This is a genomic window from Planctomyces sp. SH-PL14, assembly GCF_001610835.1.
Classification (GTDB): Bacteria; Planctomycetota; Planctomycetia; order Planctomycetales; family Planctomycetaceae; genus Planctomyces_A.
Genome location: NZ_CP011270.1, coordinates 8210727 through 8268397 on the forward strand (window position 1 = coordinate 8210727; position 57671 = coordinate 8268397).

At 61.2% G+C, this 57671-nt stretch carries 48 protein-coding genes and 1 tRNA gene (2 of these 49 cut by a window edge); 19 read left to right on the plus strand and 30 right to left on the minus strand.

Annotation, left to right across the window (positions count from 1 at the left end):
* A protein-coding gene (gene treS / locus VT03_RS31680) for a maltose alpha-D-glucosyltransferase (RefSeq protein ID WP_075096712.1) crosses the window boundary here: on the plus strand, window positions 1-1697 show its 3' end. Its footprint begins 1774 nt before the window's first position; 1697 of the gene's 3471 nt are visible here — the last part of the coding sequence; its start codon lies beyond the left edge, outside the window; its stop codon occupies window positions 1695-1697.
* A 140-nt stretch (window positions 1698-1837) separates the two neighbouring features.
* On the opposite strand, the gene eutB is transcribed toward treS, so the two are convergent.
* Complete coding sequence (gene eutB, locus VT03_RS31685) at window positions 1838-4147, minus strand: ethanolamine ammonia-lyase subunit EutB (RefSeq protein ID WP_075096713.1); 2310 nt, start codon at window positions 4145-4147, stop codon at window positions 1838-1840.
* Window positions 4148-5153: 1006 nt separating this feature from the next.
* Here eutB and VT03_RS31690 point away from each other — a divergent pair.
* Both VT03_RS31690 and VT03_RS31695 read left to right on the plus strand, forming a co-directional pair.
* The gene (locus VT03_RS31690; RefSeq protein ID WP_075096714.1) at window positions 5154-6350 is read left to right on the plus strand and encodes an EAL and HDOD domain-containing protein; all 1197 of its coding nucleotides are present in this window, start codon (window positions 5154-5156) and stop codon (window positions 6348-6350) included.
* Between the two features lie 220 nt (window positions 6351-6570).
* Window positions 6571-7203 carry a hypothetical protein gene (locus VT03_RS31695; RefSeq protein ID WP_075096715.1) on the plus strand — a complete coding sequence of 211 codons (633 nt, stop codon included), beginning with the start codon at window positions 6571-6573 and terminating at the stop codon, window positions 7201-7203.
* A gap of 102 nt (window positions 7204-7305) precedes the next feature.
* Here the strand turns inward: VT03_RS31695 and VT03_RS31700 are convergent.
* Together VT03_RS31700 and VT03_RS31705 are read right to left on the minus strand one after the other, a co-directional pair.
* Window positions 7306-7387, minus strand: a tRNA-Leu gene (locus tag VT03_RS31700).
* Between the two features lie 289 nt (window positions 7388-7676).
* Complete coding sequence (locus VT03_RS31705) at window positions 7677-7961, minus strand: hypothetical protein (protein WP_075096716.1); 285 nt, start codon at window positions 7959-7961, stop codon at window positions 7677-7679.
* On the opposite strand from VT03_RS31705, the gene VT03_RS31710 reads away from it, so the two are divergent.
* A complete protein-coding gene (locus VT03_RS31710) occupies window positions 7960-8541 on the plus strand; it encodes a cysteine dioxygenase (protein ID WP_075096717.1) in 582 nt (193 codons plus the stop codon). The two genes, VT03_RS31705 and VT03_RS31710, sit on opposite strands and share 2 nt — an antisense overlap.
* A 94-nt stretch (window positions 8542-8635) precedes the next feature.
* On the opposite strand, the gene VT03_RS31715 is transcribed toward VT03_RS31710, so the two are convergent.
* On the minus strand, window positions 8636-11077 hold the full coding sequence (locus VT03_RS31715; protein ID WP_075096718.1) for a S8 family peptidase: 2442 nt from the start codon (window positions 11075-11077) through the stop codon (window positions 8636-8638).
* Between the two features lie 2 nt (window positions 11078-11079).
* The gene (locus tag VT03_RS31720) at window positions 11080-12114 is read right to left on the minus strand and encodes an AAA family ATPase (RefSeq protein WP_197489135.1); all 1035 of its coding nucleotides are present in this window, start codon (window positions 12112-12114) and stop codon (window positions 11080-11082) included.
* Window positions 12115-12825: 711 nt separating this feature from the next.
* On the opposite strand from VT03_RS31720, the gene VT03_RS31725 reads away from it, so the two are divergent.
* The gene (locus tag VT03_RS31725) at window positions 12826-13869 is read left to right on the plus strand and encodes a replication initiator protein A (RefSeq protein WP_075096719.1); all 1044 of its coding nucleotides are present in this window, start codon (window positions 12826-12828) and stop codon (window positions 13867-13869) included.
* On the opposite strand, the gene VT03_RS33970 is transcribed toward VT03_RS31725, so the two are convergent.
* The 7 genes from VT03_RS33970 to VT03_RS31755 all read right to left on the minus strand — a co-directional run bounded on the left by VT03_RS33970 (window position 13866) and on the right by VT03_RS31755 (window position 17318).
* Window positions 13866-14195 carry a hypothetical protein gene (locus tag VT03_RS33970; protein WP_156514922.1) on the minus strand — a complete coding sequence of 110 codons (330 nt, stop codon included), beginning with the start codon at window positions 14193-14195 and terminating at the stop codon, window positions 13866-13868. The genes VT03_RS31725 and VT03_RS33970 overlap by 4 nt on opposite strands.
* A gap of 9 nt (window positions 14196-14204) precedes the next feature.
* A complete protein-coding gene (locus VT03_RS31730; protein WP_075097395.1) occupies window positions 14205-14876 on the minus strand; it encodes an AAA family ATPase in 672 nt (223 codons plus the stop codon).
* Between the two features lie 489 nt (window positions 14877-15365).
* The gene (locus VT03_RS31735; protein ID WP_075096720.1) at window positions 15366-15554 is read right to left on the minus strand and encodes a hypothetical protein; all 189 of its coding nucleotides are present in this window, start codon (window positions 15552-15554) and stop codon (window positions 15366-15368) included.
* On the minus strand, window positions 15551-16312 hold the full coding sequence (locus VT03_RS31740; protein WP_075096721.1) for a hypothetical protein: 762 nt from the start codon (window positions 16310-16312) through the stop codon (window positions 15551-15553). The genes VT03_RS31735 and VT03_RS31740 overlap by 4 nt, the downstream gene beginning before the upstream one ends.
* Window positions 16309-16542: a hypothetical protein gene (locus VT03_RS31745; protein ID WP_075096722.1), complete on the minus strand. Its 234-nt coding sequence runs from the start codon at window positions 16540-16542 to the stop codon at window positions 16309-16311. Before VT03_RS31745 ends, VT03_RS31740 begins: the two co-directional genes overlap by 4 nt.
* Entirely contained in the window at window positions 16539-17057 is a 519-nt protein-coding gene (locus VT03_RS31750; RefSeq protein WP_156514923.1) for a hypothetical protein, read from the minus strand. Before VT03_RS31750 ends, VT03_RS31745 begins: the two co-directional genes overlap by 4 nt.
* A 57-nt stretch (window positions 17058-17114) precedes the next feature.
* Entirely contained in the window at window positions 17115-17318 is a 204-nt protein-coding gene (locus tag VT03_RS31755) for a hypothetical protein (protein ID WP_075096724.1), read from the minus strand.
* A gap of 359 nt (window positions 17319-17677) precedes the next feature.
* Between VT03_RS31755 and mobF the strand changes: the two genes are divergently transcribed.
* Both mobF and VT03_RS31765 read left to right on the plus strand, forming a co-directional pair.
* Entirely contained in the window at window positions 17678-20308 is a 2631-nt protein-coding gene (gene mobF / locus VT03_RS31760) for a MobF family relaxase (RefSeq protein ID WP_075096725.1), read from the plus strand.
* Window positions 20298-20699, plus strand: a complete 402-nt coding sequence (locus VT03_RS31765; protein WP_156514924.1) for a hypothetical protein — start codon at window positions 20298-20300, stop codon at window positions 20697-20699. The genes mobF and VT03_RS31765 overlap by 11 nt, the downstream gene beginning before the upstream one ends.
* An 83-nt stretch (window positions 20700-20782) precedes the next feature.
* On the opposite strand, the gene VT03_RS31770 is transcribed toward VT03_RS31765, so the two are convergent.
* The 11 genes from VT03_RS31770 to VT03_RS31820 all read right to left on the minus strand — a co-directional run bounded on the left by VT03_RS31770 (window position 20783) and on the right by VT03_RS31820 (window position 36291).
* Window positions 20783-21133: a hypothetical protein gene (locus VT03_RS31770; protein ID WP_075096727.1), complete on the minus strand. Its 351-nt coding sequence runs from the start codon at window positions 21131-21133 to the stop codon at window positions 20783-20785.
* A gap of 72 nt (window positions 21134-21205) precedes the next feature.
* Window positions 21206-22111, minus strand: a complete 906-nt coding sequence (locus VT03_RS31775) for an ArdC family protein (RefSeq protein WP_075096728.1) — start codon at window positions 22109-22111, stop codon at window positions 21206-21208.
* A 387-nt stretch (window positions 22112-22498) separates the two neighbouring features.
* Window positions 22499-23002 (minus strand): hypothetical protein, encoded by a 504-nt coding sequence (locus VT03_RS31780; protein ID WP_075096729.1) that lies wholly within the window; start codon window positions 23000-23002, stop codon window positions 22499-22501.
* Window positions 23003-23195: 193 nt separating this feature from the next.
* Window positions 23196-23522 carry a hypothetical protein gene (locus VT03_RS31785; RefSeq protein WP_075096730.1) on the minus strand — a complete coding sequence of 109 codons (327 nt, stop codon included), beginning with the start codon at window positions 23520-23522 and terminating at the stop codon, window positions 23196-23198.
* Between the two features lie 354 nt (window positions 23523-23876).
* Window positions 23877-26006 carry a heavy metal translocating P-type ATPase gene (locus VT03_RS31790; RefSeq protein ID WP_197489136.1) on the minus strand — a complete coding sequence of 710 codons (2130 nt, stop codon included), beginning with the start codon at window positions 26004-26006 and terminating at the stop codon, window positions 23877-23879.
* 229 nt (window positions 26007-26235) lie between these two features.
* On the minus strand, window positions 26236-26550 hold the full coding sequence (locus tag VT03_RS31795) for a heavy-metal-associated domain-containing protein (RefSeq protein WP_197489137.1): 315 nt from the start codon (window positions 26548-26550) through the stop codon (window positions 26236-26238).
* A 124-nt stretch (window positions 26551-26674) separates the two neighbouring features.
* Window positions 26675-26866 (minus strand): hypothetical protein, encoded by a 192-nt coding sequence (locus tag VT03_RS34465; protein ID WP_197489138.1) that lies wholly within the window; start codon window positions 26864-26866, stop codon window positions 26675-26677.
* Window positions 26867-27057: 191 nt separating this feature from the next.
* Complete coding sequence (locus VT03_RS31805; RefSeq protein ID WP_075096732.1) at window positions 27058-30201, minus strand: efflux RND transporter permease subunit; 3144 nt, start codon at window positions 30199-30201, stop codon at window positions 27058-27060.
* 18 nt (window positions 30202-30219) lie between these two features.
* Window positions 30220-31890, minus strand: coding sequence for an efflux RND transporter periplasmic adaptor subunit (locus VT03_RS31810; RefSeq protein ID WP_156514925.1), 1671 nt, complete (start codon window positions 31888-31890; stop codon window positions 30220-30222).
* 647 nt (window positions 31891-32537) lie between these two features.
* Window positions 32538-33992, minus strand: a complete 1455-nt coding sequence (locus VT03_RS31815; protein ID WP_197489139.1) for a TolC family protein — start codon at window positions 33990-33992, stop codon at window positions 32538-32540.
* Window positions 33993-35088: 1096 nt separating this feature from the next.
* Complete coding sequence (locus tag VT03_RS31820; RefSeq protein WP_082846684.1) at window positions 35089-36291, minus strand: exo-alpha-sialidase; 1203 nt, start codon at window positions 36289-36291, stop codon at window positions 35089-35091.
* A 186-nt stretch (window positions 36292-36477) separates the two neighbouring features.
* Here VT03_RS31820 and VT03_RS33975 point away from each other — a divergent pair, with 186 nt between their 5' ends.
* The 12 genes from VT03_RS33975 (at window position 36478) to VT03_RS33995 (ending at window position 50461) form a co-directional block, all read left to right on the plus strand.
* Window positions 36478-36936 carry a hypothetical protein gene (locus VT03_RS33975; protein ID WP_197489140.1) on the plus strand — a complete coding sequence of 153 codons (459 nt, stop codon included), beginning with the start codon at window positions 36478-36480 and terminating at the stop codon, window positions 36934-36936.
* Between the two features lie 175 nt (window positions 36937-37111).
* Window positions 37112-37714, plus strand: coding sequence for a hypothetical protein (locus VT03_RS31825; protein ID WP_156514927.1), 603 nt, complete (start codon window positions 37112-37114; stop codon window positions 37712-37714).
* Window positions 37715-37857: 143 nt separating this feature from the next.
* A complete protein-coding gene (locus VT03_RS31830; RefSeq protein WP_075096736.1) occupies window positions 37858-38289 on the plus strand; it encodes a heavy metal-responsive transcriptional regulator in 432 nt (143 codons plus the stop codon).
* Entirely contained in the window at window positions 38286-40802 is a 2517-nt protein-coding gene (locus VT03_RS31835) for a heavy metal translocating P-type ATPase (RefSeq protein ID WP_082846685.1), read from the plus strand. Before VT03_RS31830 ends, VT03_RS31835 begins: the two co-directional genes overlap by 4 nt.
* Before the next feature lie 107 nt (window positions 40803-40909).
* A complete protein-coding gene (locus VT03_RS31840) occupies window positions 40910-41374 on the plus strand; it encodes a hypothetical protein (RefSeq protein WP_075096738.1) in 465 nt (154 codons plus the stop codon).
* A 306-nt stretch (window positions 41375-41680) separates the two neighbouring features.
* Window positions 41681-42430, plus strand: a complete 750-nt coding sequence (locus VT03_RS33980; protein WP_075096739.1) for a hypothetical protein — start codon at window positions 41681-41683, stop codon at window positions 42428-42430.
* 50 nt (window positions 42431-42480) lie between these two features.
* Window positions 42481-42813 carry a heavy-metal-associated domain-containing protein gene (locus VT03_RS31850; protein WP_197489141.1) on the plus strand — a complete coding sequence of 111 codons (333 nt, stop codon included), beginning with the start codon at window positions 42481-42483 and terminating at the stop codon, window positions 42811-42813.
* A 20-nt stretch (window positions 42814-42833) separates the two neighbouring features.
* A complete protein-coding gene (locus VT03_RS33985; RefSeq protein ID WP_156514928.1) occupies window positions 42834-43184 on the plus strand; it encodes a hypothetical protein in 351 nt (116 codons plus the stop codon).
* Between the two features lie 224 nt (window positions 43185-43408).
* On the plus strand, window positions 43409-44104 hold the full coding sequence (locus VT03_RS31855; protein WP_075096740.1) for a hypothetical protein: 696 nt from the start codon (window positions 43409-43411) through the stop codon (window positions 44102-44104).
* Window positions 44105-44116: 12 nt separating this feature from the next.
* Window positions 44117-46324, plus strand: a complete 2208-nt coding sequence (locus VT03_RS31860; protein WP_075096741.1) for an efflux RND transporter periplasmic adaptor subunit — start codon at window positions 44117-44119, stop codon at window positions 46322-46324.
* Window positions 46325-46335: 11 nt separating this feature from the next.
* Window positions 46336-49800, plus strand: a complete 3465-nt coding sequence (locus tag VT03_RS31865) for an efflux RND transporter permease subunit (protein WP_075096742.1) — start codon at window positions 46336-46338, stop codon at window positions 49798-49800.
* A 205-nt stretch (window positions 49801-50005) separates the two neighbouring features.
* On the plus strand, window positions 50006-50461 hold the full coding sequence (locus VT03_RS33995) for a four-helix bundle copper-binding protein (RefSeq protein WP_156514929.1): 456 nt from the start codon (window positions 50006-50008) through the stop codon (window positions 50459-50461).
* 969 nt (window positions 50462-51430) lie between these two features.
* Here VT03_RS33995 and VT03_RS31880 read toward each other — a convergent pair.
* The 7 genes from VT03_RS31880 to VT03_RS34000 form a co-directional block, all read right to left on the minus strand.
* Window positions 51431-52354, minus strand: coding sequence for a hypothetical protein (locus VT03_RS31880; protein ID WP_156514930.1), 924 nt, complete (start codon window positions 52352-52354; stop codon window positions 51431-51433).
* A gap of 309 nt (window positions 52355-52663) precedes the next feature.
* Window positions 52664-53638, minus strand: a complete 975-nt coding sequence (locus VT03_RS31885; protein WP_075096746.1) for a tyrosine-type recombinase/integrase — start codon at window positions 53636-53638, stop codon at window positions 52664-52666.
* 31 nt (window positions 53639-53669) lie between these two features.
* Entirely contained in the window at window positions 53670-54068 is a 399-nt protein-coding gene (locus VT03_RS31890; RefSeq protein ID WP_075096747.1) for a PIN domain-containing protein, read from the minus strand.
* Complete coding sequence (locus VT03_RS31895) at window positions 54061-54417, minus strand: AbrB/MazE/SpoVT family DNA-binding domain-containing protein (protein WP_082846687.1); 357 nt, start codon at window positions 54415-54417, stop codon at window positions 54061-54063. The genes VT03_RS31890 and VT03_RS31895 overlap by 8 nt, the downstream gene beginning before the upstream one ends.
* 125 nt (window positions 54418-54542) lie before the next feature.
* Window positions 54543-56297, minus strand: coding sequence for a serine/threonine-protein kinase (locus VT03_RS31900; protein WP_075096748.1), 1755 nt, complete (start codon window positions 56295-56297; stop codon window positions 54543-54545).
* A gap of 30 nt (window positions 56298-56327) precedes the next feature.
* Window positions 56328-56885 carry a hypothetical protein gene (locus tag VT03_RS31905; protein ID WP_075096749.1) on the minus strand — a complete coding sequence of 186 codons (558 nt, stop codon included), beginning with the start codon at window positions 56883-56885 and terminating at the stop codon, window positions 56328-56330.
* 151 nt (window positions 56886-57036) lie between these two features.
* Window positions 57037-57671, minus strand: the 3' portion of a protein-coding gene (locus VT03_RS34000; protein ID WP_156514931.1) for a hypothetical protein. 148 nt of this gene lie beyond the right edge of the window; the window shows 635 of its 783 coding nt (coding positions 149-783); the start codon falls outside the window, past its right edge; its stop codon occupies window positions 57037-57039.

A 57671-nucleotide genomic window follows, 5' to 3' on the forward strand; every position in this document is an offset into this window, starting at 1 on the left:
GCGACCTGCGGCGATCCCGCCTGAGCGGCGGCGACGGACGGCCTCTCCGCAATCTCCGGATCTCGGACTGCGTGCCGCTCGCCTACGACTCGAAGATGGCGTACCTGCTGATCTGCGAGCTCGACATTGTCGGCGCTCGAGCGGAGCGGACTTGGATTCCGCTGTTGCTTATCGACGAGGAGATGGTGGCAGCGGGACTCGGGATGTCCGCCGACGCGCCGCCCCGCGTGCTGGCCCGCGTGGTCGGGCGGGCCGCCGGACTCCTCGTCGACGGCCGCTCGATTCCGTCGTTCGAGCGAGCCCTCCTGGACGTCGTCCGTGAGGGGCGGCAGCTTCGCGGACATGACAACGGGATCGTGACCGGCGTTCCCAACCGGTCGCATGCCCTGGCCGCGGACGATGTGGCGAACCTCCCCGTCCGGCCGCTGGCCCCGGGAGGCTCGTCGAGCTCCGTCCTCCTGGGCGAGCAGATCGTCCTGACGGAGTTCCAGCGGGTCGAAGTCACCCCGCGGCCGGAGCTCGAGCTCGGACGCTGGCTGACCGAGTCGCGGAGCTTTGCCTACGCCCCGCAGTGGCTGGGAGCGATCGAGTACCGGCGGCGGCGGGATGAACCGATGATCCTGGCTTCGGTCACATCGTTCGTGATCAATGAGGGGACCGCCTGGCAGCTGACGCTCGACGAGCTGAGCAGCTTCTTCGACCGGGTCCTTGCGCTTCCGGAGGCGCTCCGCGCCTCGGCTCCTCTGCCGGTGCGTCCGGAGTACGTCTCCCCTGCCCCGCTTCCCGTGTCTCCCTCCGCTCCCGGGCGGACGGATGCGGACCCCTATTCCGACATCGGAGCGGCGGACTCGGCTCCACACGCACTGGCTCCGGATGTCCTGGCGACGGTCGGCTCCTATCTCGAGACCGCCCGCTCGCTGGGCCGCCGCCTCGCCGACCTGCACATCGAGACCACGTCGGGTGTCGACGACCCGAACTTTGCTCCGGAGCCGTACGGGACCCAGTATCAGCGGTCCCTCTATCAGTCGCTGCGGAATCTCGCCGTGCGGACCCTGCACGAGCTCCGGGCGCGGCTGGACACACTGCCGGACGAGTTCCGCGCGATGGCCCAGGCACTTTCCAACTGCGAGCCGGCGATTGACCGTCACTTCCACCAGCTCGCGGAGCGGCCGATTCCGGCGTGGCGGGTCCGTATCCACGGAGACTGCCACCTGGGGCACTTCGTCCGCTCGGGACGGGAGCTCGTGCTGACTGATTTCGAGAGTGGCGGGCGTTCGGTCGGGGAGCGGCGGATCAAGCGGTCGCCAATCCGCGATGTCGCGGGGATGCTGCACTCGTTCGAGTACGTCTCGATCTCCGCCCTCAACGGCATCAGCAGTCGCCGGGGGCAGGCGGTCGGAGTCGTGCGTCCAGAGGATTATGACCTGCTCGCGCAGTGGCGGGACTTCTGGAGCGGCATGGTGAAGCAGACCTTTGCCGACGGATACCGCGAGGCGGTCGCCGGCCGCAAGTTCCTGGACCAGAGCCAGACAGACTTCGACCTCCTGTGCGACGCCTTCCTCCTCGAGCAGGGGCTCAAGGACGTGCTGCACCACCTCATCGACCGGCCGTCGACGGCCGGGACCGCTCTGGAGATCGCCCTGCGACACCTGGGGCGAATGCCTGATTCGACGCCTCCGCGGCGCGTCACCGACTAGCCCCGTCCGAAGTCATCGCGGAAGAGTTAAACACAAAGGCACAAAGAAGGCACAAAGTTCACCAAGGCATAACACCGCAACGCCAGACTTTGTGCTCTTGGTGACCTCTCGGTGTCTTTGTGTTTAACGAATACGCTCCGTCACGCCGTCCAGAGTTCCTTCAGGAGGCGGGTCACTTCGTCTGCCCCCTTGTCCGGGACGAGGGCCGTGTTGGCGATTCCCGCGACGACGCGCGTGAGATGGTGGTCGACGCGGCCTGTGGTTCCCGTGGCTCCCCACGTCGCACCCTCGGGAGCCGTGAGATAGACCGAGAACGTCCGATGTCCGCTGCCGGGGCGCTCGCCGATGACGTGGATCAGGGCCCGGCGGCCGTCGAGACCGGCGAAGAGGGCTTCCCCGATCCGGTACCCCGCCCTCACCCGTCCGGAGCGGACGACGAGATGCTCGGGGGCCACGCGGAAATTCTCCCGCAACAGGCTGGAGCGGAGCGTCTCGAGGAATGGCTGCAGCTGCTGACGGTCCATAATCGCCAAGGCGTTGAGGCCGTCTGAGATCACGACTTGGACGTCATAGCGTCCGGCGTGTCGTTCCTTGAGCGCGGCGAGCGACATCGCCGCGGGCTCGCTCAGCGTCTCCCCGGTTTCGGGATGCAGGATGTAGTCGCGGCGATCGGCTGACCGCGTCGCCAGGAGCGTGGCGGCCGGAATCGACGGGGTGAAGCGGTCGTCGAATTCGGCCCAGATGCTCTCCTTCGAGTCGTCGTAGATCCGGCGGATCTCCTGGCGAAGACGCGGCGCGAGGTCCGACGGCCGCTCTCCCCACCCTTCCGCGAGGAACAGGCCCCGCCCCCGGACGGCGGCCATGCCGGCCCGGCCTTCGGCGAGGATCGCGTCGTCCGGGCGGTCGTCGTGTTTCCGCCGGCAATACTGGAGGTAGACCCACAGCGGATCGCCGAAGTGCTCCGTCGGGCGGCCCGACTCGTCGATCACGCCGAGCTCCTGGAAGAACCGCCACATCCGGTCATTGACCTTGCAGCCGAACTTCTCCCGCAGCCGGACGTGGTCCTGGTAGCCGGTCGTCAGGTAGCCGAGCATCGGGTCGATCTTGGTCGGCAGCGCCATGAGGTAGGCGGGCTGGGCCGGGACGAGCTGCTCAAGGCACCAGTCGAGATCGTCGAGCGAGACGCTCATGTGGAGCGTCGAGCAGACGTCGAGACCGATGCACAGGCCGTGCAGCTTCCCCATAACGATGTCTTCGAGGCAGCAGCGGACGAGCTGCTCGCGGGTCCGGAAGACCTCGGGGCCGATGAACCCCGCCACGTCGTTGAGGTGGACCCACGGGCGTCCGGGGTGCCCCGCCCGGGCACGGGCCGCCGCTACCTTCTGCGAGAGGAGCCGCGCGAAGCCGTACTTCCGCGACTCGTGCAGCACCATGTCGAAGCCGTGGCCGTGGCCGTTCGTGAAGTCCGCCCCCTGGCCAGTCTCGAAGTACAGCCCGTACGGTCCCGTCCGGCTCTCGGCGTACCGGAGCATCTTCTCGAGCGTGAGATCGAAGGTTGCGTTGGCGGTGTCGCTTCCAGCGATGCTCTGGAACCAGAGTGCGGTCGATCCCGGCTCGGTTCGCTCGACCTCGGCCTGGACGTCGATATGCGCCAGGACGCAGTGCGGCAGGGCGTCCGTCAGCTCGAAGACTTCCAGGACCTCCCGCAGCGTCCGCTCGATCGCGGCGACCGATCTAGGGTCGCTGGAGACGGGGTTGTTTCCCAGGACCACGTCTCCGACTGCGTACGAGAACCCGCACAGGACCTGCCAGCGGATGTCGTCAACGTTGTCGGTTGGTGAATTGGGCTGGATCCGTGCGCCGAGGTATCCCTTCGCGCCGATCTGCGAGCCGGGGAGCGGATGGAAGACGCGGGCTCCGAGGGTGGTCAGCTCGGCGTTCGTCAGAAGCTTGACGAGGCAGCCGATGACGTCGCTCGACAGGCCCGGCAGGACCATGTGGATCGCCGGCTCGTCCTGGGTGAGGAGAAAGGTCTTGAGCTCCGCGAAGGTCCAGCCGCTCAGCCGCGTCTGCACGGCGGGGTCGAGGCTCGACTGGAGATGCCGGTAGAGATCGTCGATGAGGGGGGGATGGGCGTCGATCTCTCCGAGCTTCGTCTGGAGGAGGATCTGGCGTGCGTGGGACCGCTCGTTGTCATCGGCGGCGGCGACTCCGACGATCGCGTCTCCCTCCTTGAACTCGTTGGCGGAGCCGAGGATTCGCTTGTAGAGGGTGTCGTCGAACCGCCCGGTGACGCGCTGCACGTATTGGGCGACGCCTTCATCGGGCTGCGGGGAGGCGAGCGGATCGCGGCTTCCTTCGCCCCAGGCCCAGGGAGTCGACAGGAGGGCGAGCGAGCCGCCGGTGAGCGAGGCGATAAACTCTCTGCGGGTCCATGACGGCGCGGTCATTTGCTTCTCCGGGACCTTGCGACGCGCGAGCAATCGGATGATATCGCGAGGGGGCTATTGGGTGGAATTCGTGTACGACGACGTGCGGTTCAACATCGCTGGCTCAACCGGGGTCCAGGGGCTCGCCCTGGTGCGGAGTGCAGAGGGGCCTGTATCGTTTTTTGGGGCCCTTTGCCCGCCCGAGGCCTGACCGTCGAGAGATGTCTGAAGGAGCACGTGTCCAAGCGCGGACCACGTGCCGGATGCCCCCTCACCAACCCGTGGGGAGTCCAGAGCAGGCGTGGAGCCCTCGACGCCGGTTCCACAAAGGGGACGTCCGTTGCTTACCACGGTTCCTCATGGAAGCGCCTCCGGCGGCAAGGGGGTGAGACCCCCTTGACCCCAAGCGGCCGTGGCACATTGGGTTTGAGCTAACGCGCTACGCCGGCAGGGACGCAGTTCGAGCCGACGATCGCCGCACCCCGACCACTACGAGCCAAGATGGAATTCTCACCGGGAAGGCGCAATTTTAGACTGGCTCTCTGCGCGCCATTGCGGCACTTTTTGATCAGATCCGCGGCAGCCTCCGATCGCCCGTATGATCTGAAGGGGCGGCTTCAGCCGGCGCGTCCTAACAAACGTTCCAATGCGAGAAAAAGTCATCTTGATAGTCGCATCAGACGATCCTAACTTGCGCCGACCCTGAACGACTTCTTATGCCGGATGAAGACCGTGAGGGGCGAGAAGTTCCTGGTGGTCTCCGGTGCGGAAGAGAGTGAAGGCTGCGGGCTCGTCTGATTCGCATTAGGGCCTCATCTCGTGTCGAGCAGACCGATCCGTCGACGGTTTCACCGTTGCCGCGGACCGGCGTGGAAGCGGCGCGAGCGGGAGAATTGCGACGGTCCGACGGCATTCTTCCAACGGCGGCGTCCGGAACACGTTGGGCCAGTGAGGTCAGCCAGCGGTTCTCTCCTGCTGACGTCAGCCGGATTCTCTTTCGTGGCGGTCGACCGGCGCCGAGGTTGAGATGCGCGACGTTTACGTGGCACGACAGCCGATCTTCGATCGCCAGCAGCAGGTCTATGCCTACGAAGTCCTGTTCCGGAACAGCCAGGAGAACCGGGCTGTCATCGACGACGCCTCTCGCGCGACGTCCGAGCTGCTGTCGAATGCGTTCGTCACCATCGGACTGGACCGGATCGTCGGCACCGCTCCCGCATTCATCAATCTGACGCGGGAGTTCTTTACGGGAGAGTTGCCGCTGCCGATGGCGTCCGAGCGGCTGGTCCTCGAGGTGCTGGAAGACATCGAGATCGATGAGCCGCTTGTCCGCGGCGTTCAGAAACTCGTCGACGACGGATTCCGGATTGCACTGGACGACGTCGTCTTCGAGGAACGGCTGCGTCCGCTTCTGCCGCTCGCGACATTCGTGAAGGTCGAGCTCCCCCGCGTACCGCGCGACGAGTGGGGGCGGCAGCTGGAGCAGTTTCGTGAGTACGACGTCACGGTCCTCGCGGAAAAGGTCGAAACGCAGGAGGACTTCGATCTCTGCCGCCAGCTCGGCTACGACCTGATGCAGGGCTACTTCTTCTCGCGGCCGCAGATGCTGACGAGCCGGGAGGTGCCGGGGGGACAATTGGCCCTCCTGCAGCTCATGGGACAACTCAATCGCCCGGACGTGACGATCGAGGACATTGAACGGACGCTGCGGACCGACGCCAACCTCAGCTTCAAGCTGCTGCGATTCATCAACTCAGCCCGCTGCGGGGTGCCGCGGCGTGTGGAATCGCTTCACCAGGCGATCCAGTTCCTCGGGCTGCGGGGGGTCCGGTCGCTGGTGATGATCGTGTCGACGTCGAACCTCACCTGCCAGCGCCCCGAGACTCTCCGCAATGCGACATTGCGGGCTCTGCTGTGCGAAAAGCTCGGCCGTCGGGTCCCCGGCTGCGACTCGAGCGCCTGTTACATGGCGGGGCTGGTGTCGGCGCTCGACGCTGTCCTCGACATGCCCTTCGAGGAGATCGCGAAGCTCCTTCCCCTCTCGGAAGAGATCCTGGGGGCCGTCGCTCACCGCATGGGACCGATCGGCGAGGTCGTGCGATGCGCCGAGTCGCATGAACGGGTGGAGCGCTCCGCAGACCGCAAGTGCGGGAACCTCAGCGGGGAAGAGGTCCGAGCCTGCTACCTGGAATCGCTGGCCGACATCGGCGAGATATTTGCCTGACCCGCGCTGTGGGGAGTGAGAGCAGCTGGGTTGCGGAGGAACCGCGCTCCACGAGAGAGACTCGCGGGCCGCTTCACGGGCTCCTCGCCTTCACGGCCCACAAATCGCTGAATGCACCCGTCCGAGTGCGGGCCGGCTCAAAGTCGTTGACAAGCGGGAAACCGCGTGGGTATATCCCCAGCATCAGTCTCAGGGGCCGTGTCACGGGAGGCATCGGCACATGGCCGAACACCATCAGCACGAGTTGCATGCCGCGCTGCGGCAGGAGATCGTGGAATCGCAGAAGTCGCAGGCCGACTTCCTGAAGTGGAAGCTGATCGCCGGGGCGGCGGTCTCCTCGGTCGCGTTGGGAGTGCACCTTCCCGACGGAAAGGTCGCGGACAGCGTCCGGTCGCTTCTCTGTCTTGTCCCGCTGATCTGTGCCTACGTCGACCTGATCAGCCTGCACATCATGATCCGCATCATGACGATCGGGATCTTTCTCCGTCGCTCGGGGGACCTCTACGAAAACTTCACGTTCGAGGTGCGGGAGAAGGCGGCGTCCAACCCATTCATTTTCGAGGCGGTCGCTCTTCACGGCTCGAGCATGGTGTTCAGCGCCCTGATCTTCCTGCTTGGCTGGACCGGGTCTCCGAACGCTTCACTCGCAACATGGGTGGCGAACGGCTACATGATCGCCGGTCTGTTTGGCGTCTTTGTGACGGCGTTCTCGTGGCTGTTCTACAACAGTCGGATCGAGAAGGTCCTCAGCACGTCGGAGCAGGTGTTCAAAACACTCGGTCTCGGTCCGCGGGCCGCCAGCAGTCCTCAGACGGCCTCACCGCGACGGGAGACGTCTTCGGAGCTGCGGTGAAACGAAGCCCAGGGGCCAGGCAAGTCCGGCACGTCCCAGACAATCTTCCCGCCGCTGGTGACCGACCGGCGCGCATCCTCACGGGCCAGGATGCGAAAGCCATGCGAGAGACAGGAGTCGAACCTGCACGAGTTTCCCCGCTAGATCCTAAGTCCAGTGCGTCTGCCAGTTCCGCCACTCTCGCTGGAGCTGCAAGCACATTGAAGTGACATTGCGGCTAAGGATTTGCGGCGATTCACGTCGAATCCCGCATTGGAGCGGCATTCTACTCACATTGGGCTGATGCGGCCAACGACAGTACCAAAACAGTACCACGGGCCATCCAGTCCCGCTCGGGCGGCAAAACCTACGCCGAGACCCGGTCTTGGACGTCTTCCTTCCGACACTTGAGTCGGCGGCTCTACGCCGAACGCTGAATGTTCGTGGGAAGCAAAACGGCGCTCCGGAAAAGCGGGACGATGCTTCCGTTCCATTCACAGGAGCGGAGGACACGCATGCTTCGTCCAGCGACTACTGACGGGACAGATGATATCGACCCGGAACTCTTCGAAGAGGCCATTGCCCGACGCTGCGGCAACCTGACCTCTGACGCCGCCAAGGAAGTGTGTCTGTCCGCGAAAGAACTCCTCGGCAATCAGCCCACCGGCGAGCTGTCCCCTGCGGACTACCAGCGTGCCTTTGAAAAGGCGTACCTGATGCGAGTCCGAAGACGCATCGATCTTGGCGGAGAGTTTCGCAACAACGAAGGAGAAAATCATGGTGACGCTTCAGTCGCGGCTCTCTGTTGCAATTGCCAGCCTGAAAGCACGGCGTCCAGTCGACATTTTCCGGCTGATTTCGGACCTGCGAGTGACCGCGGGCGACATCGCGACGTTTCTTGAGCCTCCCAACGGTAACCCTTACGGCAGGAGGCTCATTCTCAGCGAAGGCGGCATCGAAGTTCTGCTGATGAACTGGGCGTCGAAGCACGAGTGTGCGCCGCATGACCACGGCGCGTCGTTTGGATTCATCCGAATCCTCAACGGAACGGCCCGGGAACGTCGCTTCACATTGCGAGCGGGGAAGCTTGAGCTCCTGACGGATGTCGAGCGCACCAGCGCACGGCCCATCTTCGTGAAGGCACCGACCATCCACTCAATGATCAATCCGCACGATGCGCCCCTAATCACGCTTCACGCCTACGCGCCTGCGATCCATGGTATGAAGGTCTACGATCCGCTTCGATGCGTCGGATGTGTTGTCCGCGACACGTGCGGCGCATGGCTTCCAACGCCCGAAGAGAGACTCGCAGAATTCTCGCTCGGATTCGCCTCGGAACAAACCAGTTCTGCGGGTTGACACCTTTCGGAAATCCTCATTGGATCGGCATCCGGATTGATGCCCTTGGCTTTTAGCCCGCCGTGAACGCTGCCGCTCCCCAGTGCTGTCGGGTTCACACCTCAACCTCAATCGCATTCCTCACATGGATGTAAATGGGTATGGTCCGCCCCAGTTCCTCAAGCCGCACAACAACGGCGATTGGGACCTTCTGCACGTTTCTAGTCCAGCGTTTGTAGCAGGCGATCGCGAGGGTGTAGTTGCCATCGCTGTACTCTCGTTTGTGGTGCGTCCATTCGTGGCTCGCGTGTTGGACCGTGCCTCGCGAGCGCTTCGTGAGATTTGGATAGAACTTCAGCTCCTTCGGAAGAGTCCGATCGTCTTCTTCTCCCTCCTTGTCCTCCTCTGGTTCAAGATCTTCATCCGACACGGATACCGACTCGGACATCGCGGCGACGATCTCGTCGCGGCTTTTGTCCCCTCTGAACATGCGCCACTTGATATCTGTTCCGCAGTACCGCTCTAGTCCCCATCGTTGAACCTCAGGGGCATGCGCGACTGTCACGGTTAGACGCCGCGGGCTCGATGATTTCGCAAGTGCCGCCGGGACAGTGATGTCGAAGAACATGACCTCGTCGCCAGCGATCTCTCCCTGAAAAAATGATACAACGGAGTAGTCATCGCACGCAGTTGCCCGATTGTGATCCGCAAGACCGTATCCCAGCAGCATCTCCAGTTTCTCCGGAGCTTTTGCCTTCGCCAGCCCGTCGCGAACGGTGTTGAGTTCTCTTGAATTCGCCCAACTCATGGTGGAGTTGACAAGGAAAGCACGCAGGAGTGAGGCGGTTGGTTTTACGCCGAGGGAGCGAAGATCCTGGTCGACCAGAGCTAGTCGATGCGCAGCACGCGGCGCCGCGAAGCTCGTCCCGGTGTGATACGCGATCGCCGGAGTCAGCTGCTTGCTGGCAGTGACGACCTGAAGGGCCTTGTTCTCCCGGACCTGTTTCGACGCGGGGTCCACGGCCAGATTACCACCGTACTCGACGATCTCGGGTTTAATCTCACCTCGGATTCCGGGTCCGCATCGAGTGAATGGCGATGGCTGATTGCGAAGCGCCAAGGCCTGCCCGTCACGTGCAGATGCGATCTTGGTTCCCGCTGCGACCGATCCCACCGTCAGCGCCAATGCTGCGTGGCCGGGGTCCAGCAGATGGCCTTCGTCGGAAGTAAAGCAAGCCGGGTAGCCCGTTCCTGCCTTCATCAGGTCCGACAGGGCTCGCAACGAAACATTACCCGTGCAGGTGACGAAAACGACATCGTACTTGCGGGAGAGCTGGTCAATCCGTCGCGCCACCCACGACTTTCGCGGCAGCGACCTTCGGGTGCCGTCGTGCCAGATCTTCGAGTCGTCGCCGACCGCAAGACAGTAGATCTTGATTCCCTTTGGAGCAAAGGTCTTCACCACCTCCTCGAGCACGCTCGAGAACAGGCGTTCGTCCTCGATTTGATTGTTGGCGTCGAGAATACGGGCGCTGGCCACCCACAGCTTGGGTGTGTTTTCGGCTCCGGTGGCGAGATTCAGGCCGTGATACGCAACGAGGGACGCAACGGCCGACCCGTGTCCGTTCTCGTCGTTCGGATTTGTTGGCTGGTGCTTGAGGAACGACTTAGTCAGCCCCGTATGGACGACTGGCTTCAGGAACGGGTTGCCCGGCGTCACACCGGAATCGATGACACAGACAATTGGGGCGGATTTCGGCGGTGCCTTCAGTTCAGCTAGATCCTGAACGCGAAAGGACTCGGTGATTTCCGAGAACGTCTGAAACCTCGGTTTTGATTCGATCCACCGAATCCGTGCGATCCACTTCGGCTCTTCGACCAATCGCTTGAAGAAAGCCCCGGTACACCGGATCACCGCCCGGCAAACGGGGGGCGCAATCTCGTGTTCAAAGAAATTGCCGTGGACACCGAGTGAGAATTCTTTCTGAAGGTCTGTGATCCAATCTTCGATCTCTTCGCGGCGTTTGACGTCGCCAGCGACCAGCGAAAGGAATTCGATCTCGCAGATGACCTGCGGCTTCTTAATCAGCACGGCGTAATCCTGTCGAAGATCGTCCGACAGTCTGTCCTTCGGGTCTCCCTCCTCAATGCTTGTCAGACGCCCCAGCCACTCATTCTTGGCGTGGCCTTTGACAAGCGGCGCCGCTCCGAACTCCTGAATCTTCTTCGCAACTTTATCGAGGTTGTCGCTCTTGGGAACGGCATAGACGACCTCTGACGAGGGCTGCGCAATGACCTGAAGATCGGTTCCCACCAGCAGTGTCTTGGGATTGACCCCCACATCGTTCTGAAGCTTGTAGAAAACAGCCCGTCGCTCCTTCTCCGACATCTTCTTCAGGCGTCGGGAGAGCTCGGATACTTGGACCTGAAGCACCCTGGCAATCTCTTGTCGCCTGGCGAGCAGTTCCGGGGGAAGCGGGATGGGACGTCCCACCTCTTTGCGGCGCGGTCGAGTCTCGGAAGGCTGAAAAGAGAGAGGTGGGAAACCTTCATTCATGGCTATTTGGTTTTTGTCGCGCGTTTGGCCCGCGCCCGCTGAAGAAGAGATCGATACGCCTTGAACTGCGCTGTCAGTTCCGAACTGCGCAGTTCAGTTCGCTCGGTCAGGATCATTGTCTTTACGGCCTCGATGGCGCATCGCTCAATCTCAGCGAACGACAACGAAGCCGCACTCTTCGCTGCCGCGTCGAGCTCTCCCACAACCTTCACGCCGTTGAGCCGGTCCGCAAGAAACTTGCGAACCAAATCCTGTGATGGCGGTGGGAAAAAAACGATATCGTCAAATCGACGCCACAGCGCATTGTCGAGCAGATACTGGTGATTGCTCGCCGAGATGACAAGGCTTTCGGATGAAGTGAAAGTGTCCATTGCCTGCAGCAGGCTGTTGACTACACGTTTGAGCTCACCGACGTCGTTCCCGTCATCGCGGTCTTTGGCGATGGCGTCTGCTTCATCGATCAGCAGAACCATCGGCGTTGCCTGAGCAAGATCGAAGACACGCTGGATGTGAGAGGCTGTTTCGCCCAGAAAGCTCGTAATCAGCGCATTGAGCCGAACGACACCGAGCGGTAAGCCGAGTTCGCTGGCAATTAGATGGGCAGTCAGTGTCTTTCCGCAGCCTGGAGGTCCCCAAAACAGTAGCTTGGTTTTGGGACGGAATCCGTTTGAGAGCAATTTGCTGCGGTTGAGATGCTCGTCGATGGCACGATTGATCTGGGTTCGCGACTCGGCGGCCAGCATCACTCGATGAGCATCGAAATGCGGATCGAGCAACGTCACCAGCGACTCGCCGTTTTTGCGGTCGCGAGGGATCACCGTCAGGCCGTTTGCAGGCCCAGCCGTCCGACTTTCTCCGCCGGCTCGAAGAGCCTTCCGAAGCTCACGGGCTTCAGCGTGATGATTGGCCGCCAATTCGTCTGAAATCACCCCTTCCGCCGCGCGCACGAAGAGCTCATCGTTCCGTTCGCGGAACGCCTGAAACATCGTAAGGAGTCGGTCTACATGCATCGTTCCGCCACTCTTGCGGGCTTCCATGCCGCGTCTCGCTCGGGGGCTTTTTTCGGTATGCGAAGTCACGATTCACACATCGCAGGGATGTTCCATGTTGACAAGCACAAACTTTGCCGTGCCGCCGACGCTTCTTCGGCACGCTTGCCCCCTGCCACCCCTGCCCCGATCCATTGGGAAGACGCAAGCCCTTACTGAATTGGGTGTTGCAGCGGACAACTGACCGGTCAGCAATTGCCTGAACGGCTCACGGGACAATTGTACCGTGTCCACCCCGTTCGACCAACCGGCAACAACCTGCATGCTGAGGGGTCGGCGTGGGAAGGCGGCCGGGATCTTGCACCTGCGACGGTCACCCACCCCCTGAATGCATGCTTGCGGAATCGCCGCGATCACCGTCTTTCGGGCATGGTGCCCTACTGCCCCGGCCAGCGACAAATCGGAACTTATCCACAGGTGATCGCTGAGTGTTAAATACTTAGTGTTAAATAGAGTGTTACGCTGTGGATAGTGCTCAATAAGCGATTGAGTCTGGCGGAGAATTTTAGATGGCTGGTGTGTAAACCATCGAAAGTCGGTGTGCAAACCATCGAAACTTGGTGTGTAAACCATCGAAACTTTTCCGACGCAGACCCCTTTGGGCCTTCGGCGGTGGGTGAAAGATCGAAAGGCGCCAGCCGGTGTGTGAAATGACGAAACTTCTTGACTCGGTGTGTGAAATGACGAAGTATCGCTCCGATGAATGAGCTTGCCAAAGAACGTCTCCCCCTCCTCCCTGATCGGCATCCGACGCCCGACTTTTTCGTCTGCGATCTGATGGATGCCGCGCCAAAGGGCGATATGGCATCGATGCAGCATCCGATCTTCTCCCTCTCGACCAAGCCCGATCACCGCGTCCGCCGATACGAGCACGGCGAAGTCTTCGTCGAGGTGAAGCCATCGTCGGATGGCCTCGCGACGGTGCATGACCGCGACATCCTGATCTACTGCATCAGCCAGCTGATGGCCGCGATGAATGCCGGCCAGCCGGTCTCACAGGTGGTCCGGTTCAAAGCGCACGATCTGCTCAAGGCGACAAACCGTATGACAAGCGGGCAGGGATACGAGGCCTTGAAGGCCGCACTGGAGCGGCTCTCCGGGACGCGCATCAGCACCAATATCACCACGGGTGGTCAGGAAGTGTTCGAGACGTTCGGCCTGATCGACCGTGCTACCATCGTTCGCCAGACACGCGACGGGCGCATGCAGGATCTCGAAGTGCGGCTGTCGGACTGGGTCTTCAACGCAATCCGCCACCAGGAAGTCCTGACGCTGCATCGCGACTATTTCCGGCTGCGCAAACCTCTTGAACGCCGCATGTACGAGCTGGCCCGCAAACATTGCGGCAAAAAGGACGAATGGAAAATCTCGCTTCCCCTGCTCCAGAAAAAATGCGGCTCGGCCTCAACGGAGAAGGAATTCCGCCGGCTGGTGACGAATATCGTCGAAGAGGATCGCCGCTTTCACCACATTCCCGACTACTCGGTCGAGCTCGACGACTCTGACATGGTGATCTTTCGCAGCCGTGGCAGCGTGCCCGCCTCCTCCGCCATTGAGCAGATCCCACTGCGAGGTCTGGCCACGGATGCCTACAACGATGCGCGGATCGTGGCGCCCGGCTGGGACGTCTATTACCTGGAGCAGGAATGGCGCGGCTGGATGGCAGAGGCGCCGCGTGATCCGGAAGCCGCCTTTGTCGGATTCTGCAAAAAATGGTTCGAGCGTCGCGGGCGCCCTGGCTAGGCGGGGTTCGCCGACAGATGGCCGTGTGATGTCAGCCATTCTTTCAATGCCGCTTCGAGAATCTCGCTGATTGTGTTCGGCTCGACTTTCTCAAGCTGCCGTTGCAGCGAAGCACGTTTCAACGCCTCTGCATAGTCCGACCGAATGCGTGTGCTGAGGGGCGAACGAGCCACCGCGGCGGCCGATGCAGGCCCGGTTGATGGGGATGCAGGTTTGGGCGGCTCCGCGACAGGCGACTTGTGCTGAAATACGAAATCCTGCTCCGTCTTCCTGTCCAGCGTCGGCGTTTGCTTAAGGCCGTCAACCAATGATCTGCGATCTTTCATCGTCCCTCTCTACGCCACCTTCTCTCTCGACTTGCGCAACTGCTTCGACCTTACCGCGCTAGGCAAAATTTCATGGAACACGTTCTCGACTTCTGTGGCGGCCTCCTTGGCGCGGGAGCCCATCTGCCAAACGACTTTTGCCTGGCCTGGAGCGTCTGCGTAGATCTGCCGAAGCGTCAACGCGTTCCGAGCCATCGGCAGTTTCAACGCCGCCGCGGCGTCCTTCATGTCTTTCGTCAGGCGGTAGTTCTTCCCAATCATGCTCAGAACGATCACCGCCTCGGGAAGCCCCTGGCGAATATCTTGCGCCCTGCGAAGCACGTCGGTCGCTTTGGCGAGGGCTCGGACTTCCAGCATGGATGCTTTGCACGGCACGATCGCGAGCTCTGCACGCAGCAGCAGCGCAAGGCTTGTTTCGGTTTGACTGCCTGGGCCATCCGCTACCACATAGTCGGTTTCCTGCGCGAGCTGCGGTAGCTGGTCAAGAATTGCGTTCGCGTCATCCAGACGAACAATCTTCACCTCGGGGATCGCCTCGCGAATCCACTCCGACGACGAATGCTGGGTGTCGCAGTCGGCCAGCGTGACGGTATGGCCTTGGGCATGCAGCCATGCTGCGAGATGAACGGCGAGCGTCGACTTGCCGACGCCGCCCTTGGAATTTGCAATCGAGATGATCATCCTCCGACCGTAGCGCGGTTGCGGCAAGCTGACAAGCATTATTTCATGCAAGATTGATTGCTGGCATTCCATCTGGCCAGCCGGACAGAGTGCCAGACGGCAAGGAGGCTGGAGTTCATGATCTCATGCTTGCCATCTTGTAGGCTCTCTGGCAAACCAGCAGGACAGCCAGCCAGCAAGAAAGCTTGATGGATTTGAGGATGTCTGGATGGACATCATGCCATCATGCATTCATTCCATCTTGCTGTCTTTCATGCAAGCAGTAAATCTGCCCTGCTGTCCTGCCATCTTTCAGGCCTGATGGAAAGCTTTCATGAAAGCTGACTTTCTGTCTTTCACGGTGAAAGTCGGCCTAAGCACTGCTTAGGGGAGATGTCTGACAAATCATTTTTTCCGTTTTTCATCAGTCGGTTAACTGACTTCTCCAAAATGCCGTGTGCGGATTCGTGCCGGAATGTCCCGATCCGGGACGCTCACATGAGGCCTGCGTCAACTGGCGTTTGGGCTTAGCAGCCCCGAGTGTCTCTCAGCCAGGGCTTCTTCGTAGAGGCGAAATGCGAGCCTGCGGGTCGCTTCCTCGTCGGGAATGCCACGACAGGCGACAGCCAGCTCGACATAGGCCGCGAAGGCGCAGCCATGGAACAGGTCGTCGAGGATGTCGTGGCATTCGTCTGTCATTGGGCTTTCTCGAAGATCATGCAGACATCATGCAGTCCGGGAATGAACGCCGAGCGGTAGACCTTCCGCGAGCTGCTAGCCCCATGGCTGAAGCGGATGATGTCAGTGCCACATTGCCGCAGCCCGCACGCGAAGGCAAGGCGTTTGGTGTGGTAGGTGAGGGGGACGAATCCCGCCTCGCGGTCCTGATAGTCGCCCATCAGAATCGCGAGCTTGCCGCCCGGTACCAGCACCTGCGCCGAATGGGCGATTGCCAGTCGGTAGCGGTCGAGGAATGTTTCCAGCGAGGGGGCACGGGACAGATCGCGCGGATCGTCGGCGTAGAGCTTCTGTCGCCAATAGGGCGGATGCAGCCAGGCGAAGTCAAACGACTCAGGGTCGACGATTCGATTGTCACCGTGAAATGAGGCGTGTTCGCATAGGTCAAAACCGCGGTGAATGTCACCGGACCAGCTATCGACTCCGAGCTCGCGGCAGACGTCGCGGCACGTCCCGCTTCCTGACATCGGATCGAAGACGCGCATCGCTCCGAAGTAGCACAGCAGGTCGCGGATCAGGTTTCCGCCGCAATTGCCGGGATAGCGTCGATCGCCGTAGTCCCCGGCCACCGGGTCGTGATAAAGACTCGTCAGGCTTGGAACCGGGCTCGCGTTCATGGGGGCAAGGGGCAGCCGTGCCATCACGGGTTGGCGCTCGTCCGACATGCGGGCAGAGTAGGCGGGGTTGATAAAGGGATTGAAGGGGAGGGGCGAGATCATGGAATGAGTCTCCTTTCGTCTTGCTGTTGATCGTTGCATTCATGGATGTAGTGGCGGCACGCCTGTGCAAATGCGAAGTGGAAGTCTTCGCCCGCGTAGTCGCACCAGTGCATGGCATCGGCAAGGAGATCGACGAGGCTTGTTGGAAGATCGTCTCCCATGCGAAATCGGGAGAGGATTCGCTCGGCGCGAGCGGCTCTCAGAGCATTGGTCATGTTGGGCTGAGTCATGGCTGAGCTCCTTCATTTAACCGCGGGGCGTTGTAGTCCGTTTTGGTGATGAGGAAATAGACTTCCTCAGCACAGGAACGGCTCTTGAAATCGCCGATGCACTGCGCTCCCTTACCGGGGATGTGACCGTAGAGGCTCCAGAAGGTGGCTTCCTCGTCTGGTACTCGCTCGCAGAAACGATCCGTCCCGCAACCGAACTCCCGCACTCCGCTGATTTCGTAGTCATCAAACGGCGTGAGGGTCGTCACATCGGCCGGTGCCGCGGCCTGCAGATTGTGTTTTGTGATCGCCTCCCGCAGGTGCGGTTCGTATCGATCGCCTCGCCAGGAATTTGAACCGAATGCAATATCGTGATTGGCAAGCTTTGTCAGATTGAAGACAGCGACATGGTGCTCCTGCTGGAAGACGATACCGAGCATCAGATCTTGCTCAGGATCATCGAAGATCACGGCGTGAAACGGAGCGCCAGCGATGCCGTTGCGGTGATAGTCAACTGACATAATGGTGAGATTCATATGGATAGTCCCTTCTGGTTGGTGCGGGCGAGCCGTGCGGCCCGCCCGCGGGTTGATTCAGTCTTTCTTGTCGGTGGCAATGCGGAGCGTGATGCGGCCATCGAGCGGGACGCATTCAAGCTGGATGTTGAAGCCGCTGCCGTCGGTGTGTGCCCAAGCACTGCCAATGCGTGTCCAGAAGCCTTTGCGTCCTTCGCGGTCGCGGACCTGGTAGGCGATATGGCTGGGGGCTTTGCCCGAGGTGGTAGGATTGTCAGTCATTGTGTGGTCTCCTTCTTTTGAGTTACCGGCCACGCCCATCGCGGCCTGATGGCACCCTTCAAAAGCCGCGTAAGCCGGAGCGCAGCGCTCTTGCAAGCTGAGAATTGGGGGAGACCTTAAGGGGGAGCCGATTCTCTGCTTGCAAGGCCGGCGGCGGCTTTACCGTGCCATTCAATCCGGCCGTGTGCGTGGAACCGGTGCGAGCGGCTGGAGATCACCTTCGGAAAATCCGAGCTGCGGCACGCTGCCCCCAGATGTCGGACAGCTTCGCACGCTGCCACAGGCTGCCATCGAGTGACAGGTAGTGACAGGCGAACTGGTTTAACGGTTCTTCAATCAATGCGAAGGTAGAATCTCGCATGCTGCGCATCATCGAGAGCACGTCTGCCGGACAGGCCAAGAGCTACTACAGCACGGCGGACTATTACACCGAAGGCCAGGAACTCGTCGGCCAATGGCGGGGCGAAGGGGCTCGTCGCCTGGGCCTAGACGGTGAGATTCGACCGCAGCAATGGGACGCACTGTGCGACAACCGCGATCCCAATACTGGCCAGACGCTGACGCTTCGCCGCAAGGACAATCGACGGGTGGGCTATGACTTCAATTTCCATGTGCCCAAAAGCGTGTCCGTTCTGCATGCGATGACGCAGGACGATCGGCTGCTCGACGCATTCCGCGACGCCGTGCGTGAAACCATGGATGACGTCGAGACCGAGATGCAGACGCGGGTCCGAAAGGGCGGGCGAAGCGAAGATCGAACGACCGGCAATGCGGTGTGGGGCGAGTTCGTTCATCTGACCGCGCGGCCGGTCGATGGCTTACCCGACCCACATCTGCACGCCCATTGCTTCGTGTTCAACACGACATATGACGAAGAAGAGCATGCCTGGAAGGCGGGACAGTTCGGCAGCCTCAAACGTGACGCACCGTATTTCGAGGCGAAATTTCATGTTCGGCTCGGATACAAGCTCGCCCAGCTGGGGCTCGACATCGAGCGATCGCGGACCGGTTGGGAAATTGCCGGCATCACACCGTCGATGGTCGAAAAGTTTTCGCGGCGGACGGCGGAGATCGAAGAGGAGGCGCGACGCAAAGGCATCGTCGATGACGCGGAGAAGGATTCGCTTGGGGCTCGCACACGCGAGCGAAAGCAAAAGCACCTCACTATGGAGGAGCTGCGGGCTGAGTGGAGGTCGCGCCTGACCGCAGATGAGCAGTCGAGCCTGGAGCATGTCGCCTCCCATATCGGGCAGACGCCTCATCGCGAAGACCCTGACGCCGCACGCCACGGCATTGCCATGGCCTCGGACCATTTGTTCGAACGCAAATCCGTCGTCGCCGAGCGTGAGCTGCAGGCTGAATCGCTCAAGCGTGTCGTCGGCAAGACGACTGTCGACGCGGTCGAGGATGCCTTCCGCCGCGAGAAGCTGATCGTGCGTGAACGCAAGGGGCGGCGGATGGTGACCACCGCGCAGGTCCTCTCCGAGGAGCGGCGTATGCTGCAATTTGCACGTGGCGGAAGAGGAACCCGCAGGGCTTTCGCGGCCGAGCCGCATCGCTTCAAACGCGAATGGCTCAATGAAGGTCAGCGGCAGGCCGTGGAGCATGTGCTCTATTCGCGCGATCAGGTGATGCTGGTACGCGGGGCGGCAGGTGTCGGTAAGACGTCGATGATGCAGGAGGCCGCCGAGGGCATTGAGGAAAGCGGCCAGCAGGTTTTCACATTTGCTCCGTCGGCAAAGGCCAGTCGCGGCGTGCTACGCGAGAAAGGGTTTGAAAATGCCGACACCGTCCAGCGGCTGCTGCTCGACGAGAAGCTGCAGCAGCAGATTGCCGGACAGGTGATATGGATCGACGAAGCCGGCATGGTCGGCACGCGGACCATGGCCAGCGTGTTCGAGTTGGCCGAACGACTCGATGCCCGCGTCGTTTTGTCAGGTGATCGCAGGCAGCACGGTTCGGTCGAGCGAGGAGCCGCTTTGCGGCTGCTCGAAGAAGAGGCGGGGCTGGTGCCCGCCGAAATCAAAGAGATCCAGCGGCAGAAAAGCCGGTACAAGCAGGCGATCGAGGATCTCAGTGAGGATCGTACGAGCGAAGGCTTTGCCAAGCTCGACGCGATGGGGTGGGTAAAAGAAATTGACGCATCCGAGCGCTACGAGCGGCTTGCTGCCGACTATGTGGCAACGGTCGCGGCGGGCGAATCGGCACTTGTGGTATCGCCAACGCACATTGAGGCGGCACGGATTACCCGCTCCATTCGCGAGCGATTGCGATCGGCCGGCCGGATCACCGGCGAAGAACATCGGCTGACCGTCCTGCAGAATGCGAGTCTGACCGAAGGTGAGCGTCAGGATAGGGTGAACTATGCGGCCGGGGACGTACTGGTCTTTCACCAGAATGCGAAAGGCTTCGCCAAGGGACAACGTGTAACAGTCGGCGAGGAGCCACCGCCGCTTGATCAGGCGGCACGATTCAGTGTGTTTCACGCAGGTGAGCTGGCCGTGGCCGAGGGCGACGTGCTGCGAGTCACCCGCAATGGCACGACTGCTGACCGTAAGCACCGTTTAAATAACGGCGATCTGGTGCAGGTCGCGGGATTCGATCGAACCGGCAACATCGTGACTGACAAGGGATGGACGATCGACCGCGAATACGGTCATCTGGCCTATGGCTTTGTCGTCACCAGCCATGCGTCGCAGGGAACGGACGTCGATCGCGTGTTCATCGGACAGTCCGCGGCGAGCTTCGCCGCTTCATCACGCGAGCAGTTCTACGTCTCGGCTTCACGCGGCCGAAAACAGGTCACCATCTACACCGACAACAAGACGCAGTTGCTGGATGCGGTGCATCGCAGCGATGAACGATTATCCGCGACAGAGCTGCTGTCCTCTGACATGCTCAGCGAGCGTGGCGGATGGCCGTCACGTGAGCAACAGCTGGCAGGTCCATTGCATCGCCAGTCCAGCAGGGAGCTAGCCTATGAACGATAGTGTGCTGGAGCGATACACGCGCCCGCCGGTCGCAGCCACGGAAGCGGATGACGGCGAAGGCGTGCAGGATTGCGGCGCCTTTGGATTCCTGCGTGGCATCCGGGACCGGGCAATTATGCTGGAGCTGCGGCGAAAAGACGGCAGCATGCGGGCCTTGGGGTACGCCTGGTTGCAAGCGGTGGAATCAGACCCTTCCGGGGTGATCTCGCTGATGTTTCCGGGGTCAATCATCAAACTGACAGGACGGAATTTTCACCGGCCTAATGCCCAGGGCATCGGCCTGCTCGCAGGACTCCTCCGCCATCGCGTGACCTTCATTCAGGAAGCCGATCAGGTCGCGTTCATGAACGCATCCGCGGCCGAAGCCGTGGTCGAGAGAATCGAGTGGTAAAAAAAACGGGCGGGTAAGTTACCCGCCCTTTGCACTGATCCTATCGACAGTTGCGACCACAGCGTGAGCAACCGATGGTCCGCTCATGCGTCCTTGCAGAACGGGCACCGTCCGACAAAGTTCGCCTGCGGCAGCTCAAATGCCGGACCTATCTCGCTCCAGCCTTCCAGCATCGCCTGTTCCTCGGTGTCGATCTCCTCTCCTGCATCGCAGTCGCAGCAGATGAGGGTGAAGACTGGCTGCGGTCCGCATCCGTCAATCCGGCGAGCCACGGAGTTCAGATAGCACTCGATCGAAATGGCAGTGTGTCCAGGCGGAGCGTAGCCGCCGCGAGCGATCCAGCCCCGAAGGGCTGCTGCGAGTTCGCGGCACCGGGCGGCGTCGCCCGCCTGCATGGCGGCAATCAGGTCTCGAAGGGTCTGTGCGGGTTCCATGATGAACGGCTCCGGAAATGTGGAATGGACGGCCCGCCAGCCGAAGGGCCAGCGGGCGGGAAGGAAGAGGGATCAGGCATCCGGCTGCGGTTGCAGGCCATGCAGCAGGTCGATTGCCTTGGACGCATGCGAAGCGGCAGTAAAAACCGCTCGTTTGTCGTCTTTGAGTACCTTCAGCCAGCTCGCCAGATAGCTCGCATGGTCGTCCCGCACTTCTGGGGTGAGCTGCAAATCTGCACAAAGGAACGCCGATCCAAGCTCTGCCACGAGCTCCTCGATCGCGTACCCTTCATCTCCGAAGCGCTTCCGGCCGAAGTCACGATTGAGGCGGGACGGATGCCGCGTCCAGTGCGTCAGCTCATGGGCGAGCGTCGCAGCATGGGATTCGGCATCTCGGAACGCCTCGAAGGGCGGCATGCGGATGAAGTCGGGCTCGATGGCGTAGAACGCCTGATTCCCTCCGGTCTGAATGTTCGCACCCGTTGCGGCGAAGAACCGGTCCGCTCGTTCGATCCGTTCCAGCTTCTCAGTGGGCGGTGTTGCAAGCTGGTAGAAGTGGGCGGGGAGGCCTTCGCACTGGTCGGCACAAAAGACGGTGTATTGCTTGAGGAACGGGATCTTCTCCTCAATGTCCTCGCCGCTGTCGGTCTCCTCGCTCTTGGTGAAGGTTGAGGCGTAGACCACAGTCGCACCGTGTTCGCCTTTCCTGACATGTCCGCCGAGTTCAAGGGCCTGCTGGAAGGTGAGCCAGAACGGCGAGGCGAAGCCGCTCAGCTCGGCGGTCATCCACAGGGCAAGGATATTGATGCCGGAGTAGGGCTTGCCGTTATGCCGCAGGGGCCGGCTTACCCGGCCGGCGGCATGGTCTGCGTGCCACGGGCGAAGCCATGGCCGCACGCCCTGTTCAAGCTGGGCGACAATCTGGTTGGTGATCTTCGTGTAGACATCCACACGCGGAGCGGCTGCGGTTTTGGACATGGTGACCTCCTGAAATGGTTTTGCTTTTGAGCCAACGCACATGCGTTTGGCGCAAAAGGCAAAGAGCCAACGCCAGGGGGAGGGCGGTCAGGGACGGCCCGGTGGAGGGGCACCCGGTCTGCACGAAGCGAAGCGCAGGAAGATCGGGGAGGTGCCGCTGGGGCGCTCGTGTCATCCTTGACCGGCCGGGGGATGTGCCCCCAAGAGAACCCTGCCGTGGCCGCCAGGCCTCCGCATCAGGCCGGCAGGCCGCCGCACCAGCGGACCGAAAGAGGCGCTAGCCGTTCCTCGTCAGAGAACCGAAGCGAAGCGGAGTCTGCAGGCACGCGACGGTTCGCCGTGGTGCCATGATGCTCCGCAAGAAGCACTCACCCACAGAGTGAATTACTACTTTCTGTACCAGACTTCGCAATCATCGATCTGACCCGACGCCTCAAACCGATAACGGGCCTCGAAGGGAATCACATCGGGTGCGCTCAACGGGCCAAAGAAGCTGCCGGGGGACCAATGTGGAAAGTGAAAATGTTCGGCGATGACATCGGAGCTCAGCCAGATGAAGTCGGGCGGGAAGTCCTCACGCAGGATCAGGAATAGCGGATCGACCTTCACCGGGTGCTTCATCGGGAGGGGATTGAGCAGCGAGCGCACCCAGAAGGTCACCTTTCGACCGGCCGCGATTGCCTCGGCAATCTCATACTCCTGGTAGGCGGCAGCACCGATATAGCTGGTCGTCGCGTTGGGGTAAAAAAATGCGTAGTAAGACGTCGCTTTGTCCGGGTCGAAAAACCATTCGGGCGGTCCGACCTCCAGGTGATAGAGCGGACCGTATTCGTTGCGCTGCTCCGGGGAGAAGCCGGCGGGAGCGGTCAAGACACCGGTAAACTTCGACATGCAAGAGCTCGTCGGTGGCCAGCGAACGATGCGATGGAGGAACGAGTCAGGCCGCCTCGGCCCGAGACTCGATTCGATATCCCATCGGCCTTGCACATGTCAACCGGTCACACGTCAAATCTGGCCGACTAACTGCTGCGGAACTGGCGTAGCAGTGCGATAGCTTCATTGCCTGCACGCTTCTGAACGGCGGCTACCGATTCAGCTCAGTGGCGTTGGGTTGGAGCTGTTTCTCGCGGGCGAGCGAGGCCACCTGGCTTAAGGGGCGTGGGCCGGGGAAGAAATAGAAATCGGTCGGCACTTCTTCCGCATGGGTGCGGGCGTACGCGTCGAAGAGCGCTTCGCGAGGTGCAAAAGCAGACGCAGCGACGACCGAGCGGCCGTCACGGCGGAGCAGCAGCGTGTCGTAGAGGCCGAGGTCGTTTTTGAGTGACTCGGGGTCGGTGTAGCTGTCATAGCTGCGGACTTCACTGTCTGAAAAGACAGTGATCAGCGGCTGATCGGTCGTGGACTGTGTCATAGCGGGCCCTGGCATCCTTCTCCATTGAGTCCTTCGTGCAAAGAGTCGCCACCTAGTCGCAACTGCTATTCCACGACGAACCGAATCCTTCGGCTGCCGATTCATGCCATATGGGTGGCAAGACGTCAACAGAAGTGTTCCTTACGGCGGGACGGCTGGCCTTTACCAATTCAACCGGGTTGCATCGGCAAGGCTTTTTGCTTGCGGACTTTTCCGAAGGCACCGTCTGGATGCGGCGTAACGAGCGGCTGCGGCGAGGTTGAGGCACGATGCGCGGTCTGGACGAGGTCAGCTCACTGTGGCCGGGCAGGGGTCGCCCAGGCTTTCCGGTCGCCAGCCACTAAACCCCGGCCATCACGAACGTAACATCCTCAGACCATTCCCGATCACTAGGAACTCGCTGACTTCATGGGCTACCACGGCCCAGGGCAGCGAGAAATAACCAGCGACCGCACCCGTCACCATGACGGCGATCACCACGGCCGAGAGCACCAGATTCTGCGTGACGATCCGCCGGCTTCGCCTCGCGAGCTCAAGCGCATAGACCAGCTTTTCAAGATCATCGGCCATAAGTGCGACATCGGCGGTTTCGAGCGCGACGTCCGTTCCGGCCGCTCCCATCGCAATCCCGACGGCAGCTTCGGCGAGGGCCGGGGCGTCGTTGACGCCGTCGCCCACCATCGCCACCTGCTTGCGCTGCGTGCCAAGTTCGCGAACCCTTGCGACCTTGTCTTCGGGTTTCAGATCGGCAAAGACCGTATCGATCCCGACTTCGCGCGCGATAGCATCGGCCGTATGCGCATTGTCACCGGTCAGCATGGCGATGCGCGAGACGCCGGCGGCGCGAAGCGCCGCAATGGCGTCCTTGGCATTCGCACGGACCTGGTCGCGGATCGCAAACAAGCCCCACACCGCTTCTTCGTCGCCGATCGCCACCACCGTATTGCCCTGGGCCTGGAGCCGCGTCACGTCCTGGGTTAAGCGGCGGCTCGCATCGAGCTGCCGGGCAAAGAGCCCCGGCTTGCCGATCCTGACCGGGCGCCCGTTCCAGAGTCCGGTCGCGCCGGAGCCGGTCTGCGACTGGAAATCCTCAACGGCCGCTGCGGAAATGCCGGCCGCGTCCGCGTAGCGGACAATCGCCGCCGCCAGCGGATGCTGGCTCCTCTTCTCGATGCCGGCCGCGATGGCGAGAAGCTCGTCACGCTGTGGAACGGAACCGCCTGCGTCGGCGAGCACGACGTCTGTTACTTCCGGTTTGCCGCGGGTGATCGTTCCCGTCTTGTCGAGGGCGACGACATCGATCGCGGATAGCCGCTCGACATAGACGCCGCCCTTGATCAGCACGCCTTTGCGGGCGGCGGTGCCGAGTGTCGAGGCCAGCGTGATGGGAATCGAGATCACCAGCGCGCAAGGCGCCGCCGCAACGATGAACACGGTGGCGCGGATCATCCATTGATGCCAGCCGCCGGATAGGACGAGCGGCAGCAAGGCGATGCCAAGGGCGATCAGAAGCACCGCCGGGCTGTACCATGCGCCGAAGCGCTCGATGAAACGCTCGCTCACTCCTTTGCGCTCCTGTGCCTCTTCGACCATCTGGATGATGCGGGCAATGGAGTTCTCGGCAAAGGGCTTGGTGGCCCGCACCTCCAGTGAGCCTTCTGCGTTGATGCTGCCGGCATAGACCGGATCGCCCTGCTGCTTTTCAACCGGAACGCTCTCGCCGGTGACGGGGGCCTGGTCGAGGCTCGACCGCCCCGAGAGAATCTCGCCGTCCGTCGGTATGGCTTCGCCCGGTTTGACGATGAATACATCGCCCGTCCGCAGCTCGGCGGCGGCGATTTGCTCTTCCTTGCCGTCCCGGCGTACCAGTGCCAACTTCGGGGTCAGGTCCATCAAGGCCCGGATCGCCGAACGCGTTTTGGCCTCGGTGTAGCCTTCGAGGGCTTCGCTGATCGAATAGAGGAAGGCGAGCATCGCCGCCTCGCCCGGCTTGCCAAGCAACAGCGAGGCGAGGGCAGCGACCGTCATCAGCAGCTCGATGCGGACCTTGCGTTCAAAGATCAGCTCTTCGATCGCCTCGCGGCCGAAGTAATAGCCGCCGATGGAGATCGCCGCGATATAGAGCGTCGTCGATACTGCCGCCGGAGCGCCAATCAGTGACAGCAGCCAACCGGCGAGCAGCAGGAGGCCTGCCGCCGCGGAGGTCAGCACCTTGGGATTGTTCCACAGTTTTGGCGGTCCGGATGGGCGGTCGGCTCCCTGCGGCGGAAAGCCTGCATTGCGAAGCTGCTGCTGCAAGGCTTCGCCCGACGTGGCAGCCGGATCGAAGGCCAGGACGATCTTGCCAGCCTTGGCCATGACCTCAATTGATGAGAGCCCCGGCACATGGGGCATGGCGCGTTTGAGCCTCGCCGCGTCGTTGTCGCAGTCAAGGTGCGCGACCCGCAGCTCAAGTGTCTGTGTAGAGGATTCGGTGGATCTCATGCTGCAGCTCCTTCGCTCAGGTCGTCGGCGACGTCGGCCAAACGCGGGAGCGTCTTCGCCCGGGCAATCTCGCTGACGCCGCCTACCTGTTTCATGGTTGAGGCCGCAACAATGCCACAGTCCCGCTGGATGAGCGACAGATTTCTGTCTGCCAGCGGGCCTCGGCCGCGTAGGGAAGGGACCAGGCCGCAGAAGCCCTGTCCCTGCTCACTGCGTATCGTCCGAAGCGTTACGATTTGGGCTTCGAGGTAAAGGTGCCGCCGGGACCTTCGAGCCTGATTGGCAACTCTCCATTCGATTCCACCGTTTCCCAAACCGTCTTTGGCGAGATGTTTGGGTTTGACTGGATTGTGAACGTCTTTTGCGTCACATCCATCTGCGCCGCGGAAACGCCCGGCAGCGTTTTCAGGCGGCCGACGATCTTCTTTCCGCAGTTCGGGCAAAGCGATTTTACGGTGACGACCGTCGTGGCTGGATCGGCGCCGTAAGCGTGGCCGCCGGGTTCGGTGAAGCAAAGCGCGACAAAGGCCAGAGCGAGGAACAAGGAACCCTTCATTGCACATCCTTTTGAAATGAATCGCGGGAGCTGGAAAAGGCATCACACAGCCGACAGGAAATCGCGAAGGAATGATCGCCCTGGCGAACGCAGGGCGATCATCTCTGCATCTTCAATTGAGCTCGGGCTTCGGCGGCTTCTTGCCGTATTTCGCCTCGTACTGAGCTGCAAACTTGCCTTCGAGGTCCGGGTGGCACAGCAAACACTGCGACTCCGGGCGATCATGCTCTTTGCACCAGTCCCCTTTCTTCTTGAACTCTGCGGCAAGCTTGCTGTTGCACTGGGCGCAGACTCCTTCGGGCATGCCGTGTTCGGTACACCACCAACCCGAATGGTCGGCCGCGGTGCTTGCGGTCGCCGACGCCGGCGGCGGCGGTGCAGCCGGGGGCGCGCTTGGCGCGGGACCGCAGCCGTTTAGCAGGCCGGCCGCTACCACAAGGGCCATCGGCAACAGTTGGGAACATCGCATTCGTCGCTCCTTCAAGGGGGATCGGACTACCGGGCAGAAGCAAGCGTCACCAACGTGGTGTCCGCTTCTTCAGTCTGCGCGTGATCGCCGTCCGAGGGGCCGACCACCGCATTGAAAATCAGGTAAAGAACGCGCAGCACCAGCAGCGACATGATCATCGCGCCGATCACGCCGCCGATGACGACGGTTGCGAGCGGCCGCTGCACCTCGGCCCCAACGCCGTCGCTGAACGCCATCGGCAGAAAGCCGAGGCTTGCGACCAGCGTCGTCATCAGCACGGGCCGCAGGCGGGTGATCGCCGCTTGCGTCACCGCCTCGTCGAGCGGCAGGCCTTGCTGGCGCAGCTGGCGGATGTAGGAAACGAGAATCATGTCGTCGAGCACGGCCACGCCCGACATGGCGATGAAGCCGACGCCGGCCGAAATCGAAAATGGCATGTCGCGAAGCCACAGGGCGAAAAGTCCTCCGACCCACGCGAAGGGAATGCCGGTAAAGACCCGCAGCGCATCGACGACGTTGTGATAGGTCAGGTACAGCAGGATAAAGATCAGCACGAGGGCCAGCGGCACCACCAGCATCAGCCGCGACTGCGCCCGCTGCAGATTTTCGAACTGTCCGCCATACTCGATGCGATAGCGGGCCGAAGGCAGCGAGACGGCCTTGGCAATCTTCTCCCTGGCCTCCGCGACGAAGCTGCCCAGATCGCGGCCCCGCACGTTGGCGGTGGCGGTAATGCGCCGCTGTCCCCATTCGCGGGTGATCGTGGAGGGGCCTTCGACGACCTCCACCGATGCCAGCCGCGACAGCGGAATGCGCTCTCCGCTCGGAGTGGCGACAAGCATCGCCCCAATTGCCTCGGGGCTCGCCCGGAACTGCTCCGGCAGCCGCACGATCAGCGGGAAACGCAGCTGCCCTTCGACCACTTCGCCTAGCGGCTTGCTGCCGATCGATTCGACCAGCTCCAGCACCGCCTGCGCCGATACCCCGTATCGTGCGACCTGCTCCTGATTGACTTTGACCTGCAGCATCGGCTGGCCCGTCACCTGCTCGACGCTGACATCGGCCGCACCGGGAATGGATTTGAGTGCCGCCTCGATCTCTGCGCCTTTGGCGACCAGCACGTCGAAATCATCGCCGAAGAGCTTGACGCCCAGATCGGCCCGCACGCCCGAGACCATCTCATTGATTCGCATTTCGATCGGCTGCGAGAAGCCAAGCTTGACGCCCTTGAATTCCCGCAAGGCACCTTCGAGCTTTTCCGTGAGCTCCGCCTGCGTCGCCGCTCTCTTCCACGCGGAACGGGGCCGGAGCGTGATAAAAATGTCGGTCAGTTCGATGCCCATCGGGTCGGTCGCAACCTCGGCCGTGCCGATGCGGCTCCAGACATTTTCGATCTCGTCGGGGAAGGCGGCGAGGATCGTCTTTTCCATCTGCGTATTGGCGCGGATCGATTCATCGAGATCCGTGCCGGCGAGGCGGATCACGCCGACGACGAGCGCCCCTTCGGAGAGTTTGGGAACGAACTCCGATCCGAGATTCGGGGCGATCATGCCGAAGGCGACGATCAGGACGCTCGCGGCAAAGCCCATGACCGCGAGCTTGTGGTGCATCGCAAATTGCAGGATCGGATAGTGGATCGCATGCGCGACCCGCATCAGGAACGGCTCGCGCTCCTCGATGCGTTTGGGCAGCAGGAGGCTCGCCAGCACTGGCATCAGCGTCAGCGACAGGATCATCGAGCCCATCAGGGCAAAGATGACCGTAAGCGCCATCGGCCGGAACATCTTTCCTTCCGTCCCTTCGAGCGTCAGGATCGGCAGATAGACGATCATGATGATGAGCTCGCCGAACATGGTCGGCTTGCGGACTTCGATCGCCGCGTCGCGGATGATGTCGAGGCGGGATTTGCCGCTGTTGGAATCATGCGCGAGGTGGCGCACGCAGTTCTCGATCATCACCACGGAACTATCGACGACGAGCCCGAAATCGATCGCCCCGAGACTTAGCAGGCTTGCGGCGATCCCGAAGCGGTACATGCCGGTGAAGGCGAACAGCATCGACAGCGGGATGGCCAGGGCGACGATGGCCGCCGCCCGCAAGTTGCCGAGGAAGGCGAAGAGGACCGCGACGACAAACATGCCGCCTTCGAACAGGTTCCTGCGAACCGTGTCGATCACGAAATCGACCAGCTGCGTGCGGTCGTAAACGGGCTTTACCTGGACGTTGGCGGGCAGTGTCGAGGTGAGCGACTTGAGCTTGTCCTTCATCGCCCAGGTGACCGCGTGGCTGTTCTCGCCCATCAGCATGAAGCCGAGCCCCAGCACCACTTCACCTTGTCCGTTGGCCGTCGTGGCGCCGCGCCGGATTTCATGTCCGATGACGACGTCGCCGATATCGCCGATCCGGATCGGCACACCATCCACGGCGGTGATCACGATCTGACGCAGCTGCTCGATCGTCGTCGTGCGACCGAGTCCCTGCACTATCAGCATGCCGCTTTCCTGTGCGATGTTCCCGCCGCCGACATTGAAGTTGTTTTTCTCGACCGATTCGGTGACCTGTGCGAAGGTCAGCTTGTGCTTGATCAGCTTGTTGGGATCGATCCGCAGCTGGTACTGCTTTTCATAGCCGCCCCAGCTATTGATTTCGGCCGTGCCGGGCACCGTGCGCATCGGGGGCTTGATGACCCAGTCATGGATGGTGCGGAGCTCGGTCGGGTCGGTCCCCTGGCCGGTGACGATGTAATGGAATACTTCGCCGAGTCCCGTGGCCACCGGTCCCATCTTCGGACGGGCGATCCCATCGGGCATCTCGACCGTGGCAAGCCGCTCATTGATCAGCTGCCGTGCGAAATAGATGTCGGTGCCGTCTTCGAAGATGACGACCACCTGCGACATCCCGAATTTGGAAATCGACCGCATCTGCTCCAGCCCCGGCAGTCCGCTGATGGCCTGTTCAACCGGGAAGGTAATCTGCCGCTCGATCTCTTCGGGGCTGAGTGCCGGGGCAACGGAGTTGATCTGCACCTGCACGGGTGTCGTATCCGGAAACGCGTCAATGTCCAGATGCTGTAACGACAGCACTCCCGCGACGGCAGCGGCGCAGACGCCCAGGATCACGAGCATCCGGTTGCGGAGCGAGAAGCTGATGATGTGATTGAGAAAGTCCATGTCCGAGTTACCCGGCTCCTATTCCTCGTGGCAGCCGCAGCCGGCACCGAGATTGTTGCGAAGGAGCTGGGCGAGCAGGACGGAGCTGCCTTTGGTGGCGACGACTTCGCCCGGCAGCACGCCTGCGAGCAGCTCGACCGAATTTCCATCTTTCGCCCCGATTCGGACCTGCCGCACATGAAAGAGCTTGGCCGTGTCCTTGTCGAAATAGCTTTTGTCACGGACGAAGACGAAATGAGCATCGCTCGTCGACTGAACCGCTTCCTTGGGCACGGTGATCGCGTTTGGCTCCTGCCGCAGCAGCAGCGTGCCGGTGCCGTAGGATTTGTCGCGCAGCATTCCGGTGGGGTTGGGGACCTCGACACGAACCTGGAGTGTCCGCGTCTGCGGGTCGATGGCGGGCGAGACCCACGAGACCTGGCTCGTCACTTCACCGGAGCCGTCATCGGTGCGAAAGACGACCGGCAGGCCGGTCGTGACATATCGCGCGTCCTCCTGGCGGACATTGAGCATAAGCCAGAGCTGGGACGGGTCCGCCACCGTAAAGAGGCTGCTGGCCGTATCGACCACTTCACCGGCGACGACTTCCGAGCTCACCAGAACGCCGCCATAGGTTGAGCGAATCGGAATCAGATTGGCGGTCTGCGTGCCGCTGGGCAGCGAGGAAATCACCGATGTCGGGATGCCGAGAAACCGAATCGTTTCGGCAACGAGTTTCGCATCTTTACCGGCAAGGTCACCCGGAACATCAAATCCCAGATTGGCCAGCGCTTGGCGGGCGGAAACCAGTGAGACTTCGGCTTCCTGCAACGCCGCATCGGCCTCAATGACCGACTTCTGGGCGATCGCTCCGCTGTTGCCGGCGGTGCGGAGCCGCTCGGCGGTCGCCTGCCGGAGCTGCAGCTGGACGACCGCCTGCACGAACTGGGACTTGAGCTGTCCGACCTGGCCGGCATCGATCAGCGCCAGGATCTCGCCGGGCGAGACCGGTTCGCCAAGTGTTTTGAAGACACGTGCCACACTTCCGGGAACGCGGCTTGCAAGGTGCGCCACGCGGGTCGGGGCAAATTGCAATTCGCCATTGGCGGTCAGCACATCCTGCATGGGCCGTTCCTGCACGACGTCGACCTCGATGCCGGCTCGGGCGATGCTCTCGACGCTCGCGAACTGGATGCGATTCGTGTGCAGCGTGTCGCGGCTGTTATTCTCAGGCCGTGGCAGCAGGGCCAGGGCCTTGAGCGAGTCATATTTGGGCAGCTGCGGCTCGCCCTTGACCTGAGCGAGCTCCGGGTGATGAATGACGCATTCGGCGACGCCATGTTCACGGCAGAAGCCGAACGGCTTGGGCTTCGGATAAAGCTCCTTGCGGCACTCGACGCATTGCGATTCGGGCACCAGATGTTCGCTGCACCAATCATCCGCCGCAGCCGGTGGCTGGCCAGCAAGCGTCGAGAAGGCAGGAAGTTTCCACCCCGTGCGGTGGCCGGCATAGAACACCCCGGCCAGCAGGGCAAAGACGACGATGTTGGGGATCAGGTTTGCGACGAATCGCCACCACGGCCGGCCTGCCGGTACATGACGGGGCGACGACGGCGAGTGCAGATCTGCCGGATGGGCAGGAAGGGACGATGACATGATGGTTCCCTGGATCAAGGCGAGGGCACGCGGGTAGCGTCGATAGAGCAGCACGCAAGCAGCGCCCGGAAGAGGAGGGCGCACGCAGCCAAAGAAAAATGGCTTAGCAGCGAATCACAACGGTCGATAGCGCAGCCAGGGCCGATGGCGCGCGAGCCGGGCCATGCGTTTGCAGGTGCGCAAGTGAGGCCGACGGCAAGGAGTTGTCGAAGGACGGCGTTAGCGGTAGCCACGCCACCAGAGCGAGCAACTGTTCTGCATCGATCACGTTCACCGGGCGGACGCCGGAGGAGGGATTCCCGCCGGAGAGCTGGATATGCTGACATCCACACGGATCGCCAGCGAGCTGCTCAGGTTCCTCGTGATGCTTTCGGCCGCAGCACGAACAGGGCGAACCGTCGTCCTCGTGTCCACCGCGATTATCCGGACATAGACTGCATGCGTCGGCTTCCGAGTTGAGGCAATAGACGCCTCCTGGCCCAATGCACAGATACACCGACATGCCGATCCCGGTTAGGACCTGCATCGTCAGCAGCATCAGGGTGAGGAAGTGTTTCGCCACGGCGCCGAATGCACTTGGGAAGGTGAACGAACCATTAGTCTACGCGTCAGGGACCGGCTTGTTCAATACGGAAGTTCGACGATCGCTCGCCCGTTGAGAGCTTCGAGCTTCACAAACCTGACATCTGCCGTCACCCAAATCATTGGCCGCTCAGGGTTTGGCCACGGAGCGAATCGTCGGCGGTCGTGTCCGTCGCCTCGGTGAGGCTGCCCGACAAGAGCAGGCCGTCGACCAGCGAGCTCGCCTGGGCGAACTGCGACTGGGCATCAACCAGCGCAAGGTTGGCGTCGAAAAAAGTCCGCCTGACGATTAGCACCTGCAGGAATTCGAGTTCGCCCGCCCGGAAGGCCTGCTCGGAGAGGGTCAGGGCTTCTTCCGCGGTGGGAAGGATTTCTCGCTGATAACGCCGCACCTCGGCGGCCGCACCGTCGTAATTGCGGCCAGCATCGATCAGGCGGCCGCGAAGGGCGAGTTTCAATCGTGCGAGCTCCTGCGTCGCCCGGCAATACTCGCCCCATGCGGCGGCGATATTGCCCTGGTTCTTGTTGTAAAGCGGAATGGGCATGCCGATCTGGGTGTTGATCATCTCCGAGCCCGTGCCGTTGTCGTAGCCGCCGGCGACCATCAGTGACAGGTTCGGAATGGGCTGGGCGTGCTGCCGCTGCAGATTGGCCTGGGATGCCGCAACCCGCGAACAGGCCATGCGAATCTCAGGACTTATGCTTTCGAGCTGACAATACTCCGTTTCCCAGTCGTGTGCATCGAGCGGAAGAGCCAGCGAACCGGCGAGCGCACCCGTGGTTGCGCACGGAATGCCTGCGACGTTGAAGAGAGACTTCCACGCCGCAGCGAAGCTGATTTCGGCCTTTTGGCGAAGGAGCTGCACTTCGCTTTGCTGAATACGCGTCTGCAGCAGCTCGGGGCGATTGCCTTCGAGGGCGTCGAGGCGTTGCTGGGCCACCGTCACACCTCTTGCCGTCACCTGTTCAAAGCTCTCCGCGAGCGCCACGCGCCGCTGGGCGGCGAGCGTCTCGTAGAATCGGACACGCACGTCTGTGATCACCCGCAGCCGTGTCATTTCGACCTGCCAGAGCTGGGCCTGCACTTCCTGTTCGAGGACGAGCCGGTTGCGCTCAAGCTTTTTGCCGCGGACGATGTCCTGCTCCACGAAAGCCGTATGCTGGTCGGTGCCCCGGTCTGCGAGCTGGCTCGCGTTGTAGCCGGCAACCGGGTTCGGATAACGGCCGACCTGATCCCGAAAGCCCATCGCTTTGGCGACGGCGGCGTTTGCCTGCCGGATTGCCGGGTTGTTTTCGCAAGCCCATTGCTCGAGCATGGCAAGGGTAAGAGCTTCGCCGGACCACGCCACCTCGCTAAGCGTCGGATCGGCGGTCGGTGCTGCTTCGGCGGGCTCCGCCTCGGATGAGGTCAGCGTAATGTCGCTTCGGTCATCCTGGGGCATCGGCGTCCGGTCAGCGACCTGCAGATCGTCCGATGTACGGCTGGTTTGGGAGGCTAGTCCGGGCGAGCGGCATCCGGCCAGGGTCGCGGCGAATATCAATAGCGCAAACGTCGGAAATAGCGTGCGAGACATGGCGGGACCTTGGAAGCAAGGAGAAGGGGAGTTACGACAGAACGCGCAACTTCGCTCCCTACACCTGCATCCGTGTCCCCCGCGCGGACAAGACCTCACCCTCGGCGATGCGGGCTGGCGAACAAGCATGAACGCAGGAGGCCGGGCCGACAGCCAGATCCTGAGATTCAACGGGCAGCAACACTGAGATTTCTGGTGCGGGCAGCGATACCCGCGATGCCGTCAGCATATTCCGGTTCAGGCAATGCACGCAGGTGCAAGGGCCTGGCTGCTGTCGCTCCGGTGGATGCGACGCGGCGCAGTTCCCGCCGGATGAATGGCAGTTGCATGACGATTGCCCGCAGCCCTGAGGGTTTGCAACTTCGCAACGAAGCACGCACCGGCACGGCTGCGCCGCCTGCAGCAGGCAGAGCAGCACGCATGCGATAGCAGCGCATCGGGTGCAGCCGGTCATGACAGAAATCTCATCCGTGGCGGTGCGTCCTGCACCGTATCCGTTTTATCGGTTTGCCATGACCGCAGCCGGGAGGACGAAGCTGGGCGGCACGCCATCACCAGTCGTTTTGCGCCGCGAAGTCCGCAGAAATGATGCGACTGGATCAGACGGAACATTCGTCACGTTAGGAGACGTTGATCCGGGTTGACATTCCCCGACAGACGCGCCGCAAGATGCCTCTGCCAAGAAAATGGTTACATCGCGTGCGAACCCTGCTAGGGTCGCTAGGAAAGCCGTAACAAGGAGGTTCGCATGAAGAAGCCGTTTTTCATTCCCGTTGCCCTGCTCATGCTGGTCACGGCCTGCGTTGATTCAGAGGGACCCGCTGCGGGCGTTGCGAACTCGAGCATGAACTGCGAGCAATGCGAACGCTGCAAGGATCGCAGCTGCGAATGCTGCAAAGGCGGGACGTGCGACATGCAACACATTCCGGGCGCAGGTGGTAGCACTTCGATGTAGATGGGGGTGCGGTGTCCGGAGTGCATCAAAGCGAAGCACAGACACTGAGGTTTCTGCGCAGGTACAATTTTGCCTCGGCTTCACCCGGAGTGCGGGGAAACGAGCTCATATCGAGTGACCGCTCCACGAGCAATTTCTGCTCTACGGTACGGGTAGCACCCGAATGACTGTGCCTTCGTCGCTGATCGCTTCCCATGCCGCGACGGCAAACACTCCCGAGACATCTGAAGCGATGACGGGATCGCGTGCATCCGAACCGAGCCGGCGTGGCTTCGCGTCCCCTGCGCGAAGCATGAGCTCACCGACCCGCCCCTTCGTCCAAAGCACTAACGGCTGATTCTTGAGGCACGCGATGGTTGGCTGCTCTCCCCGCCCCAGCGCGGCTTCATTTCGACCATCGGAGAGATAGAGCTGATCCTTCTGGCGGTAGGCGCTCCAGACCGTCTGATCGGTGGCGACGGCAATCATGCCCCCGTCCATGGGGCATGCGTTGAGCATCCACTGCATCTGAGAGAGGGGACGGGCGTCGCCAAAACGCTCGCCGTCCTCAGACGTAACGACATACATGTCACGCTTGCCGCCGAGCTGGTTGCGAAACAAAAGGTGAATGCTGCCTTTGGCACCCGCGGCGATGGACGGGTGGCAACATTCACAGATGCTTCCGTCAGGGGAGCGGTAAGCGAGTCGGTTCGCATCCCAGCTTTCTCCGCCATCGGACGATTTCGCCACATAGAGCTCCGTCTTCTTGTCGCGCAGGTCCAGCCAACAGCACCACAGCGCCCCCTCCGCCCCCGAGGTCATGTTGTGGAGCCCTTCTCGCGCCGAACCCTCGACATCGTTGACCCGGCCGAGCTTCTTCCACTCGCCGCCTTCGCTGTTACGCCAGGCGAGGATGTCGCCGTCACGCCCCTTTCCCTGTGGTCCGCCGATCGCGGTGACCACGGGACCTGCCGGGCTCGAAACGATGCGAGGACCGCGACGCATTCCCAGTGACATGTTCGGACAGGTGAACGCCTTTTGCGGCTTGGAAAAGCTTTTGCCCTGGTCCTTTGAAATAGCGTGATAGACATCATCGCCCAGTCCGTACACCAGATGCACGGTGTTGTCGGGAGCGACGGCCACCTGGGGCTGCTTAGGTGCGTCGGCTTTTTTGCCGCGTGCCACTGTCATAGGAGATGCGGCGAGCGTGGATGTCGGCATCCATAATCCGATCGCCATCAGGACAGCGACAAGGAATCGCCCACAGCGCGCCGGGTTGGCACAGTTCAGGTCTGCGACGCACACATTGTGCGAATCGGTGCGTCCGCTCCCGAAACAGGAACTGCGAATTGAACGCGCGATCATGATTATTTCCTTGGGGGCCGTGATAGGTGATCGGCAACATTCTTACGACGGGCGTATTGGCATGCAGTCTGCAAGCAGCTGTAGCGTCGGTCGATCTGGCAGTCTCCCGGTCAGAAGCATTTCCTGCAACGCCTTGCCGCTGTGGCGCAGCTGGGACGTTGGTTCGGCCTCGGGTAAAATTGGGACGTGATGACCGCTCCTTGCTCTGCTCTTCGCATGTGCCTGATCGGGATCGTCGCGTTACAGACGCTACTGATTCCCCAAGGGAATTGTTGCTGTGCGGTGCATCGCATCGTCAGCGTGATCACCGGAGGAAACGCTGTTCCGGCCTGCTGTCGCCTCGTGCTGACCGATGGCGATCGCGACGAAGTTCCTGTGGGCAGCTTCGCGGTATCAAGAACGCCCTTGCGCGAATGTCACTGCGGCGCCGCCAAGGCCGCGGCTCAAAAGCCTGTACCGTCGGATGCTGAGCAGGAAGCTGCGAACCGGGAGCTCGGCAGCAAGTGGTTCGACGTCTGCGTGTTTCAAGCGACGCCCTTTAGTGTCGATCGCTTCCGCGATTTCTCGTTGTGCAGCCTCAGGCCTCCCGCACTCTCTCTCGCCGGGCGGGAATTCCGCATCGCGCTCCATTCGTGGCTGTGTTGAGCGAATCGGTGCCGCAACGACCCTGATCTGGCTCTCCTGAGCTCGTCGCGTCGTTGACTCGTTTCAATGCTCCAGTCGCGGCTTCGCGCTGGCCACAAGTTGTTCGCTGTATGGCGTAACCGCTGAAGGTACGCGGCTGCGCCCCATTTGTTCTCTTTTCCAAACGAGGTTCATCATGTTTCAGACCAATAAGAACTGTTTGACGGGAGCTCTTGCTCTCACCCTGTGCATGGGACTTGGCACCGTCGCCTTCGCACAGTCGCAGGGCTTCAATGCTGCCGGCCAGGCCCGGCAGCGATTTGTGGAATCGCATCAACGCACCGGCACGGTTGGCAACGGCTACCGGCCGTACTCCGCATGGACGTACCAGAGTTCGGCTGCAACCCACGCGCAGGCCCTGTCCGCCTACGGGGAAGGCTGCAAGCAATTGCCTCCGGAGACGGCCAAGGAGCACCTCGCCGAGGTCCGCCGGAATGTCGCGGCGACCAAGAAGGAAGTCGCCAAGCTCGGCCCCGATGTCGAAAAGGAGGCGGAGCTCAAGAAGTCGATCGACGCACTCCAGAAGACGTTGACCGAGTGCGAGGAACTGTGCGGTCACGCGGAGGCGGCGGTGGGCGACAAGGAGGTGCAGTCCAAGCCGTTCTGCGCACACTGCTCGTCGCTCACCGGTAAGCTGGAGCAGGCGAAGAAGCAGCATGACGAGCTGATTCGCAAGCTCGGCATTCCGCATCCGGCCGCTCCGGCGCCTGCCGAAGCGCCGAAAACGCCTGCCAAGTAATCCGGCGTGATCCTGACATGGCCGCAAGACCCACCGGTCCTGCGGCCATGTCCTTTCTCTCCAATCGCCCGCCGCATTCTGCTTTCGCCGCTTGACTCTGTAGTAAGGTACAGGGTGTAAACTGGAGGCGAAGGAGATCGGACATGAGTGCCACACTCACCATTGGGAAACTTGCCAAGGCTGCTGAGGTTGGAATCGAAACCATCCGCTTCTACGAGCGTGAAGGACTGCTCGCGCCTGCCGGGAGGAAGGCCTCAGGCTATCGCCAGTACGAGCAGGATGCCGTCGCAAAGCTTCGGTTCATTCGTATGGCGAAGCGATTGGGATTCAGTCTGAAAGAGATCCAGTCTCTGCTGGAACTGCGCCTCGATCCGCGCGCCAAACGGTCAAGCCTGAAGGCGAAGGCACAAGCCAAGATCGCCGACATCGAGGCGAGGGTCGAAGAGCTCCTGCAGATGAAACGAGCGCTGCTTCCTCTTGTCGATGCGTGCGACGGCCTGGGGCCGCTTGAAGGCTGTCCGATCCTGCGTGCGCTGGAACACCCACATCATCAATGCAAGGAGATGCCATCATGAATGATGCACCGAAACTCAAGGTCGGTGGCTGCTGCCACGACCGCGTTGCTCAATCGGATTCCGGGCACACAGATCCGGTGTGCGGAATGAAGGTCGATCCTAAGAGCGCTGCGGGCTCGCACGATCATGACGGCACGACCTACTACTTCTGCAGCAAGAGCTGCCTTGCCAAGTTTCAGGCTGAACCCCAACGATTCGTCCGCAGGGCGACGGCACCCGTCGCCCTGCATGACGCCGCCAGCCACACTGACCCGGTCTGTGGCATGGAGGTTGATCCTCGTTCTGCCGCGGGTTCGCACGTGCATGACGGCCAGACTTTTTTCTTCTGCAGCCAGGGATGCCTCAGTAAGTTCCGCGCTGATCCCCCTCGCTACCTGCGGGCTGAGCCCGCAAAGCAGGAGCAGGCGTCCAGATCGGGCAAATATACCTGCCCGATGCATCCCGAGATCGTTCAGGACGGGCCAGGAACCTGCCCCAAATGCGGCATGGCACTCGAGCCGATGGACCCGGCCGAGCAGTCCGGGGACGATGCGGAGTATCACGACATGCGTCGTCGCTTCGTCGTCGGGGCGATCTTTGCTGTCCCCATCTTCCTGATTGCGATGGGCGCGATGCTGCCCTTGGCGGGGCTCGCTCACTTCCTACACCAGAACATGGCGGCGCTGAACTGGGTGCAGCTCGCCTTGTCGTTGCCTGTCGTGCTGTGGTGCGGCTGGCCCTTTTTCCAGCGGGCCTGGAGCTCGGTTCTCCATCGCAGCCCGAACATGTTCACCCTGATTGCTATTGGCGTTGGCACCGCGTTTCTCTACAGCGTTTTCGCCACGACAGTGCCTCATCTCTTCCCTGAAGGCTTTCGCGGCCCCAGCGGAGGTGTCGAGCCTTACTTTGACAGTGCGGCTGTGATCGTCGTCCTCGTCCTCTTAGGACAGGTATTGGAGCTGCGGGCGCGTTCGCAGACCGGGGCCGCAATCCGCGCTCTGCTCGGCCTCGCTCCCAAGACAGCCCGTGTGATTCGCGATGGCGAAGAGCTCGATATCCCGCTGACGGAAGTCAGGGTAGGGGATGCCATTCGCATCCGCCCTGGGGAAAAGGTTCCGGTTGATGGAACAGTCTCGGAAGGCGCAAGCAACGTCGACGAATCGATGGTCACCGGCGAACCGATCCCGGTTGGAAAGACCAGCGGTGACGGGCTGATCGGCGGCACGGTCAATACCACCGGCGGGCTGATCATGAGGGCCGAGCGCGTCGGCAGCGATACGCTGCTGTCACAGATCGTCCATCTCGTCGGCGAGGCGCAACGCAGCCGCGCTCCCATCGAGAAACTCGTCAATCGGATTTCAGCCTTTTTCGTGCCGACAGTCCTCGTCGTCGCGCTGGCGACGTTTGTCGGATGGACCTTTTGGGGGACTGAGCCCCGTCTGGCCCATGCCCTCCTGAATTCCGTCGCGGTGCTGATCATCGCCTGTCCCTGTGCCCTGGGCCTGGCGACGCCGATGGCGGTCATGGTGGGCACCGGCAAAGCGGCATCGCTGGGTGTTCTGTTCCGCGACGCCGAGGCCCTGGAGACACTCCGGCTGGTGGACACGCTCATCGTGGACAAGACAGGAACCTTGACCGAAGGAAAGCCGAAATTGACCTCTGTTACACCGCTCGGAGGCTTCACCGATGAACAGATTCTCGCCCTCGCCGCGGGACTTGAAAGAGGCAGCGAGCACCCGCTCGGCGCCGCAATCATCGGCGGCGCAAAGGAGCGAAACGTCGCTGCAGCCGACATCAGTGACTTCACCTCTGTCACGGGTAAAGGCGTCCGCGGCAAGGCCGGCGAAGACGACGTCGCGATCGGCAATGCGGCCCTTCTCCAAGAGCTCGGGGTTGACTCCGCGCCGTTTCAGTCTCAATGGGACGCGCTGCGAAACGACGGACAGACGGTGATGGCCGTCGTCCGAGGTCATGAACTGGTCGGGCTTGTCGGCGTCTCGGACCCCATCAAGGCGACATCGGCTGATGCGATCCGCGATCTGCACAGCGAAGGCCTGAAGATGATGATGGTAACTGGCGATCACCGGCGTACCGCGGACGCGGTCGCCAAACGGCTCGGCATCGACGAGGTGCGGGCGGAAGTCCTGCCGGAGACGAAAAGCCGCATCGTGTCGGATCTGCAGCGTCAGGGGCGCAAGGTCGCGATGGCCGGCGACGGCATCAACGATGCGCCTGCCTTGGCGAAAGCTGAAGTCGGCATCGCCATGGGCACGGGAACGGATGTCGCGATGGAGAGTGCAGGGGTGACGCTGGTAAAAGGCGACCTTCGTGGGATCGTCAGAGCGATCCGCCTAAGCCGGACGACATCTGCGGCGATCCGACAGAACCTCGTGCTGGCCTTCGCCTATAACGCGATCTGTATTCCGGCCGCGGCGTTCGGATGGGTCTCCCCCATCTGGGCGAGCGCGGCGATGAGCCTCAGCTCGGTCAGCGTCATCGCGAACTCCCTTCGCTTGCGAAGTTCGTCCGTGTGATGCAAATCCCTGCACTCGGAAGCGGATGCGAATCACTTCGGATTTCGTAGCCCCGCATCAGAATTGGTGTCGACATCTTTGTCACACCGGTCCTAGAATGAACGGCGATGTCAGCTTTTGCCTACCTCTGTCGATCCGCTCTGCTCGGCCTTGCGCTGTTGCAGGCGACGGTGTTGCCCGAGGGTGGGTGCTGCTGTTCGCTGCAGCGTCTGATGGTGATGCTCGGCGCCAATGGCGATCAGGTGCCCGCGTGCTGTCGCGTCCAGCGGCCCAAGGGCTGCGACCGCTCCGGTGAGGCAGGCAGCATAGCCTGCGTCAGTTCCGACGACGGATCGCCCCATGCGTGTCACTGCATCAAATCCAGCTGTGATAAGCTGCCGGGGCAGGCGCAGTTGAGTTTCGAGGGATCGTTTGCTGAACGTCTGGACCAATGGATCGCGGCGTTACCGGTACTGGTGATGCCACTTGATGTCGCCGTATCGCCTTGCGAAATGCATGGGCACGCGATGCCGGAGTCGCTTCTGCTCTCCGGTCACCAAGCTTGTATTGCGCTCCAAACGTGGCGTTGCTGAGCCCCTCCGTGTGACCATGCTTTCGGTCACACTCTTGAGTCCCTGATTGCATCAGCGGACGTCATCTATCCCTTGTTGGCTTAACCGATCGCCGCATCGTGCGACGACATGCGGTCATGCCAATCATCCTTCCTTTTGGCTGCCGCCGATCTGTGCGCAGAGGTTATCGCTATGTTACGTCGACGGATTTGGATGTGGCCCGGAGTGGCTGCACTGGCCCTATCTGTGATCACGGTAGCCGGCTGTTCGCCAACGACGGCACCGTCTCCCGAAAGCCGGATCGCGTCAGCTCCTGCAGCTGCGCCAATGGCCGAGTCTCCTGTTGTGAAAAGCGCCTCGGAAGACCTGGAAGATCACGGTCATAAACCGGGTGAGCATGGAGGGATTCTGGTATCGCTCGGCCGCGATAGTTACCACATCGAGGCGGTCTTTGAGTCCGGAGGAAAACTTCGGCTCTACACGCTCGGCAAGGACGAATCCCGCGTCATCGATGTCGAAACGCAGAGCCTCAAAGGCTTTGTCAAGGCGGTCGGCGGAAACGACGCGCAGCCTGTCACATTCGCTGCGGAATCGCAGGAGGGCGACGCCGCTAACCGGACTTCGCAGTTTGTCGGCATCCTACCGGCGGAGCTCAGTGGCAGTCCGGTCGTCGTGACCATCCCGAACATCGTCATCGCCGGTGAGCGATTTCGTCTCGGCTTCGAGTCGAGCGCTGCGGCGCATGATGAGGCGATGCCGAGCAAAGTCGCCGATGAGGAAGAACGTCAGCTCTACCTGACACCGGGCGGGATCTACACCCAGGCGGATATCGAGGCGAACGGCGCCGTAACCGCGTCACAAAAGTTTCGTGGGCTCATGTCCTCCCATGACATGCAACCCAAAACGGGTGATCGGATCTGCCCGATCACCTCGACGAAGGCCACCTCGAAGTTCTCGTGGGTCATCGACGGCAAAACCTACGAGTTTTGCTGCCCTCCATGCGTCGACGAATTCGTCAAGCTCGCCAAAGCCGATCCTTCGGCGGTGAAGCTGCCTTCGGAGTACGTCAAACGCTGAGCAGGACGCTCTGCCGACTTTTTCATTTTCCTTTTCAAGGGAGTCTTGCCGTGAAAGCCATTTTGTTTTCGATGTTGTCTCTCGTCGGGGCCCTGGCCTCGCCGTTGTCGGTCCAGGCTGCAGATCCGGCCGGACAAACCATCATCACTATTGAGGGGATGCACTGCGCGGGCTGCGCGAAGGCTTTGGCCAACAAGCTTCGAGCAGTGAAGGCCGTGGCAACCGTCGAGGTCGATGTCAAGACGGGCAAAGCGACCGTCGCCGCCAGCAAGGCGCAAGCGCCGTCTCCCAAACTGCTTTGGGAGGCGGTCGAGACGGCCGGATATAAGCCGACGACGCTCAGCGGCCCGGCGGGCACATTCCAGACAAAACCGAAGTCCTAGTCTGCATCACCGATAACCTCATGGAGGCGTTTATGTTTAGAACCATATTATTCCTCGCTGGTCTCGGGGTCTTGCTGTCGGCGGTCGGCTGCGGCACGTCCGCCACACAGACTCCGCGCGAAGCGGCACTCGCCAAGCTGAGCCCGGAAGATCGTATCCTTGCTGAGTCGCAAGGCTATTGCGCCGTGACTTCGGAGCCGCTGGGTGAGATGGGTCCGCCGCTCAAGCTCATTCTCAATGACAAGCCGATCTGGATCTGCTGTTCTGGCTGTGAAAAGAAGGCCAAATCCAATCCTGCAAAGACGGTCGCGCATGCCGAAGAACTCACGGCGAAAGTCGCCGCCAAATCCACACCGAAGGGAGCGTTGTAACCATGTGCCAGCCCCGTGATCTCCTTGCCGCACTGCGACGGCTTTTCGGCGGAACTGTCGCCGTCAGCGCCATCGCGCTGTTGGTTGCCGGATGCTCGCCGCCAGCGGCTCAACCCTCGGTGAGTCCTGGGACAAGTCCTTCGCCAGGCACTCCTGCTGGTGCGTCCCATGAAGCGCATCAAGGGGGAGGTCACGGGGCGCACGGTGGTCACAACGCCGGTGCTATGACGCGAACGCTTGCGGTGAACGCGGAGCCCTCGCCGCCGGTGCCTGCCAAAACGACCAATCTGGCTCTGACGATCCCCGGCGACGACGGCAAGCCCGTTGCGAACTTCGAACTCCTGCACGAAAAGCTTGCGCATCTCATCATGATCCGCGAGGGATTGGACGAGTTTGCGCATATCCATCCCGATGTTGCGGCCGATGGCCGCCTGACGACGTCCCATACGTTCCCCAAAGCTGGCCGGTATCACCTCTTCGTCGATTACCAGCCTCGCGGCGGGACGGCATCGATGGCTTCAGGCGAACTCATGGTCGCCGGCGAGGCGCCGCTTGCGGCGCCACTGATTGAAAACATCGACCAGCCACTTTCCGACGGCGACGTACAGGGAAACGCCAAGGTCACGCCGTCCGACGGCGCAGCCAAGATCGCATTTCGACTGACGGATAAGCAGGGCAAGCCCCTGGCCGACCTGCAGCCCTACCTCGGAGCGATGGGACATCTGGTCGTTGTCAGTGCCAAGGGCATGGAGTATGTCCACGCCCATCCGCTCAGCGAGGCCAAGACCGCTCCCGATGGGATCGTCGAGTTCCAAGCGCATTTGCCGACGTCGGGCCTGTACAAGGCGTGGGGCCAGTTTCGCCATAACGATCGGATCGTGACGCTGCCGGTCGTTTTTGCGTATCAGTCAAAGCCCTAGAGCGATCAGATCATGACATCGCCGATTCGCCTGACTGTCGCTCTGTGCCTGGCGGCCTGCCTGCTGGCGGCCGATGCATTGGCGCATGAGGGACACCAGCCCTTGCCCAGCAAAGGTGTGCAGGTCGATGTTGAGCGTGGACATGTCACGCTGAGCAAGCAGGCACGCGACATCCTGGATATCCAGTCGGTTGAGATTGGCCCGGGGACCATTGCGTCGCGGATCTACGCCTATACGACGGTCGTTACGCCGTGGCGCAGACGAGCCAATGTCAGCACTCGCCTCGCCGGTAAAGTGACCGCGCTCCACGTCGTGCCCGGCGATAAAGTGCAGGCTGGACAGAGGCTCGTCGAGCTCGACAGCGTAGCGTTCCAGACGCTGCGGGCTGACTACCAAAAGACGTTGAGTGAGCTGGAGCTTGCACGAACGGTACTCAAGGCGCTCGCGCCTGCTGGCGCAGGGGGTGCTGTCTCCGGCCAGCGCGTGGTCGAGGCGCAAACGGCCGTTAAGCAAAGTGAAATCGCCCTGGAAGTGCTTAAGGCGAAGGCGGCCGGCCTGCACATCGCCGCCGACCAGCTTGAGCAGTCAGACGACGCCGGCTTTCATGTTCCGGCGGCAAGTCCGATCAAGGGAGTCGTGGTTCACAGCGACGTCGCCGTCGGACGGCTGGTCGAGCCGACCGACCATCTCCTGGAGATCGTGGACCCGAGGCATGTATGGGTCGAAATCCCCCTGCTGGAGCGTGACATTCACCGCGTGCGAGAAGGCCAGCAGGTGCTCCTTCGCTTTGCGGCCCTCGGGGCGAAGGAATTCTCGGCACGTATATCGCGGATTGGCCGGTTGCTCGATCCGCAAACCCATCAGGTCAGCGTTTGGGCGGACCTCGACGTTGAGCCGGGTACAACAGGTCCGGTTGCCGGGATGAGCGGCACCGCTCAGATCGTGTCGAGTCTCGCCGCCGATGCGCTGACGGTTCCTTCCGCGGCAATCTTTAGCGATGGCGCGGATCGCTATGTTTTTGTCGAAGAGGCGTCGACCCGCGAGGGTGCAGAATACCGCAAGCGCTCGGTCGTCCTTGGCCGACGTTCCGCAGACGTCGCGGAGGTGGTGGGCGGAGAGGTCTATCCCGGCGATCGCATCGTCGTACGGGGCGGCCACGAACTATCGAGCCTGTTCTTTCTGGGCGTGTTGAAACCGGGCGCCGCCACCGCTAAAGCGATCGGACTCAAACTCGAAGCGTTGACGGATCGCCCGATCGAGGAAGTGATCCATGTCGATGGAAGCGTCGAAATTGCGCCGCAGGACCGGATCGAAGTGTCCGCGCAAATCAGCGGCGTTTTGAGCCGCATTCATGTTGATCGCGCTCAGGAGGTGGCGGCAGGCGATCCCTTGATCGAAATCACCAGCCTGGAGCTTCAGGACGTACAGCTCGACCTCATTCAGGCCAAGCTCAGCCTCGATAGCTGGTCAGACCTTTACGCGCGTCGCAAGGAAGCGGGTGAGGGCGTTTCGCCGCGCGTCCTGGCAGAAACCGAAAAGCAGGTCCTCGGAGCGACCGGCCGCGTTGCAGCATTGCGCGACAAGCTCCTGACGATCGGATTGGGTGCATCGGAGCTCGACCAGATTCTTGCGAGCCGGAGGGTCGCTGAATCGCTGACGATCCGCGCGCCCTTCGCAGGCAGCGTGGTGCGTTTTGACGGCGTGCTCGGTCAGACCTGGCCGGCGAATTCGCCGATGCTCGAGATTCATCGCCTGACCCGGCCGAGAGTTCAGGTGTTCCTGCCGGAGCGGCTGGCGGCCAAAGTCGCCATTGGTCAACACGCGCGCGTACGGCTGTCGGCCTATCCGGACCGGCAATTCGACGGCAAGGTGGCGCGGATCGGACCGAGTCAGATCGCCGGCAGCCGGACGTTGGCAGCATGGATCGAGCTGGATGCACCGTCCGAGCCGCTGCTTCTGCACAACATGCTGGCCCGAGCCGTCATCCGCATTGCTACACCGCCGCCGGTCCTGGGGGTTCCCAAATCGGCGATCGTGCAAGACGGGCTGCAGACCTTTGTTTTTGTTCGCAAGAGTGATGGCACGTTTGAGCGGCGGCGCGTGCAGGTAGGCACATCGGACGACCGGTTCGTGGAGATCCGCCAGGGCGCCGCCAGGGGGGAGAGCATCGCCGTGGGCGGCGTTCCCCAGCTTCAGACCGCTTACGCTTCCGTTCGCTGAAGAGATGTTTCGTGCTCAATGCCATCATCCTTTTCTCGCTTCGCAATCGCCTGCTGGTGCTCATCGCGGCAGCTGCGGTGGTGGTCTATGGCGTAATCCAGCTGCGACAGATGCCGGTGGACGTCTTTCCCGACCTCAACCGGCCGACCGTCACCATCATGACCGAGGCTGCGGGGCTGGCGCCGGAAGAAGTCGAAGTTCTCGTCACGCGACCGATCGAGTTTTTGCTCAACGGCGCGACTGGCGTGCAGCGTGTTCGCTCGTCGTCGGGCATCGGCCTGTCGATCGTCTGGGTCGAGTTCGACTGGGGAACCGACATCTTCCAGGACCGGCAAATCGTGGCAGAGAAGCTGCAGCTGGCGCGGGAGCGGCTGCCGCAGGACGCCAATCCGGTGATGGCCCCGATCTCCTCCATCATGGGCGAGATCATGTTGCTCGGCGTCCGGTCGACAGCAACGGCGTCTGATGAAGCGGCGGCCGCCACCAAGGCGATGGAACTGCGAACGCTGGCGGAATTCACGCTGAGAAATCGCCTGCTGGCGGTGGAGGGCGTGTCCCAGGTCACCGTGATGGGCGGCGTCCTAAAGCAATATCAAATCGTCACGTCGCCTGCGCGGCTGGCGGCACAAGGCGTCACACTCGAGCAGCTGACTGATGCCGCGCAGCAAGCCAATGTGCTGGCCAGCGGCGGCATCGTCGTGCGGCCTCCCAAAGAGTCGCTGCTGCGCGTTAGCGGTCAAAGCCTGACGCTGGAGGACGTCGCGAGCACACCGGTGCTGTGGCGGGAGCCGATTCCGGTGCTCATTCGCGACGTCGCCGATGTGCAGTTTGGGGGCCCGATCGCGCGGGGAAATGGCAGCGTCTGGGTCAAAGTCGCACCAGAGGGCAAGGAGGCCAGGGACGCCGTTCAACGAGAACTGCCGGCAGCCGCCGACCATGAACATGGCGAGCACGCACATCATCATGACGAGCCGGCCCCGGCGGCATTGAGCGGCGGGCCGGCCGTCATTCTCACCGTGCAGAAGCAACCCAATGCGGACACGCTCGTTCTGGATCGCAAGATCGATGCGATGCTCGATCAGCTTCAGAAGGACTTGCCGGGCGACATCCAGATTGAGCGCCGCATCTTCCGGCAGGCCGATTTCATCGAAGCCGCGGTGGACAATGTCACTGAAGCGGTGCGGGACGGTGCCATTTGGGTCGTCGTGGTCCTGTTCTTCTTCATGGGCAATTTTCGTACGAGTGTCAGCTCTTTGACCTCCATGCCGCTGTCGATCCTGCTGACGATCCTGGTCTTTCACTGGTTCAACATCACCATCAACACCATGACGCTCGGCGGCATCGCCGTGGCGATCGGGGATCTGGTCGATGATTCGATCGTCGATATCGAGAACATCTATAGGCGGCTGAAGGAGAATCGTCGTCTGCCCGCGCCAGAGCAGCGTCCCGCATTGACGGTGATCTACGAGGCCTCGACCGAGATCCGAAATTCGATCGTCTACGCCACCTTGATCGTGATTCTCGTGGTCTTCCCCCTGTTCTCCATGTCCGGTCTGGAAGGACGCATGTTCGCCCCGCTGGGCATTTCCTACATCATCGCGCTTTTGTGCTCACTGGTGGTGTCGCTGACCTTCACTCCCGTGCTCGGCTCACTGCTGTTGCCGGGTGCGAAATTCCTGGAGGAGGAGCGCGACCCGCTGCTGATGCGATGGCTCAAAGCGGTCGATACGGTCGTCTTGCGCTATACGCTTCGCCACGCCACGCTGATTCTGGGCGTCATGTCGGTGCTGGTCGTGATCGCCTGCGCCAGCATTTTTTGGATGGGGGGAGAATTCCTTCCTCCCTTCAACGAAGGCACGCTTACGATCAATGTCAGGATGGAACCGGGCACGAGCCTTGGCGAAAGCGAACGGATCGCGACGCAGGCGGAGCGATCCATCCTCGACGTTTCCGAAGTATTATCCGTGTCGCGGCGGACGGGGCGTGCTGAACTGGATGAACATGCCGAGGGCGTCAATTCATCGGAACTCGACGTTGCGCTGGCAGAGTACAGCGTGCCTCGCGAGGGAAAGCTCTACGGCGTCCTTCGCCTGATTCCCGTCGCCCATCTTTGGGGATACCAGACTCAGGGCCGTCCGCGCGAACAGGTCATCGCGGATATTCGCGACCGGATCGCGAATATTCCCGGCGCGGCAGTCAATATCGGACAGCCGATCTCGCATCGCCTCGATCACATGATGTCCGGAATCCGCGCGCAGATCGCGGTCAAAGTCTTCGGCCAGGATTTGCGTGAACTGCGGACCGCTGCCTACGACATCCAGGAGCGGATGCAGCCGATCGCGGGTATCGTCGATCTGCAGATTGAACCACAGGTCGAGATCTCTCAGATCCGGCTCAAGATCAATCGGGAAGAGGCGGCGCGTCACGGACTGACGCCCGGCGATATCGCCGAGCTCGCCGAGACGGCCTACAAGGGCCGCGTCGTCTCGCAGATCCTTGATGAGGATCGTTATTTCGATCTCGTAGTGTGGTACGACGCCGCGTCTCGCAGCGATCCCGAGGTCATCAATCAAACCGTGATCGACTCACCTTCCGGACGCCGGATTGCACTCGATCAGGTCGCAGAAATCCTCGATACAACCGGTCCCAACACGCTGAATCGTGAGCATGTGCAGCGGCGGATCGTCGTGTTCTGCAATGTGCAGGGACGCGACCTGGCAAGCGTGGTCGGTGATATCCGCAAGGCCATCGCTCCGGTCGAAAGTAAACTCACCGCGGCGCCGGGAAGTTACTACGTCGAAATCAGCGGACAGTTTGAAGCCCAGCAGGACGCCCAGCGGCGGCTTCTGATTCTCGGGGCGCTCAGCATTGTCGGCGTGTTCCTGCTCTTGGCAAAGGCGCTCGAATCCTGGCGGGCCGCACTGCAGGTGATGGCGAACATTCCCTTGGCGGCATTTGGTTCCGTGGTGACCCTGCTGCTGGTCAACCGGCCGGCCTGGGACACGCTCAAGGCGGCGCCACTGTCGCAATGGCCGGAACTGTGGATCGGGGCCACCAGTCTTTCGGTGGCGCACTGGGTCGGTTTCATCACGCTGATCGGCGTTGTCAGCCGCAACGGAATCATGATGATTTCGCACTACATCCATCTGATGCAGCACGAGGGCGAGACCTTCTCAGAAGAGATGATCATTCGCGGCAGCCTGGAGCGCCTCGCGCCGGTCATGATGACGGCGACGACCAGCTTCATCGGACTTCTGCCGCTGTTGTTCGGAGCCGGCCAGACGGGGAAGGAGATCCTTTATCCGCTCGCCTTGGTGGTCTTCGGCGGAATGCTGACATCGACATTGCTCGATCAGATCGTGACGCCGGCCTTGTTCTTCAAATTCGGCCGAAAGGTCTATACGCACTCTTCGCCCGCTACTCGGCAGTCGCCGAACAACCACGAAGGGGGTTTAGCGACCATCGCCAAGGTCTAGAGGTTCGCGTCAATCCAAAATAGCCGCGGCACAATGCTCTTTTCGACCTGTAAGCGGGCCGGTCGGGGAGGTTGCGCAGAGGCTCTAAATGCACGATCGCTAATGTTTTTCCTCGCAGGATTGGATTGGCGTTTGCAGGCTGTCTCGACAGAACGGTCTTGAGAGACCCTCTTTCAAGGCGACGTTTCTTATCTAGGAGAGGACCATGAAGCGACGGGATTTTGGAGTGGCGGGAGTAGCAGCCTTGGCATCCCTCGGCTTGGGAGGGCGGGCGGGTGCTCAGGGAAAGACAGCCGATCATCCCGAGCATGACGCCGCGATGCAGGCGTGCGCAAAAGCCTGCGCCGATTGTCAGCTCATGTGCGACATGTGTTCGACGCATTGCGCGCATCTGGTGGCCGATGGGAAGAAACAGCATCTGATGACGCTGATGTCCTGCCAGGACTGTGCGGATATCTGTGCGGCCGCCGCTCAGTCGGCGGCCCGCGGCGGACCGCATGCGGCGCATATCTGCGAAGCATGCGCCACCGTCTGCGCGGGATGCGCTAAGGAATGCGAGAAGCATCCGGATGACGCTGAGATGGCCAAATGCGCAAAGGAATGTCGCAAATGTGAAAAAGCATGCCGTGAAATGGCTCAGCACGCCGGCCAGTCGAAATAGTCAATGCTTACAGCTGACGCAGCTCCTGGTCTGACCACCTCGTCGGGCCGGGATTTTCATCCCTAAAGTTCGCCGCAAACATTCGCGGCAGTGGAGTATCAAAAATGCAACATCAAGAGAATACAATGCAGGAATGTGCCGCGGCGTGCGCCGCGTGTCAGATCGCGTGCGATATGTGCGCCTCGCACTGTGCCGGCCTCGTCGAGCAGGGGAACAAAGCCCACGCCGCCAGCATGCGCTCCTGCCTGGACTGCGCAGATGTGTGCGGCACCGCGGCCTCTTTGGCGGCGCGTGGTGGCCCGTATGCCAAGCATCTCTGCACGGCCTGCGCGGATATTTGCGGCGGCTGCGCGGCCGAGTGCGAGAAGCATCCTGGTGACGAGCACATGGCCAAGTGCGGCAAGGAATGTCGGAAGTGTGAGAAAGCCTGTCGCGCGATGAAATGATGTTCGCCGGTGGTTCTGCCAGTAAAGCGTTTTCACTATCCCTCGCGTCCGGAACGCATTCGATCCGGATGCCCTGTCCGCAGTCTGGCCATCGGCTCGGCTGCATTTGAAAGGAACGTTCGATGTTTCGTTTCATCCGAAGCGGGTTACCTGCAGTCGCCTTGGCGCTGGTCGCAATTCCATCGGCTCAGGCGGGACACTGCACCTGCCATCATCAGCAGCCCGGTCACGTGGTGCCCATGCCGATGGTGACGCCAGCCCCCATCGGCGCGCCGCAGGCGAATGGACGAATTCAGTATCAAAGTACATATCAGCCTGCGGAGACAGCTCCGGCAGTCACGCCGGCCTATGCGCCATCGGTGCCCGCGCCGCGTAACTCTGGGCCCATGCGATACGCACCTCATGCCGAGCGCAATTCAATCGAAGCGTGGCGTCGAAGCTTCGGCAAGCCGTTCTAACATCACTGCCGTGGAAGTGGTTGCGCCGCGGGTGACATGGAATTCCATGTCGCCCGCACTTCTATTCAGTCGATCATGGTGGCGGTCGAAAGAATGGCCTCGCGACGGTCTGCATTTTGTTTGACCAGCTTCGGGGCTTCGACATCTCTCTGTCGTAGCCAGACATGGAACTGCGCGTCCAGATCCTCTAAATCAGTGGCTGCAGCACAGTCAGTGGTTGCCTTGTCATACCCTTTCTCACTGCCCGTCTCCGCGAATCGCAGAGCGAGCAATTCCTGGTGATCCTGCGCAAGAAATGCCGAAAAGGCCGCGCTCTGTGCAAAGAACAGCTTCGCCCTTGAAGGCGGCTGAGGGTATGTTGAAGCAGTCAGCAAATCACGCAGGGGGATAAGCTCGCCGGAGCGGTTGGAAATATCGACAAGATGTAGGGACTCAGCCAGCCGGTTTCCTGACTCGGAAAGGATGGCGAATCCTTCGTCCGCCCACCGCGGAATCTGATGAGCAGTAAATCGGTCAGCGAGAACGATGTGCGTCAGTTCATGGGGAATCACCGCGTCGCACCATCCCGGCGCATCAGCGAGAAGATCGACGCGTCGTTTCCAGACGCGACCATCGTTGATCTCAAGCGAAGAAACGCCTTTGGTCGCGGCATTCGCGCCTGTCTGATGGGAATAGGCACCAGCGCTTGTATGAACGACGACGGTGCATTGCGTAACCCATGCCTTGTCGGCGAAAGGGGGCATCCAGGTTGCCAGTAGGACGCTGCGTGTCTCCTCACAACGGCGAACGATGTAATCCGCATCGCTCAGTACCGTGCGGGAGCGAAGTTCGAAATTCTCAGAGCGATAGGTGAACCAGCCACCGGACTGTGACCGCGACAGACACCGCGTGTTGCATCGGCAGCGAGTTCCGGTCTGTTGATCCGCCTGTAGCCCGCCGGCAAAGAATGCGAGGCTACATGCCAAAAGCGACCGCGCGATATTCTGCATGAACTCCTCCGGGGAGGATGCTTGGCAACGTCGATGCCGGCTACCGCGGGGTGATTCACGATTACATAAGGCATTACCTGCACAGTGGATACGGAATGGTGTTGCTCCTGCGCAAACGATCGTTCCTGCCAGGGAATTGAGCAGCAATGCGTGCGAAATCGGCACGTATTCATAAGCCGGGAGAATCGAGACGGACCCGCTAGGAGCAGTGGGCGACATTGCAGTTCAAATCGAGCTTGAAGATTCCGAACAGGCACACATCCCTTACGGTCTGGCGATCGCCTTCGCGATTCGTCTATTCAGAATCGATCAGAGCGAGATTTTCTCGACAGTGTTGCGGGTCACCTTGCGTTGACGCCGGTCATAGAGACGAGTGGTGCGCGGGTCCGCATGCCCCGCCAGGAACTGCACGTCCTCCAGCGGTACGTTCTCTTCAAGCAGATTCGTCACAGTCGCTACGCGGCAGGAATGGGGAGACAGGTGAAGGGGCAAGCCGGCGTCGCGAAGTCGTCGCTTCATCATCCTGCAGATATCGACGTTTCGAATCGGTTTCGAGGTCAGCGCGCCGGTTCGACCGGCGACCGAGCGGAAGAGTGGGCTGTCTTTGGGCGATGCTTTCCAGTCGAAGCTTGCAAGATACTCGACCAAGTAGCTCTGCAGATCGTGACGCACCGGGATCAGTCGCGACTTGCCACCTTTCTCCGAGAAACGAAGGTGATACTGTGTGCCGTCCCACTGCAGGTCACCCAAACGGAGTGCGGCAACCGCACCATCGCGGGCAGCCGTGTAGACGAGCGTCGCCATGATCGCGCGATCCCGCAGGCCTACGGGCCGTGTCAGATCAAAAGATGCGAACAGCTCTCGTAACTGCTGCTTGCTGATCTCCGGCGTCTTGCCTTCGACGACCTGATATCGCTCGCCGCGGACGCTGGCGGCAGGATTTAGGAATATCGCCTGCCGGACGGCCATCAGGTCGAAGAACGCACGCAATGCCGCGAGCGCGAGCTTGCGTGAGGGCACGCTTCCCGGATACTCATCGAGGAAACGACCGACATGGGCTGGCGTGATCCGCGCGAGTGGAAGGTCGAACGGCCCCATCCAATTGAGGAATCGCAGCACCGCACGGCGATAGGCGGCGCGAGTGTGCGGATTGCGGATCGTGGCCGAAAAGAATTCATCCCAGGCAAAACTTGCGGCGGTCCCTGCTTCGATAATGATCTGTGGAGCTGGGGGCGTCAGCAGACCGACACGTCCGCTTTCTTGGATCAGCGTCGGCCCCGTCATCGATTTCGCGCCCTGCGACCAGCGGTTGCCATCAATGCTCCTTGTGTTGGCGGATCAGTTGCACCGACACGTCCAGCGTTGTTTCGCTCATTCGTTTCTCGGCCGTGTAGACGGTGAGACCAAATTCCTTGCCTGCTGCCAGGCATGCACGGTCAGCGAAGGACAGTCCATGAGCTTTCGTGTGCGGCAGAATGGATGCGGCGGCAATTGCGCGTTCGCGATCGAATGGGACGATGTTCAATTGCTGGCGATCGAGGAATTGCGACATCAGGACAATGTCGCCGCCGCGTTCGATGACCTTCTTTAGCACCTCACTGTAATTGATTGCCGAGACGGTCGCCGCGTACAAAATCGGCGCCACCATCTCTACCCCGGGCTCGCGGTTCAATACTGCCAGTAAGGCGGAAGCGTCGAGGACCGCCTTACTCACGCGGCCTCGTCATAGCTTGCTTTTCCTGCCATCCGGCCTCTTCAGTCTCCTCCCGCCGCGTCTCATCGCGCCGCTCCGCCAGCAACTCATCGACTACGCTTATTCCGGGCGGAACGAGGGTACAGAAGTAGTCCTGGGCGGCCTTCAGCGCCTGTTCGGGGGTTTCGATGCGATAGCCGTCTGCCGTCTGGACGACCAGCACCTCATCGCCGGACGCAAGCTGCAACACTTCGCGGACAGGCTGTGGGAGCACAATCCGTCCGGACCGATCAAGCCGTGCCCGGTAAACATGGGCGTCAAGGGGTGTAAAATTCTGCATGCCGTGTTTCTCCTTTTGTGGCACCTTCATTTACAAAGCCACAAATCGGAGATTCGGTCAAGCACTTTCGTTCTGCCCCGATCCCGCCCCTCGCCCATTAGAGCTAAATAACGTCCTTTATTTACCTCAAGAGCCAAGCGAGCGAACCCGAACTGTTAACGCGCCTCTAAAGGCGATTGTGGCTGAACGAGCATCCGCCGGTCCCGTCCGAGGTGCGACATGGCGAACACCACGCATCCCAGCAGCTCCATGGCTGCAATTGGAAGATACATGTGATTTGACCACCACATACTCATCGGAACGAATTTCAACCCGATGGTGAGCGCCAAGCCAACCCAACCCAAGATCTTCGTGCTCCTCCACCGGGGAAGTGTGCTCCCAACGAGGATATTGGAGAGACAGAGCACGATCAGGAAGAACTTCGATACCTCGACGATCTGCTCTGAGGTTGGAACACCAAGCAACACCGAGGGTGCGTAGATGAAGAACACGATGACACACGCGGCGAGAGTCGCGAGCATAGGTTCGTACATCCTCATCGCGACTGATCTCCACCGCGCAAGGCTAAGAAAGGTCAAGATCAGTACCAGAACCGACACGTTCAGCACTCCCCCCACTTTGATGAACGCCTCATTCGCCGGGTACCCTGCCTCAACGAGCCAGCCGTTCGCGACTGCGGCGAGACCGATCAGGAGTGCGAGGAGCAAGGCTGATCGCCCAATGAGATGCGAGTGATCAGTTTCGTCATCCGTGTTAAAACAGCGCCTGACCAGCAACTTCTCTTTCTCCAAGCGAGTGTAATTCACCGGCGCGAATAAGACGGGAAAGTTGTTCAACCAACGCCGCAGATCCTCGGCCAAATCTCGCGCCCGAGCATACTGGTCAAACGGATGGTACGCCATCGCCTTGCTGATGATGGCTTTTAGCGCGGGATCGTGAATCGGCAAATCATTCAGGGCGGTTGTCCACGCGGATGTCCCCGCACGACGCGATTTGACCGGCGGCTCCTGGCCGGTCGCGCAGAAAACCAGCACTGCGCCCAGTGCATATCGATCACCTGACATCTGCCAGCCTTCTGTACCAGGCTCGTGGAAGGCATCCCTGTAACCAACCGGCGCATTCGCAGAAGGGACGTGTTCTCGCCCGCCGGCGCAACCAAAATCGATAAGCTTCACGACGCCATTCTCACAGCGGTAGGCATTGTTCGGATGAATGTCGCCATGAGCGATACCGCTGTAATGGCAATGGTCAATAGCCTCGGCAAGCGCCGCAACGATTTCCGCAGCTTGTCTCTCAATAGCTCGAATTGGCATGACAGAGCGATCTTGTTCCTCGATCCATTTTCGAAGGGTCGTTCCCTCGAGATTCTCCATTGCGATATAGGGAGTCTCGCCGTCCTCCGGTGTCAGAATATGGCCCGCGTCGTAGACTCGCACAATATTGGGATGAACCCTTTTAAAGAGGATCTGCACTTCTCGAAGGGCGCGGTTCGTTCGCAGAGTCTGTTCATCGCTCTTGAGAAGCTTCAGCACCACGGTGACGTCGGAGAAGCGGGTCTTACACTTGTATACTTCGGAGGTTTGCCCGCGACCGAGCATTTCGAGCGGCAGGAATCCGGAGAGGTCATCCTGACGATTCACCGGATACCAAAGCTTTTCCGGATCTTCCTTCCGGATCTCCGCCTTTCGCACCTCCTCGATGTCTTCGATCGCAACAAGTCGAAGCAATTCCATGGCATGGGCTAGCGGCGCGGTCACGTCACACTGAGTTCGCACGGCTCGTTCTCGCGCGAGGTGAATCTCGTGAAGTTCCGTGCGATTCATTGTGGGCTGGACCGGATAGGTCGCGACCACTTGCTCAACAAGCAGACGGATATCGGCGATCGTGAACGTGTGCGGGATTTCGTCCATTGGATTTTCACCTAGATGAGGCGTGCGGTTTTATTGGGCAGGCGAAAACGCGTCTTCGTCAGAATGGTGCTCACCGCAGACAAGGCTCACGGCGGAAATGCGAGAAATGCGAACTGCGCCCGCTCGAAGCTCCAGCAGATCGGCGATCTCGCTGTCAGCACAGCCTGCGAAATGGCTCAACGCGAAGATCCGTGCGGCTGATGGGTCAGAAACCTGCAGTGCCGCGAATGCGTCGAGACGCTCGATCGCTTGAGCTGGGAACTGGGATGCGAAGTAAGGGGTCGTAACTGAGCGAACGTACGGCGTGTTCTTCTCACTCTCAGGTTTCGCGGCGTCCTCCGATGCAATGGATGCAGCTGCAATCTCGCGAAGAACATCTCGCAATCTGATGCAAAACTGGTCGATGAAGCAGAGCAGATGAGGCGCAAGAAGGGGCTCGGCTCCATTCAGCTCTGCATAGACCGTGTCGTAGAGCTGTTCGTTACTGACATCCGATTGCGCAGCCAGGACACGCGTGATGGCGGCGCGGATCTCGGTTCCCGCCGCAGGAAGTGTAGCTTCGCTTGCGAGCTGGTCGCGAAAGTCCAATCTACGCTCTGTATCTGCGCCAGTGGAATGAGGTGGCTGAGTGTCAGAAACGCTTCCTGGATTCAAGGGGGGGATGCGAGTCATTGGAGCCTCCGATTAGGGGTGGTAGTGGTGGAAACTGAAGTTCCGGAATCTGCGGTTCGTGCAATCGTCATTGATCGGCGGGATCACTCCAGCACGTCATGTTCAAACAGTTGTGAAGCACGCGGTCGATATCCAAATGATGAATCGCCCAGATGTCATTGATCGCTCGAATCAGTGCTGGACGGGGAGTGGGTTTACTCAAGCGATCGTCAAAATACAGCTTTGCGCGCGACACAAATCGGGTCTCAAACGTGCCCAAAAGAGACATGCGAGCAGAAAGCCTCCCGGCCAGTTTCTGCCACAAAACGTCCCGCTCGATTGCGTCAAAGCTCGACCATTTTGTCAATATGTGCCAGTCCTCCAAAAGGTGACCCGAAGCCATGGCAAGCAGCAAACAGACATCGGGGTCCAGGTTTCCCAGGCTCAAAGACTTCTTCCCTGTCCGGTTCGGCCGCGCGTTCTCTGTCCTTCTCAACCAATCGGCGATACAGAAGGCTCCTGCAAGCCCAGCCAGGGACGCGCGAGCCGGTGAGATTGATTCAAACGGAAGGTTGTGCTGTATTCCATAGTTGACCATGACGCCGGGGCCGATTTCGGCGTGAGTTACCCAACGACTCATCTGGGATTCACTTCTTCCCGTATCTGTTGCCATCTCGACACGCGGAACGTCGTCGAGCTTCCACAGGCTGGAGTGATGGGATA

Bases quoted from the DNA above. Each gene is read 5' to 3' on its own strand.
- eutB (WP_075096713.1), bottom strand. From the start codon at position 4,147: ATGACCGCGCCGTCATGGACCCGCAGAGAGTTTATCGCCTCGCTCACC.
- VT03_RS31690 (WP_075096714.1), top strand. From the start codon at position 5,154: ATGCGCGACGTTTACGTGGCACGACAGCCGATCTTCGATCGCCAGCAG.
- VT03_RS31695 (WP_075096715.1), top strand. From the start codon at position 6,571: ATGGCCGAACACCATCAGCACGAGTTGCATGCCGCGCTGCGGCAGGAG.
- VT03_RS31710 (WP_075096717.1), top strand. From the start codon at position 7,960: ATGGTGACGCTTCAGTCGCGGCTCTCTGTTGCAATTGCCAGCCTGAAA.
- VT03_RS31705 (WP_075096716.1), bottom strand. From the start codon at position 7,961: ATGATTTTCTCCTTCGTTGTTGCGAAACTCTCCGCCAAGATCGATGCG.
- VT03_RS31715 (WP_075096718.1), bottom strand. From the start codon at position 11,077: ATGAATGAAGGTTTCCCACCTCTCTCTTTTCAGCCTTCCGAGACTCGA.
- VT03_RS31720 (WP_197489135.1), bottom strand. From the start codon at position 12,114: ATGGAAGCCCGCAAGAGTGGCGGAACGATGCATGTAGACCGACTCCTT.
- VT03_RS31725 (WP_075096719.1), top strand. From the start codon at position 12,826: ATGAATGAGCTTGCCAAAGAACGTCTCCCCCTCCTCCCTGATCGGCAT.
- VT03_RS33970 (WP_156514922.1), bottom strand. From the start codon at position 14,195: ATGAAAGATCGCAGATCATTGGTTGACGGCCTTAAGCAAACGCCGACG.
- VT03_RS31730 (WP_075097395.1), bottom strand. From the start codon at position 14,876: ATGATCATCTCGATTGCAAATTCCAAGGGCGGCGTCGGCAAGTCGACG.
- VT03_RS31735 (WP_075096720.1), bottom strand. From the start codon at position 15,554: ATGACAGACGAATGCCACGACATCCTCGACGACCTGTTCCATGGCTGC.
- VT03_RS31740 (WP_075096721.1), bottom strand. From the start codon at position 16,312: ATGATCTCGCCCCTCCCCTTCAATCCCTTTATCAACCCCGCCTACTCT.
- VT03_RS31745 (WP_075096722.1), bottom strand. From the start codon at position 16,542: ATGACTCAGCCCAACATGACCAATGCTCTGAGAGCCGCTCGCGCCGAG.
- VT03_RS31750 (WP_156514923.1), bottom strand. From the start codon at position 17,057: ATGAATCTCACCATTATGTCAGTTGACTATCACCGCAACGGCATCGCT.
- VT03_RS31755 (WP_075096724.1), bottom strand. From the start codon at position 17,318: ATGACTGACAATCCTACCACCTCGGGCAAAGCCCCCAGCCATATCGCC.
- mobF (WP_075096725.1), top strand. From the start codon at position 17,678: ATGCTGCGCATCATCGAGAGCACGTCTGCCGGACAGGCCAAGAGCTAC.
- VT03_RS31765 (WP_156514924.1), top strand. From the start codon at position 20,298: ATGAACGATAGTGTGCTGGAGCGATACACGCGCCCGCCGGTCGCAGCC.
- VT03_RS31770 (WP_075096727.1), bottom strand. From the start codon at position 21,133: ATGGAACCCGCACAGACCCTTCGAGACCTGATTGCCGCCATGCAGGCG.
- VT03_RS31775 (WP_075096728.1), bottom strand. From the start codon at position 22,111: ATGTCCAAAACCGCAGCCGCTCCGCGTGTGGATGTCTACACGAAGATC.
- VT03_RS31780 (WP_075096729.1), bottom strand. From the start codon at position 23,002: ATGTCGAAGTTTACCGGTGTCTTGACCGCTCCCGCCGGCTTCTCCCCG.
- VT03_RS31785 (WP_075096730.1), bottom strand. From the start codon at position 23,522: ATGACACAGTCCACGACCGATCAGCCGCTGATCACTGTCTTTTCAGAC.
- VT03_RS31790 (WP_197489136.1), bottom strand. From the start codon at position 26,006: ATGAGATCCACCGAATCCTCTACACAGACACTTGAGCTGCGGGTCGCG.
- VT03_RS34465 (WP_197489138.1), bottom strand. From the start codon at position 26,866: ATGCCCGAAGGAGTCTGCGCCCAGTGCAACAGCAAGCTTGCCGCAGAG.
- VT03_RS31805 (WP_075096732.1), bottom strand. From the start codon at position 30,201: ATGGACTTTCTCAATCACATCATCAGCTTCTCGCTCCGCAACCGGATG.
- VT03_RS31815 (WP_197489139.1), bottom strand. From the start codon at position 33,992: ATGTCTCGCACGCTATTTCCGACGTTTGCGCTATTGATATTCGCCGCG.
- VT03_RS31820 (WP_082846684.1), bottom strand. From the start codon at position 36,291: ATGATCGCGCGTTCAATTCGCAGTTCCTGTTTCGGGAGCGGACGCACC.
- VT03_RS31825 (WP_156514927.1), top strand. From the start codon at position 37,112: ATGTTTCAGACCAATAAGAACTGTTTGACGGGAGCTCTTGCTCTCACC.
- VT03_RS31830 (WP_075096736.1), top strand. From the start codon at position 37,858: ATGAGTGCCACACTCACCATTGGGAAACTTGCCAAGGCTGCTGAGGTT.
- VT03_RS31835 (WP_082846685.1), top strand. From the start codon at position 38,286: ATGAATGATGCACCGAAACTCAAGGTCGGTGGCTGCTGCCACGACCGC.
- VT03_RS31840 (WP_075096738.1), top strand. From the start codon at position 40,910: ATGTCAGCTTTTGCCTACCTCTGTCGATCCGCTCTGCTCGGCCTTGCG.
- VT03_RS33980 (WP_075096739.1), top strand. From the start codon at position 41,681: ATGGCCGAGTCTCCTGTTGTGAAAAGCGCCTCGGAAGACCTGGAAGAT.
- VT03_RS33985 (WP_156514928.1), top strand. From the start codon at position 42,834: ATGGAGGCGTTTATGTTTAGAACCATATTATTCCTCGCTGGTCTCGGG.
- VT03_RS31855 (WP_075096740.1), top strand. From the start codon at position 43,409: ATGACGCGAACGCTTGCGGTGAACGCGGAGCCCTCGCCGCCGGTGCCT.
- VT03_RS31860 (WP_075096741.1), top strand. From the start codon at position 44,117: ATGACATCGCCGATTCGCCTGACTGTCGCTCTGTGCCTGGCGGCCTGC.
- VT03_RS33995 (WP_156514929.1), top strand. From the start codon at position 50,006: ATGAAGCGACGGGATTTTGGAGTGGCGGGAGTAGCAGCCTTGGCATCC.
- VT03_RS31880 (WP_156514930.1), bottom strand. From the start codon at position 52,354: ATGCAGAATATCGCGCGGTCGCTTTTGGCATGTAGCCTCGCATTCTTT.
- VT03_RS31885 (WP_075096746.1), bottom strand. From the start codon at position 53,638: ATGACGGGGCCGACGCTGATCCAAGAAAGCGGACGTGTCGGTCTGCTG.
- VT03_RS31895 (WP_082846687.1), bottom strand. From the start codon at position 54,417: ATGAAGGTGCCACAAAAGGAGAAACACGGCATGCAGAATTTTACACCC.
- VT03_RS31900 (WP_075096748.1), bottom strand. From the start codon at position 56,297: ATGGACGAAATCCCGCACACGTTCACGATCGCCGATATCCGTCTGCTT.